At 69.4% G+C, this 56212-nt stretch carries 52 protein-coding genes and 2 pseudogenes (2 of these 54 running past the window's edge); 21 read left to right on the top strand and 33 right to left on the bottom strand.

The features are described 5' to 3' along the window. A protein-coding gene (locus E0500_RS09435) for a DUF4097 family beta strand repeat-containing protein (protein WP_131568870.1) crosses the window boundary here: on the bottom strand, positions 1 to 259 show its beginning. 407 nt of this gene lie to the left of the window's left edge; the window shows 259 of its 666 coding nt (coding positions 1-259); it begins with the start codon at positions 257 to 259; the stop codon falls past the left edge of the window. Positions 260 to 479: 220 nt separating this feature from the next. Between E0500_RS09435 and E0500_RS09430 the strand changes: the two genes are divergently transcribed. Continuing rightward, positions 480 to 1235: a GbsR/MarR family transcriptional regulator gene (locus E0500_RS09430; protein ID WP_131568869.1), complete on the top strand. Its 756-nt coding sequence runs from the start codon at positions 480 to 482 to the stop codon at positions 1233 to 1235. An 80-nt stretch (positions 1236 to 1315) separates the two neighbouring features. On the opposite strand, the gene E0500_RS09425 is transcribed toward E0500_RS09430, so the two are convergent. After that, positions 1316 to 1780, bottom strand: coding sequence for an Lrp/AsnC family transcriptional regulator (locus tag E0500_RS09425; RefSeq protein ID WP_165935155.1), 465 nt, complete (start codon positions 1778 to 1780; stop codon positions 1316 to 1318). A 110-nt stretch (positions 1781 to 1890) separates the two neighbouring features. Here E0500_RS09425 and E0500_RS09420 point away from each other — a divergent pair, with 110 nt between their 5' ends. The 3 genes from E0500_RS09420 to E0500_RS09410 all read left to right on the top strand — a co-directional run bounded on the left by E0500_RS09420 (position 1891) and on the right by E0500_RS09410 (position 3719). Then, positions 1891 to 2721, top strand: coding sequence for a bifunctional 2-polyprenyl-6-hydroxyphenol methylase/3-demethylubiquinol 3-O-methyltransferase UbiG (locus E0500_RS09420; protein ID WP_220140483.1), 831 nt, complete (start codon positions 1891 to 1893; stop codon positions 2719 to 2721). Positions 2722 to 2789: 68 nt separating this feature from the next. Next, entirely contained in the window at positions 2790 to 3503 is a 714-nt protein-coding gene (locus tag E0500_RS09415; RefSeq protein ID WP_131568865.1) for a hypothetical protein, read from the top strand. 27 nt (positions 3504 to 3530) lie between these two features. Beyond that, the gene (locus E0500_RS09410) at positions 3531 to 3719 is read left to right on the top strand and encodes a hypothetical protein (protein WP_165935154.1); all 189 of its coding nucleotides are present in this window, start codon (positions 3531 to 3533) and stop codon (positions 3717 to 3719) included. Here the strand turns inward: E0500_RS09410 and E0500_RS09405 are convergent. Next, positions 3698 to 3889, bottom strand: a complete 192-nt coding sequence (locus E0500_RS09405) for a DUF397 domain-containing protein (protein ID WP_131568864.1) — start codon at positions 3887 to 3889, stop codon at positions 3698 to 3700. The genes E0500_RS09410 and E0500_RS09405 overlap by 22 nt on opposite strands. 3 nt (positions 3890 to 3892) lie before the next feature. Beyond that, entirely contained in the window at positions 3893 to 4735 is an 843-nt protein-coding gene (locus E0500_RS09400) for a helix-turn-helix transcriptional regulator (protein WP_131568862.1), read from the bottom strand. A gap of 256 nt (positions 4736 to 4991) precedes the next feature. Here E0500_RS09400 and E0500_RS09395 point away from each other — a divergent pair, with 256 nt between their 5' ends. Then, complete coding sequence (locus tag E0500_RS09395; protein ID WP_131568860.1) at positions 4992 to 5468, top strand: ATP-binding protein; 477 nt, start codon at positions 4992 to 4994, stop codon at positions 5466 to 5468. 79 nt (positions 5469 to 5547) lie between these two features. Next, positions 5548 to 6462, top strand: coding sequence for a hypothetical protein (locus E0500_RS09390; protein WP_258572693.1), 915 nt, complete (start codon positions 5548 to 5550; stop codon positions 6460 to 6462). A 188-nt stretch (positions 6463 to 6650) separates the two neighbouring features. Here E0500_RS09390 and E0500_RS09385 read toward each other — a convergent pair whose 3' ends face one another. The 3 genes from E0500_RS09385 to aspS form a co-directional block, all read right to left on the bottom strand. Then, entirely contained in the window at positions 6651 to 8006 is a 1356-nt protein-coding gene (locus tag E0500_RS09385) for an MFS transporter (RefSeq protein WP_258572691.1), read from the bottom strand. A 220-nt stretch (positions 8007 to 8226) separates the two neighbouring features. After that, positions 8227 to 9237, bottom strand: coding sequence for an intradiol ring-cleavage dioxygenase (locus E0500_RS09380; protein ID WP_131568858.1), 1011 nt, complete (start codon positions 9235 to 9237; stop codon positions 8227 to 8229). Between the two features lie 205 nt (positions 9238 to 9442). Then, positions 9443 to 11206: an aspartate--tRNA ligase gene (aspS, locus tag E0500_RS09375; RefSeq protein ID WP_131568856.1), complete on the bottom strand. Its 1764-nt coding sequence runs from the start codon at positions 11204 to 11206 to the stop codon at positions 9443 to 9445. A gap of 882 nt (positions 11207 to 12088) precedes the next feature. Between aspS and E0500_RS09370 the strand changes: the two genes are divergently transcribed. Beyond that, positions 12089 to 14227 (top strand): SpoIIE family protein phosphatase, encoded by a 2139-nt coding sequence (locus E0500_RS09370; RefSeq protein ID WP_131566226.1) that lies wholly within the window; start codon positions 12089 to 12091, stop codon positions 14225 to 14227. 117 nt (positions 14228 to 14344) lie between these two features. Here the strand turns inward: E0500_RS09370 and E0500_RS09365 are convergent, their stop codons facing one another. Next, entirely contained in the window at positions 14345 to 15442 is a 1098-nt protein-coding gene (locus tag E0500_RS09365) for an AI-2E family transporter (RefSeq protein WP_181586923.1), read from the bottom strand. A gap of 141 nt (positions 15443 to 15583) precedes the next feature. Further along, positions 15584 to 16252, bottom strand: coding sequence for a nitroreductase (locus E0500_RS09360; protein ID WP_131566223.1), 669 nt, complete (start codon positions 16250 to 16252; stop codon positions 15584 to 15586). A 148-nt stretch (positions 16253 to 16400) separates the two neighbouring features. On the opposite strand from E0500_RS09360, the gene E0500_RS09355 reads away from it, so the two are divergent. After that, positions 16401 to 17051, top strand: a complete 651-nt coding sequence (locus E0500_RS09355) for an FMN-dependent NADH-azoreductase (RefSeq protein ID WP_131566220.1) — start codon at positions 16401 to 16403, stop codon at positions 17049 to 17051. Positions 17052 to 17396: 345 nt separating this feature from the next. Here E0500_RS09355 and E0500_RS09350 read toward each other — a convergent pair whose 3' ends face one another. The 3 genes from E0500_RS09350 to E0500_RS09340 form a co-directional block, all read right to left on the bottom strand. Further along, positions 17397 to 17882 (bottom strand): MarR family winged helix-turn-helix transcriptional regulator, encoded by a 486-nt coding sequence (locus tag E0500_RS09350; RefSeq protein ID WP_131566218.1) that lies wholly within the window; start codon positions 17880 to 17882, stop codon positions 17397 to 17399. A gap of 165 nt (positions 17883 to 18047) precedes the next feature. Continuing rightward, positions 18048 to 19019: a pirin family protein gene (locus E0500_RS09345; RefSeq protein ID WP_131566215.1), complete on the bottom strand. Its 972-nt coding sequence runs from the start codon at positions 19017 to 19019 to the stop codon at positions 18048 to 18050. A gap of 172 nt (positions 19020 to 19191) precedes the next feature. Next, on the bottom strand, positions 19192 to 19659 hold the full coding sequence (locus E0500_RS09340) for an SseB family protein (RefSeq protein ID WP_131566212.1): 468 nt from the start codon (positions 19657 to 19659) through the stop codon (positions 19192 to 19194). Positions 19660 to 19808: 149 nt separating this feature from the next. Here E0500_RS09340 and E0500_RS09335 point away from each other — a divergent pair, with 149 nt between their 5' ends. Next, positions 19809 to 21662, top strand: coding sequence for an acyl-CoA dehydrogenase (locus tag E0500_RS09335; RefSeq protein ID WP_131566209.1), 1854 nt, complete (start codon positions 19809 to 19811; stop codon positions 21660 to 21662). A gap of 215 nt (positions 21663 to 21877) precedes the next feature. Continuing rightward, positions 21878 to 23200, top strand: coding sequence for a M18 family aminopeptidase (locus E0500_RS09330; RefSeq protein WP_131566206.1), 1323 nt, complete (start codon positions 21878 to 21880; stop codon positions 23198 to 23200). Positions 23201 to 23323: 123 nt separating this feature from the next. On the opposite strand, the gene E0500_RS09325 is transcribed toward E0500_RS09330, so the two are convergent. The 4 genes from E0500_RS09325 to E0500_RS09310 form a co-directional block, all read right to left on the bottom strand. Beyond that, a complete protein-coding gene (locus tag E0500_RS09325) occupies positions 23324 to 24232 on the bottom strand; it encodes an alpha/beta fold hydrolase (RefSeq protein ID WP_131566203.1) in 909 nt (302 codons plus the stop codon). Positions 24233 to 24517: 285 nt separating this feature from the next. Continuing rightward, entirely contained in the window at positions 24518 to 25612 is a 1095-nt protein-coding gene (locus E0500_RS09320; protein ID WP_131566200.1) for a hypothetical protein, read from the bottom strand. Between the two features lie 58 nt (positions 25613 to 25670). Then, entirely contained in the window at positions 25671 to 26243 is a 573-nt protein-coding gene (locus E0500_RS09315; protein ID WP_131566197.1) for a TIGR03086 family metal-binding protein, read from the bottom strand. 295 nt (positions 26244 to 26538) lie between these two features. Beyond that, positions 26539 to 27471, bottom strand: a complete 933-nt coding sequence (locus E0500_RS09310) for a helix-turn-helix transcriptional regulator (RefSeq protein ID WP_131566194.1) — start codon at positions 27469 to 27471, stop codon at positions 26539 to 26541. A gap of 329 nt (positions 27472 to 27800) precedes the next feature. Between E0500_RS09310 and E0500_RS09305 the strand changes: the two genes are divergently transcribed. After that, on the top strand, positions 27801 to 28043 hold the full coding sequence (locus E0500_RS09305) for a DUF6458 family protein (protein ID WP_131566191.1): 243 nt from the start codon (positions 27801 to 27803) through the stop codon (positions 28041 to 28043). A gap of 36 nt (positions 28044 to 28079) precedes the next feature. On the opposite strand, the gene E0500_RS09300 is transcribed toward E0500_RS09305, so the two are convergent. The 4 genes from E0500_RS09300 to E0500_RS09285 all read right to left on the bottom strand — a co-directional run bounded on the left by E0500_RS09300 (position 28080) and on the right by E0500_RS09285 (position 31766). Next, on the bottom strand, positions 28080 to 29915 hold the full coding sequence (locus E0500_RS09300; RefSeq protein ID WP_131566188.1) for an NHL domain-containing thioredoxin family protein: 1836 nt from the start codon (positions 29913 to 29915) through the stop codon (positions 28080 to 28082). Between the two features lie 121 nt (positions 29916 to 30036). Next, complete coding sequence (locus tag E0500_RS09295) at positions 30037 to 31062, bottom strand: helix-turn-helix domain-containing protein (RefSeq protein ID WP_131566185.1); 1026 nt, start codon at positions 31060 to 31062, stop codon at positions 30037 to 30039. Between the two features lie 141 nt (positions 31063 to 31203). Next, a complete protein-coding gene (locus tag E0500_RS09290; protein ID WP_131566182.1) occupies positions 31204 to 31476 on the bottom strand; it encodes a hypothetical protein in 273 nt (90 codons plus the stop codon). A gap of 86 nt (positions 31477 to 31562) precedes the next feature. Next, complete coding sequence (locus tag E0500_RS09285; RefSeq protein WP_131566179.1) at positions 31563 to 31766, bottom strand: hypothetical protein; 204 nt, start codon at positions 31764 to 31766, stop codon at positions 31563 to 31565. Between the two features lie 529 nt (positions 31767 to 32295). Here E0500_RS09285 and E0500_RS09280 point away from each other — a divergent pair. Then, positions 32296 to 32502, top strand: coding sequence for a hypothetical protein (locus E0500_RS09280; protein ID WP_131566176.1), 207 nt, complete (start codon positions 32296 to 32298; stop codon positions 32500 to 32502). Between the two features lie 90 nt (positions 32503 to 32592). Here E0500_RS09280 and E0500_RS09275 read toward each other — a convergent pair whose 3' ends face one another. After that, complete coding sequence (locus tag E0500_RS09275) at positions 32593 to 32988, bottom strand: cupin domain-containing protein (protein ID WP_131566173.1); 396 nt, start codon at positions 32986 to 32988, stop codon at positions 32593 to 32595. 51 nt (positions 32989 to 33039) lie between these two features. On the opposite strand from E0500_RS09275, the gene E0500_RS09270 reads away from it, so the two are divergent. Then, positions 33040 to 34044: a helix-turn-helix domain-containing protein gene (locus tag E0500_RS09270; protein ID WP_131566170.1), complete on the top strand. Its 1005-nt coding sequence runs from the start codon at positions 33040 to 33042 to the stop codon at positions 34042 to 34044. Continuing rightward, positions 34041 to 34535, top strand: coding sequence for an LURP-one-related/scramblase family protein (locus E0500_RS09265; protein WP_131566167.1), 495 nt, complete (start codon positions 34041 to 34043; stop codon positions 34533 to 34535). Before E0500_RS09270 ends, E0500_RS09265 begins: the two co-directional genes overlap by 4 nt. A gap of 13 nt (positions 34536 to 34548) precedes the next feature. On the opposite strand, the gene E0500_RS09260 is transcribed toward E0500_RS09265, so the two are convergent. Next, entirely contained in the window at positions 34549 to 34980 is a 432-nt protein-coding gene (locus E0500_RS09260; RefSeq protein ID WP_131566165.1) for an ATP-binding protein, read from the bottom strand. A 179-nt stretch (positions 34981 to 35159) separates the two neighbouring features. Between E0500_RS09260 and E0500_RS09255 the strand changes: the two genes are divergently transcribed. Together E0500_RS09255 and E0500_RS09250 are read left to right on the top strand one after the other, a co-directional pair. Then, on the top strand, positions 35160 to 36005 hold the full coding sequence (locus tag E0500_RS09255) for a helix-turn-helix transcriptional regulator (protein WP_131566162.1): 846 nt from the start codon (positions 35160 to 35162) through the stop codon (positions 36003 to 36005). Between the two features lie 9 nt (positions 36006 to 36014). Further along, entirely contained in the window at positions 36015 to 36290 is a 276-nt protein-coding gene (locus E0500_RS09250) for a DUF397 domain-containing protein (protein WP_181586921.1), read from the top strand. On the opposite strand, the gene E0500_RS09245 is transcribed toward E0500_RS09250, so the two are convergent. The 3 genes from E0500_RS09245 to E0500_RS09235 all read right to left on the bottom strand — a co-directional run bounded on the left by E0500_RS09245 (position 36194) and on the right by E0500_RS09235 (position 39315). Next, positions 36194 to 36544, bottom strand: a complete 351-nt coding sequence (locus E0500_RS09245; RefSeq protein ID WP_131572349.1) for a cytochrome C oxidase subunit I — start codon at positions 36542 to 36544, stop codon at positions 36194 to 36196. The two genes, E0500_RS09250 and E0500_RS09245, sit on opposite strands and share 97 nt — an antisense overlap. Continuing rightward, positions 36541 to 38253, bottom strand: a complete 1713-nt coding sequence (gene ctaD / locus E0500_RS09240) for a cytochrome c oxidase subunit I (RefSeq protein WP_181586920.1) — start codon at positions 38251 to 38253, stop codon at positions 36541 to 36543. Before ctaD ends, E0500_RS09245 begins: the two co-directional genes overlap by 4 nt. Before the next feature lie 201 nt (positions 38254 to 38454). After that, positions 38455 to 39315, bottom strand: a complete 861-nt coding sequence (locus tag E0500_RS09235) for a carbon-nitrogen family hydrolase (RefSeq protein ID WP_131572290.1) — start codon at positions 39313 to 39315, stop codon at positions 38455 to 38457. A gap of 221 nt (positions 39316 to 39536) precedes the next feature. Between E0500_RS09235 and E0500_RS09230 the strand changes: the two genes are divergently transcribed. Both E0500_RS09230 and E0500_RS09225 read left to right on the top strand, forming a co-directional pair. Then, positions 39537 to 40361 (top strand): maleylpyruvate isomerase family mycothiol-dependent enzyme, encoded by an 825-nt coding sequence (locus tag E0500_RS09230; RefSeq protein WP_131572339.1) that lies wholly within the window; start codon positions 39537 to 39539, stop codon positions 40359 to 40361. 461 nt (positions 40362 to 40822) lie between these two features. Beyond that, a pseudogene (locus tag E0500_RS09225) lies at positions 40823 to 42044 on the top strand (RNA-guided endonuclease InsQ/TnpB family protein). Positions 42045 to 42207: 163 nt separating this feature from the next. Here the strand turns inward: E0500_RS09225 and E0500_RS09220 are convergent. Beyond that, positions 42208 to 43515 (bottom strand): nitrate/nitrite transporter, encoded by a 1308-nt coding sequence (locus E0500_RS09220; protein WP_131562822.1) that lies wholly within the window; start codon positions 43513 to 43515, stop codon positions 42208 to 42210. Next, positions 43512 to 44231: a GntR family transcriptional regulator gene (locus E0500_RS09215; RefSeq protein WP_165934968.1), complete on the bottom strand. Its 720-nt coding sequence runs from the start codon at positions 44229 to 44231 to the stop codon at positions 43512 to 43514. The genes E0500_RS09220 and E0500_RS09215 overlap by 4 nt, the downstream gene beginning before the upstream one ends. A gap of 331 nt (positions 44232 to 44562) precedes the next feature. On the opposite strand from E0500_RS09215, the gene E0500_RS09210 reads away from it, so the two are divergent. Then, the gene (locus E0500_RS09210) at positions 44563 to 45393 is read left to right on the top strand and encodes a D-alanyl-D-alanine carboxypeptidase family protein (RefSeq protein ID WP_399120176.1); all 831 of its coding nucleotides are present in this window, start codon (positions 44563 to 44565) and stop codon (positions 45391 to 45393) included. Between the two features lie 112 nt (positions 45394 to 45505). On the opposite strand, the gene E0500_RS09205 is transcribed toward E0500_RS09210, so the two are convergent. The 4 genes from E0500_RS09205 to E0500_RS09190 form a co-directional block, all read right to left on the bottom strand. Continuing rightward, the gene (locus tag E0500_RS09205; protein ID WP_131562826.1) at positions 45506 to 46945 is read right to left on the bottom strand and encodes a dihydrolipoamide acetyltransferase family protein; all 1440 of its coding nucleotides are present in this window, start codon (positions 46943 to 46945) and stop codon (positions 45506 to 45508) included. 10 nt (positions 46946 to 46955) lie between these two features. Next, entirely contained in the window at positions 46956 to 47951 is a 996-nt protein-coding gene (locus tag E0500_RS09200) for an alpha-ketoacid dehydrogenase subunit beta (RefSeq protein ID WP_131562828.1), read from the bottom strand. Continuing rightward, positions 47948 to 49174 carry a pyruvate dehydrogenase (acetyl-transferring) E1 component subunit alpha gene (gene pdhA, locus E0500_RS09195; protein ID WP_131562830.1) on the bottom strand — a complete coding sequence of 409 codons (1227 nt, stop codon included), beginning with the start codon at positions 49172 to 49174 and terminating at the stop codon, positions 47948 to 47950. The genes E0500_RS09200 and pdhA overlap by 4 nt, the downstream gene beginning before the upstream one ends. A 493-nt stretch (positions 49175 to 49667) precedes the next feature. Next, positions 49668 to 51212: a protein kinase domain-containing protein gene (locus E0500_RS09190; RefSeq protein WP_399118841.1), complete on the bottom strand. Its 1545-nt coding sequence runs from the start codon at positions 51210 to 51212 to the stop codon at positions 49668 to 49670. A gap of 371 nt (positions 51213 to 51583) precedes the next feature. Here E0500_RS09190 and E0500_RS09185 point away from each other — a divergent pair, with 371 nt between their 5' ends. Continuing rightward, positions 51584 to 53296, top strand: a complete 1713-nt coding sequence (locus E0500_RS09185; RefSeq protein WP_131562834.1) for a Stk1 family PASTA domain-containing Ser/Thr kinase — start codon at positions 51584 to 51586, stop codon at positions 53294 to 53296. Between the two features lie 123 nt (positions 53297 to 53419). Here the strand turns inward: E0500_RS09185 and E0500_RS09180 are convergent, their stop codons facing one another. Together E0500_RS09180 and E0500_RS09175 are read right to left on the bottom strand one after the other, a co-directional pair. Then, positions 53420 to 53953: a bacterial proteasome activator family protein gene (locus tag E0500_RS09180; RefSeq protein ID WP_131562836.1), complete on the bottom strand. Its 534-nt coding sequence runs from the start codon at positions 53951 to 53953 to the stop codon at positions 53420 to 53422. Positions 53954 to 54764: 811 nt separating this feature from the next. Continuing rightward, complete coding sequence (locus tag E0500_RS09175) at positions 54765 to 55745, bottom strand: NAD(P)H-quinone oxidoreductase (protein ID WP_131562841.1); 981 nt, start codon at positions 55743 to 55745, stop codon at positions 54765 to 54767. Between the two features lie 258 nt (positions 55746 to 56003). Here E0500_RS09175 and E0500_RS09170 point away from each other — a divergent pair. Further along, positions 56004 to 56212, top strand: a pseudogene (locus tag E0500_RS09170) (ATP-binding cassette domain-containing protein); it runs 873 nt beyond the window's last position.

Raw genomic sequence — 56212 nt, 5'->3', positions numbered from 1 at the left:
CGGGCAGTTGGACAGTCACCTCGACGGATCCGGAGTTGCCGAGGATCCGGTTCTTCGGCTCCGGGGCCTCGATCCGCAGGACGCCGTCGCTGTAGGCGAACTCGATCTCCTCGGCCGCCTTCACGTCGCGGCTCTTGGAGGCGTTGGCGGGCAGGACCTCGACCGTGGTGTCGGTGCGGTCGGCGGCGATGAACTGGATGCGTCCGGCGGGGATGGCCAGGACGGCGGTCACCGGGGCGGGGGTGTCGAACTTCTGCATCGTGCGCTCCTTGGGTTCGTCGTTTCTGACATCGAAAAAGCTACGTTGCGTTCGAAGATCTAGCAACGACATCGTTGCACTTAGCCACCATCACTGCAGGTCACATCAGAGAAATCATTGCAATGGTCTTGAATCTAATGCAACAATCCAGCTCGTTCGTTGCAATGAACTGAAGGTGAAGGCTATGCTTCGGACACCACGGACCACGAAGGAGAACACCATGCCGGGAGGCAGGCTCACCCAGCAGGAACGTCAGCAGATCGCGCTGGGACTGGCCGACGGCCTCGCCTACGCGGAGATCGCCAGACGCCTCGACCGCCCGACCTCGACCATCACTCGCGAGGTCATGCGCAACGGCGGCCCCACCGCCTACCGCGCCGACCTCGCCCACCGCGCCACCGAACGCCGCGCCCACCGCCGCAGGCAGGCCGCGCCCCGAGGGCCGGAGGCGCCCCCGCAGGCCTACGGACGCGACCCCGAGGCGGTGCGCGAATACGAGGAGACCTTCACCACCGCCATGATGCAATCGGGCGCGCCCAAGATGATGTCCCGGGTGCTGGCCTGCCTCTACACCAGCGACACGGGCAGTCTCACCGCGTCCGAACTCGTCCAGCGCCTTCAGGTCAGCCCGGCGTCCATCTCCAAAGCGATCTCGTTCCTCGAAAGCCAGGGCTTCGTCCGCCGGGAACGCGACGAACGCCGCCGCGAGCGCTACGTCGTCGACGACGACATCTGGTACCAGTCGATGATGGCCAGTGCCCGGTCCATCGCCCAGATCGTGGAGATCGCGCGGCAGGGTGTCGGTATCCTCGGCCCCGGCACCCCAGCCGCCACCCGCCTTGAGAACACTGCCCGCTTCCTCGACTTCGTCTCCGAGAGCACCGCCCGCGCGGCGGACCAGGCCCTCGAAGTCCTCCACACGAAACCCGAAACGACCCCGGGCGGCACTGCCACGCCAAGTTCAGACCGCGGATAGACAGCCGTCTCGCCCAGGCCGGCGGAGACGGGGTTGGTTTACGGATGTCCACTCAAGGACGTCCGTTCAGGGGAACCCGTTCAGGGGCGCCCGTTCCCAGGCGTCAGCACCCGTGTACTCGTCTGCTGATAGATCACCGAACTGCGGAAACTCACCACCTCCCGACGCGCGCTGAACCGGTCCATGAGGAACGCGTGCAGTTGCTCGATGTCCGCCACGGCCACGTGGACGACGAAGTCGTCGTCGCCGGAGACCACGAAGACGGATACCACCTCGGGCCGTTGGGCCAGATACGCCTCGAAGCCGGAGATCACCTCCCGGCTCAGCGGACGCAGCCGCGCGAACACCAGTGCCTGGAGGGACAGGCCCAGCATGCGCGGCTGCACGGCCGCGTGGTACCCGGTGATCACACCGCGCGCCCTCAGCGCCCGAACCCGTTCCAGGCAGGTGGAGGGCGCGATGCCGACCAGGCGGGCCAACTCCCGGTTGGTGAGCCGTCCATCGCGCTGCAGATGACTGAGGATCGCCGAATCAATGTCGTCCATGGCCGTCATTCTCGGCGGTGACCCGAATTTGGTTCGGTGCTTCCCCCAAACCCCCGTATCCCGCCCTAGATTCCCTGCCATCCGCCGGATGCGAAGGGACCCCCGCCTCGATGACGCACACCACGCCCACCACACTCACCGCCACCCCTGTGCCGCCCGCCGCCGACCACTACGACGGGTTCCTCGCGGAGCACTACACCTGGATGCTGGGCGGCGACCTCGGCGCGCTGGCCGACGCCCAGCGCGCGCAGTTGTCGGACTGGGGTGTGGTTCCCGTGGTCCCCGGCCCGGCCCCGGCCGCCGGTTCGCTGGCGGTGGACCTGGGCTGCGGCCCCGGCCATACGAGCCTGGCCCTGGCCGAGTCGGGCTTCGACCTGGTTCTCGCGGTCGACCTGAGCCAGTCGCTGCTGGACGAACTGTCGGCGCACGCCGCCGGCATACCGGCGGTCCGCCCCGTACGGTCCGATCTGCGCACCGCCCTGCGGGACCTGGTCCGTCCTGGCTCGGCGGACGCGGTCGTCTGCCTGGGCGACACGCTCACCCACCTCCCGACCCGGGGAGACGTGGCCGCCCTGCTGAACGACATCGCGGCCGCGCTCGCGCCCGACGGAACGGCCGTCCTCGCCTACCGGGACCTGACCGTCCCGCTCACCGGCACCGACCGCTTCCTGCCGGTCCGCTCCGCCGAGGACCGGATCATGACCTGCTTCCTGGAGTACCCGGACGACTACGACGACTACACGGTCGTCGTGCACGACCTGATCCACACCCGTCCCGCCCCCGAGGGCGCCTGGACCCTGCACGCCCGCAGCTACCGAAAGCTGCGGCTCGCCCACGCGTGGGTGCTGGAGCAGTGTCGTACGGCCGGGCTGCGGGTGGTACGGGAGGAGAGCGGTGGCGGAGGCGGCATGCGGACGGTGATCCTCCGACGTGCCGCGTGACGCCACCGCGTCGCCGCACCTCCCCGCGATAATCAGGGCATGGCCACTCCCCGCACACGAGCCACTCCGTGAATGCCACCGGCGCCGACCCCGACGCCGACCCCGGACGGCGCCTCCTGCTCGACGTACTCGCGATCGGCGCCCCCTACGCCCTGGCCCTCTCCGGCGACCACGCGGTGCAGGCGCACGGCCTGGTCGAGCATCTGGTCGACCGGCCCGCGCCGGGGGCCCTGGAAGTGGCGACCGAGAGCCCCGAACCCATGGAGACGATCGCGGCCGCGGTCCGGGCCGGCCTGGAGGAACGGGGCTGGCGCGTCCGCCCCCAGGAAACGGACCCCCTCTCGGCCCGCCTGATCGTCACCGACCCCGCCACAGCCAGGGACCACACGCTCGACATCCTCAAGGAAACCCTCTGGCGCCCAGCGGTCCGGACCGCCCTCGGCCTCACCCTCTCCCTCGAAGACGTCATCGGCACGAAGGTCCGGGCCCTGACCGACCGCGGCCTCGCCCGCGACCTCGTCGCCGTCCACGCCGCCGCGGACCTCTGGAGCCTCACCGAACTGGAGGAACTGGGCCGCCGCCACGCCCTCGACGCCTTCGACCTCACCGACCTCCAGTCCCGCCTGGAGGGCATCGAGTGGGTCGCCGACAGGGAATTCACTCGTTCCGGCCTCGACGAACAGGCCATCATGGCCCTCCGCCAGTGGGCCCAGTCCTGGGCCGGCGACATCGCGGAACGCCTGCTGGAGGAGGAGGCGCTGAGGCCACCGCCCGACGAATAACCCCTGATGCCCCGCCCCGGGAGGGCCATGAGCAGACGCCGATACGTGGCCCGGGGCGTCCCTGGCGGCTACCGCATCTGGGACAACCGCCGCCGCGGCTGGTGGGGCGACCACTACGAACTCTGCCCGGACGACCTCCTCACGGAACTGAACGGCGCGGCGGACCAGAAGAGGATCACGGCACTGCTCAAGCGCTACAGGGCGCTCAAGCGATAGCCCAGCGGCGGGTCCCGGAGGAGGGCGGCGAGGGCGATGGCGGTGACGGGAAGTATTCGGGTGGGGTCGTCGCTTTCGCGGAGGAGGAACGTGGCGTCGGTGTGGGCGAGTTCGACGCAGTTGCTTCCGTCGGTCCCGCTGGAGAAGGTCGACTTCTGCCACTGAGTCACGTCTCACAGCTCCTTGGTCAGACGGTGGATGTAGTCCCGGGACCGAACCGGATCCAGAGACACCCCCTCCACCTTACGAAAAAGCGTTCGCATGGACCGCAGTTGTGATGCCGCATCCATGAAGGCCGGCCCTTGGGGAGTGTCTCGCTGGGCCGTGTCCAACGCGGGAACCCGGCCACCCGCGTACAGCAACTCCGCGCTGGCACCGGCGAATCCGTCAACGTCGAACGGGATGAGCCGCACCGTAACGTTGTGCGCCTCTGACTGGGCGAGGAGCGAGTCGAGTTGGTCTCGCGCTACCCGCCGGTCGGCGACTCGCGTACGCAGCACCGGCTCATGCAGCACGACCTCGTACGGGCACCTCGCAAGCACCGCCTTGCGGCGCATCCGGTGCTCCACTCTTGGCTTCACCTCGCTTTCCGGGAGTTCCGGGCGCCAGTAGGTGATGACGGCCCGCGCGTACTCCTCGGTCTGGAAAAGGCCCGGGACATGCGCAGTCGAGATCTCCTCGATGAACGTCGCATGGTGTTCCAACTCAGCCAGGTCCAGGAACACCGGCGGCAGCACACCCCGGTAGTCCTCCCACCACCCCCGGCTCCGATCCGTTGCCATGCCCACGAGGGCCTCGATCAACTCGCGGTCCGTACAGGCGTAATGCGCCGCCAGCCTGCGTACACGCTCCTCGTTGATCCCGGCATTCCCTGCCTCGAACTGGCTCATCTGGGCCGGATTGACACCCAGCAGGCCTGCCGCGTTCCGAGAGGACAGGCCTGCGGCCTCCCGAAGTCTGCGCAGCTCAGTGCCTAGGCGAACCTGGCGAACGGTCGGCTGGATCCTCGCCGGCATACGACTCTCGCTTCCCCAACAGCCAACGTTCCGGGCGGGGGTGGGACGCCCCGATCGGGTGCAAGGCTACGCGAACGACTTGCAAGGGCTAAACATTTCCCCCTACCGTCAGTGATGCGACGCACACACTGCGAAACACCGGGACTCCCGGAAGCGCACCGCCCCGCCCTGCCACGGCGGCCGCGGCAGAGCCACCGCCCGCGACCACAGCGCAGCCCAGTTCTCCAACCCCCCACTTCCAGACCAGGAGTTACCTATGCCCGGAACCGAGGAACCCACCGCACCCACCGCACCCACCGCACCCACAACACCCAACGAACCCTGGACCTACACCCTCTCCATCCCCAACGACCGCCGCGCCGTCACGATCTGCCGCCGCACCCTCCGCCTGATCCTCGCCCTCCACGACCTTCCCCAGCTCACCGAAGCGGCCGAACTCCTGGCAACGGAACTGGTCGCCAACGCCGTACGACACACGAAGGGCCCGGCGGCCATAAGGCTCCGCTGGTCGGACCCGACTCTCAGGATCGGCGTATGGGACACGGACCCCCGGCCGCCGATCCCGGCACCCTGCATCGACGCCACCTTGAACCCCACCCTCGAATCGGGCCGCGGCCTCACCCTCGTCGAAGGGTGCTCCGAAAACTGGGGATGGCACACCCTGGGAACGACGACCCAACCCCCGGACGGAAACGGAAAGTTCGTGTGGTGCGAGCTGGCGAGGGCGGCGTGAACGTTCCTTCCGCCCCGAATGAGTGAACGCATCCCGATCACCCGGACGTCCCACGCCTTGATCCACCTAGGTTGCACACATGGTCACATCAGCTCACGAGGGCATGCACCGCATCTTCCAGGAGCGGCCCGAGATCCTCACGCCCGTCTTCGGGGTGCTGGGTATCGCGTTACCGGAGAAGGCGACCGTGGACGCGATCGCCACCGACGTGACAGAGACCAGGCCACTGGCGCGCCACGTCGACACAGTGCTGCGCATCGGCCCGTCCGACGGTGACGACTTCCTTCTCGCCGTCGAAGCGCAGGAGAGGCGGGATCCGAAGAAGGAGTCGAGCTGGCCGTACTACGTCGCCTACCTCCAGGCGAAATACGGCCTGCCGGTACTCCTGCTTGTGGTCTGCCGCGACAGGGCCACGACCAAGTGGGCGACCGGCCCCTTTGCCTGCGAGACCCGAGGCTGGACCGCCCAGCGGACTCACCCCCTGGTCGTCGGACCGGACAACCTCCCGGTGATCACCGATACGAGAACGGCGGCGGAGAAACCCGCAATGGCCGCGTTCTCCGCCCTGGCACACGCCAACAGCGCCGACATCGACGCCATACTGGACGCACTGGGCCGTGCCCTCGCAGGGATGGACTGGAACGCAGGCAACTACTTCTACCAGTTCCTGGACAGAACCCTGGGGGAGACCCCAGCCGGAGACAAATGGAGGGACATCATGACGTTCGTCAACTACTTCCCCGGCCAAGGCACGATCCTGGAGAAGGCCTACCTCGAAGGCGAGGCCAAGGGCGAGGCCAGGGGCGAGGCCAAGGGAGTCCTGGCCGTCCTGGAGGTACGCCAGATCCCTGTCTCCGACGACATCCGCAATCGCGTGACCACCTGCACTGACCTCGACCGTGTCAACACCTGGCTCCGCAGGGCCGTCACGGTCACACACGCGGAGGAACTGTTCGCCGAGGACCCGGATACCCCCGAGGGTGCCCCCGCATGAGACAGCGCAGCACCTTCTGATCAGCAGGATGATCCCCGAACTGCAGGAGAAGGTGAGGGGCCGATACATAGTCACAGCGTTCTGCATGGCCATCGGGTTGACCCGCGAGGTGGCGATGGTCGGCGGTGCCCCAGGCGTCCACGGCCGTGCGGCGCCCGGGACCTCACGGCCCCGGGCGGCACCGTCGGCTACCTCGCCTCGCCAGTCGCCACCTGCCCCTTCACCACGGTGGACCCGTCGCCGCCGTCACCCGAACCCGTCGCGGAGCCGCCGTTGCGGCGGATGAGGGCGACCCCGATGACCGCCAGGATGGACGCCGTGGACAGGGTGTACAGGCCGCCGTTCGTGGAGCCGGTCGTGTCCTTGAGGTAGCCGAAGAGGGTGGGGGAGACGAAACCACCCAGGTTTCCGATGGAGTTGACGACCGCCAGACCGGGCGCGGCGATCTTCAGGTCGAGCCCCGACTGGGCCATCGGCCAGAACAGGGTGGCCGCGACCTTCCCGCCGACCGCGGCCAGCGTGATGGCGGCCAGGCCGAACCAGGGGGAGCCCAGCGTGGCGAGGAAGGTGCCGATGGCCGACAGGACGAGGGCGATCGCCAGGTACGGGCGGCGGTCCGGGGCGCCGTCGGTGAAGTGGCTCACCGTGTACATCGCGATCACCGCGCAGATCCAGGGGATCGCCGAGAGGAGGCCGACCTGGAACGGCGACAGCCCGCCGATCTCGTCGACCAGGCTCGGCAGCCAGAAGGTGATCGCGTACCCGGTGAGCGCCATCGCGAAGAAGACGATGGTCAGGAGGGCGACCTGGGGGTGGATGATCAGCTTGAGCCGGGACACCTTGGGTGCGCGGCTGCGGGCCTCCTCGTCCCGGGCGACCGCCGCGCTCAGCGCGTCCTTCTCCTCCTGCGTCAGCCAGCGGGCGTCCTGGATGCGGGAGACGAGGAAGAAGCCGGCGATGAACCCGACGACGATCGAGAGGAGGCCTTCGAGGGCGAACATCCAGCGCCAGCCGGCGAACCCGCCGATCCCGTCCAGCTCCAGCAGCGCGCCCGTGATCGGGCCGGTCACGATGTACGCGGTGGCCGAGCCGCCGAGGAAGATCGCGCTCGCCCGGCCCCGGCTGGAGTCCGGCAGCCACTGGGTGAAGTAGAGCAGCACACCGGGGAAGAAGCCGGCCTCCGCGACGCCGAGCAGGAAGCGCAGCGCGTAGAACATCCACACGTTGTGGATGAAGCACATCGTCACGATCACCGCACCCCAGGTGATCATGATCCGGGTCAGCCACACGCGTGCGCCGAACCGCTCCAGCAGCATGTTGCTGGGCACCTCGAACAGGGCGTACCCGATGAAGAACAGCCCGGCGCCCAGACCGTAAGCGGTGGCGCTCACCCCGACGTCGGCCCTGAGCTCGTCCTGGACGAAGCCCACGTTCGTCCGGTCCATCTGGTTGATCAGCAGCATCAGGACCAGGATCGGCAGCATACGGCGCAGGAACTTGCCGACCGCCTGGCGCTCCACCTCGGGTATCACGACTTGTGACATCGTTGTCTCCCCTTCAGGGTCGTGCACATACGTGAACCGCAATCACGTACGCGAGAACCTGGGGAACCTTACGGAGGCCCGAACTTCCAGGTCAATGGGTTGGTTCGGTAATCACGTATGTGAACCAAAGTGCAGACCACAGGCCCGGAATCCGGGGCGGGTTCCGGGCCCTGTGTCCAGCCGTACGAAGCTCGTACGGGCTCTACCAGTCGTACGTGCGTCAGCTCGCGGTGGCCGAGGCCCCCGGCTGCACCGAGTCCTCCGTGCCCGTGTGGGTCGCCTCCGGGTCCACACCGACCGTGAGGGTGGCGAGCACGCCCTTGGCGATGTCGCCCTTCTTGTACTTCAGCTTGAGGAGACCGCCCTGGGTGCCGCTCTGGTCGTAGATGGTGTCCTCGTCGAGCGTGGTGCGCTCGGTCGTCGACGTCGAGTACGGCTCGACCTCGGCGGAGGCGAGGACGGAGTCCTCGTCGAAGAAGAACTGGCCGGTGTGGCAGGTGTTACCGCCCTCGTAACCGCCGTCCGTCCATTCGCCGCCCACATGCACCTTGGTGTGGATGTGGACGCAGCGGCCCCGGTACCAGCCCGGGAAGATCGTCTTGAAGGTGACGAAGCCCTGCTTGTCCGTCTTCCAGGTGCCGCGCAGGTAGCGCTTGTCGTCGGTGGGCTCCTCGTGCTGGCCGCCCCCGCCGCCACCCCCGCCCGTGCCGTCGGTGGGCGCGCCGGACGGCGGCTCACCGATCGGCGTGCCCGAGGGGGCGTCCGTGGGAGCGCCGCCACCGCCGCCCGTCGACAGGCTCTCGTACCCCGAGTAGAGGCCCAGCGCATCGCAGTGCCAGATGTCTACGGCCGCGTTCCGGACCGGCTTGCAGCTCTCCGCGTCGATCACCTTGAGGCGGAGGGTCAGCGGGATGCCCTCCTTGTCCTCGGTGATGTCCTGCCGGATCTTGTCGGCGTCGATGTAGTACGGCCCCTCGGTGGTCTCCGAGGTGAGCTTGTAGCACTCCTCCGCAGTGCTCGCGGTGCTGCTGGAGGCCTTCGCAGAGGACGCGTCGGCCGCCTTGCCGGTCCCGCCCGCGCTCGCCGTCGCGACGACGGCTCCGCCCACGCCCACCGCGGCCAGGGCGCCGGCGCCCGCGACCACGACCTTGCGGCGGGACAGATCCCTCTTGTGCTTGGGCCCCTGGGCCGCCTGGTTTCCGGACTCGTTACCCGTCTCGTTTCCCGTCATGGAAGGGAAGTTAGGGAGGCAGCCTGTCAAATCCTTGAGAAGGGACTTGGTTTCCCCTGTACTCCTGTACTCCTGTACTCCTGTATCCCTGCACTCCGGCATTCCTGTGCCTCTTCCCCACGCACGGAAAAGGGTCCTGAAATCGACGAGCGACTTCAGGACCCTCCACAGAGCCCGAAAAAAGGCCCTACTCCTCCTACTACTTCTACTTCGGCTGAGGCTTGCGCACCGAGAGGTGCAGCTCCCGCAGCCGCGCCTCCTCCAGCTCCGTCGGCGCGCCCATCATCAGGTCCTGGGCGTTGCCGTTGAGCGGGAAGGCGATCGTCTCGCGGATGTTCGGCTCGTCGGCCAGCAGCATGACGATGCGGTCGACGCCGGGGGCGATGCCGCCGTGCGGCGGGGCACCGAAGCGGAAGGCGCGGAGCATGCCCGCGAACTGCTCCTCGACGGTCTCACGGTCGTAGCCCGCGATCTCGAAGGCCTTGAGCATGATGTCCGGCTCGTGGTTCCGGATGGCGCCGGAGGACAGCTCGACGCCGTTGCACACGATGTCGTACTGCCAGCCGAGGATGTCCAGCGGGTCCTGGGTCTCCAGGGCCTCCAGGCCACCCTGCGGCATCGAGAACGGGTTGTGCGAGAAGTCGATCTTCCCGGTCTCCTCGTCCCTCTCGTACATCGGGAAGTCGACGATCCAGCAGAACCGGAAGACGCCCTCCTCGAAGTGCCCGGCGCGCTTCGCGGCTTCCACCCGCACCGCGCCCATGATCTTCGAGACCTCGTCGAAGTCGCCCGCGCCGAAGAACACCGCGTGCCCGGAGGCCAGCGACAGGCGCTTGGTCAGCTCGGCGACGTTCTCCTCGGTCAGGAACTTCGCGATCGGGCCCGTCAGCGAACCGTCCTCGTTCACCCGCACCCAGGCCAGGCCCTTCGCACCCTGCGAGACCGCGAAGTCACCGAGCTGGTCGAAGAACTTCCTGGGCTGCGCGGACACGTCCGGTACCGGCAGGGCACGTACGTGCTTGCCCGCGAAGGCCTTGAACTCCGAACCCTCGAAGATGTCGGTGATGTCGACGAGCTCCAGCTGGGCCCGCAGGTCCGGCTTGTCGGAGCCGTACTTCAGCATCGCCTCGCGGAAGGGGATGCGCGGGAACGGCGAGGTGACGTGACGGCCGTTGCCGAACTCCTCGAACAGCTCCGTCATGAGCTTCTCGATGGGCTGGAACACGTCCTCCTGCTCGACGAAGGACATCTCCACGTCGAGCTGGTAGAACTCGCCCGGCGAACGGTCCGCGCGGGCGTCCTCGTCACGGAAACAGGGCGCGATCTGGAAGTAGCGGTCGAAGCCCGAGATCATCAGCAGCTGCTTGAACTGCTGCGGGGCCTGCGGCAGCGCGTAGAACTTGCCCGGGTTCAGGCGCGACGGCACGACGAAGTCGCGGGCGCCCTCCGGGGAGGTGGCGCTGAGGATCGGCGTGGCCATCTCGTTGAAGCCCAGGGCCGTCATCTTGTGACGGATGGCCGAGATGACCGCCGTACGCAGCATGATGTTGCGGTGCATGCGCTCGCGGCGCAGGTCCAGGAAGCGGTACTCCAGACGCCGCTCCTCGTTCACCCCGTCCTCGGCGTTGATCGTGAACGGGAGGGGGGCGGCCGCGCCGAGCAGCTCGACCTCGCCCACCTCGACCTCGACCTCGCCGGTGGGCAGGTCCGGGTTCACGTTCTCGGTTCCACGTGAAACAACCTTGCCGTCGACGCGGACGGTCGACTCCTTGGAGAGCCTGTCCAGCGCCTCGTACGCCGGGGTGCCCGGGCGGGCCACCAGCTGCGTGATGCCGTAGTGGTCGCGGAGATCGATGAAGAGGATGCCGCCCAGGTCGCGCCGATTGTGCAGCCAGCCGCTCAGCCGGACGTCGGTGCCGACGTCAGAGGCGCGGAGCTCGCCGCAGGTGTGGGACCTGTACCGATGCATCGTCGTTCATCCAGTCTTCGCGGATCGGGTTTCGCCGGGGTCGCACCCCGGAGCGCCGGGCGGGGTTGAGCCCGGAACTGCCAGGGTACCGGGCGCCTCCGGCGGTTTGGGGGGTGCATTTCGTGTGCCGGGTGGGTGCGTCTTCGTCTGCCGGGTTCTGTTTGGGGGCGGCTGCGGGTTCGTTGCGGCTGATCGCGCCCACGCGGCGGAGCCGCATATTCAACACAGCCCCGCGCCCCCAAACAGCACGGGCGCACCCGGCACCACCAAGGCATCGCCGCCGGTGCGTCTTCGTCTGCCGGGTTCTGTTCGTGGGCGGCTGCGGGTGCGTTGTGGCTGGTCGCGCAGTTCCCCGCGCCCCTTAAAAGCACGGCGCCCGCCCCCACGCACCGGCAGTCGCGTACGCACGGCAGGGGGTGTGACGGGGGGTGTCCGCCCGCAGCGGCCGGCGTCCGCCGCCGGGCACCGTCATCACCCCCACAGAACCGCCGGACCGAGGACGGAGACCCCCGGCGCGCCCCCGACCCACGAACAAACCCGAGGCGCCCCGCCGAAGACGCTCACCCCGCGACCAACCGAAGACGCACAAACCGCAGACGCCTGCCCCGCCCCGCCCCGCCCGCACAGCGGAGCGCACCCACGCCCGCCCACCCAGCGGGCGCACCCGCGGACGCGCAACGGCACTTCCCCGCCAATGAACCCCACCCCTACCACCCACCCCACCAGCCACGCACCGCCGCCGGGCCGCCGACGCCCGAACGGAGACAGCGCTTTCCCCTTTCTCCACGGCTCACGGGACAGCGGCGGCTCCCGGCCACACTGGCCGGGCGTGATCCCCGGCTTCGGTGGCAGTGTCCGATCAGCTGTTCTTAAAGTGGGTCAATGCTCACTGGTGAGCCCCTGCCCGCCGTAGGGGACGTCCTGTCCGCTCTCGCGACCGGCCTGTGGCGCTCGGACACCGAGGCCGGGCTCGTCACTCTGGACGCCGAGGCCGCGCGGCTCATCGGGCTGCCGCCGGAGCCGACGACGGTCACCGAGGGCGGCATCCGCGCCCGCTTCCACCCGGAGGACTGGATCGAGGTCGACGGCGTCGTCCGGCTCGCCGTCACCGAGGGGACCATCGCCGAGGTCCGGATGCGGGTCATGGACGAGCGAGGACGGGTCGTACGCCTCGTACGCAGCCGCTCCAAGCCGATCGTCGACCCCGTCACCGGGAAGTACCAGCTGATCGGCACCCTCCAGGAGGTCTCCGAACCCACGCCGGGCACCGCCGCCCGCAGCCCCGTCACCGGCGACTGGCGCCGCTCACGCGAGGCGTTCCTGCTGGACGCGGGCCGCGCGCTGGCCGAGGCGCGCTCCACGGAGGAGGTGCTGCGGGTCGCGGCCGGACTGTCCATGCCGGGCTTCTCGCCCGACGGCCTCGCCGTCTTCGGCGTGGAGGCCGACCGGCTCACCGTCATCGGGCACCACGGGCAGAAACCGGGCGACGAGGGCCCCTTCACCCAGATATCGCTGGAGATGGACTACCCGGCCGCCGAGGTGGTGCGGACGGGCCGCGCCGTCTACATCTCCTCCCCCGAGGACTACAAGTCCCGCCACCCCGCCTCCTGGCCCCTCGCCGAGCCCTTCGGCCGTCGCTCCTGGGCCTTCCTGCCGCTCACCGTCGCAGGGCAGACGATGGGCGCGTGGATGGCGGCGTTCGCTAATCCCGTCTCCTTCACGCCCGACGAGCGCTCGGTCCTCACCACCGTGGCCCGCATGCTCGCCCAGGCCCTCTCCCGCGCGGGCACCGCCGAGACCGAGCGCGAGCTCACCGACGGGTTGCAGCGCTCGATGATGCCGACCCTGGGCCCGGAGATTCCGGGCATGAACGTCGCCGCCCGCTACGTACCGACCGGCGGCGGCCTCCAGGTCGGCGGCGACTGGTACGACCTGATCCCGCTGCCGGGCGGCCGCTTCGCCCTCGTCATCGGCGACGTCCAGGGCCACGACGTACGCGCGGCCGGCCTCATGGGCCAGCTCCGCATCGCGCTGCGGGCGTACGCCTCCGAGGGCCACCGCCCGGACGCGGTCCTCGCCCGAGTCTCCCGCTTCCTGTACGGGATCACGTTCGAAGAAGACAGTGAAGGCACTGAGCACAGCATCGACCTGCGCTTCGCGACCTGCCTGTACATCGAGGTCGATCCGGCGACCGGCACGCTGGATGTCGCCCGCGCCGGGCACCCCGAACCGGCGGTCCGGATGGCCGACGGCACGGTCCTGACGCGGCACACGGCGGGCGGGCTGCCGCTCGGCATCGACCCGGACGCCGACTACCCGACGACCCGGATCGTCCTGGAACCCGGCGAGACCATGCTGATCTGCACGGACGGCCTGATCGAGACCGGCGGCCACGACCTGGACACCGGCTGGCACCGCATCCGCCGCATCCTGGAGGCGCACGAGGGCGACCTGGAGGCGCTCGCGGACGCCCTGGTCCAGGGCGTGCACGGCCCGTCCTCCCACCACACCCCCGGCCCGCTGGCCGACCGCCGCGAGGACGACATCGCGATTCTGCTGCTGTGCCGGCAGGGCAAGGGCCGCGGCGACACCGCCCCCGTCCGGCCCTCCGTGCGCCGTACTGCCCTGACGGTCGCCCAGGACGAGCCCGACCAGGTCGCCGGTGCCCGCCGGCACGTGCGTGACTTCCTGCACGACTGGGCCCGCGACGACCAGGTCGACTCGGCCGTCCTGCTGGTCTCCGAGGTGGTCACCAACGTGCTGGTCCACACGGACGCGGACGCCCTCCTGGTCGCCGAGGTCACCGAGGTCACCGACGGGCAGGAACGACGCCGGATGAGGATCGAGGTCACGGACGCCGGCGACGACCTCCCGCACAGGCGCCACCCCGGCGAACTCGCCTCCTTCGGGCGCGGGCTGATGCTGATCGAGCTGCTGGCGGACGCGTGGGGCGTGGACCCGCGCGGCAAGGGCAAGAGCATCTGGTTCGAGTTGTACGAGGCCCCGGTGGGCACGAGGTAGCGCGGGTACGGAAACAGCCACGATAAGGAAGCAGGCACAGCACGGAGCAGGCACAGCAGGAAAACGGTACGGAAGCAGCCACGCTGCGAACGCGGTCACACCTCCCCCGCCCCGGCCTCACCCTCCCCGCCTCACCGGCCCCGGCCCCGGCCCCGTCCGTCTCGTGCCTCCCCTCAGCTCGTGGACGACCCCGGAGGCGGCCGCGGTCAGCGGTACGGCGAGCAGCAGGCCGAGGATCCCGGCGACGGACGCCCCCGCGGTGAGGGTGACCATGACGACGGCCGGGTGCATCTGGACCGTACGGCTCTGGACCATCGGCTGGAGGACGTGCCCCTCCAGAAGCTGCACGGCGACGATGGTCCCGAGCGCCCACAGCGCGATGACGAACCCGCGGTCGGCGAGCGCGACGAGCACGGCCACGGCACCGGAGAGGAAGGCGCCGAGATACGGGATGTACGCGCCGACGAAGACCAGCGCGCCCAGCCCGACGGCCCCCGGGACCTTGAGGATCAGCAGCCCCACGGTGACGCAGACGGAGTCGATCAGGGCGATGAAGGTCGTCCCGCGCATGAACCCCTCGACGGCGTGGAAGGCCCGCCGCGCCATGGCCTCCACGGTGTCGGCCGTGCCGCCGGGGGCCACGGAGCGCAGGGCGTCCCCGGCCCGGTGGAAATCACGGAGGAAGAAGAAGACGAGCAGCAGCGCCAGCACCGCCATGGCGATCGCCTCACCGACGACGCTGACTCCGCTGAGCACACCGGAGGCGGCCGTCCCCCCGAATTTGCCCAGCAGCTTCGGGGCATTGGTGGCCAGGTCCTCCAGCGAGGTACCGGCCGGCCCGAAGCGCGTGGCGATGGAGCGTGCCGCTTCCCTGAGCGAGTGGACGATCTGGTCACCGGCGTCGACGATCGCGGCGACGACGATGTAGACGGCCGCGCCGACCACGGCCACGACGGCGACACAGGTGACCGCCGCCGCGATCGACCGGTGGACCCCCGCCGCGACGAGGCGCCGGTGCATCGGCCGCAGCAACGCGGTCCCGAGCAGCGCGAGCAGCAGCGGCACCACGGCCGTCCGGAACTCGACGCAGAGCCGGATCGCGACATAGACGACCCCGGCGACGAGCAGGACGACGGCACACCAGGCGGCGAGGCGGCGGACGGAGTCGGGGAGCAGGGGCCCGGGGTCCGGGCCGAGCGGCTTGGTGTCCTGCACACCTCCAGCCGACCACGCCGGACCGGCCCTGTCGTGCGCGACCGGCCCGCCCGGGTGACACACCCGGTGGCGCTCCGCCAGCTCGGTGTCACCAGATGTCGGGTGCCGGGACCGCCTGGCCGAAGTCAGGGAGGGATGGCGTCAGAGACCGTCGACGAACGTGACCGTCTCGTCGAGCGGCGCCCGGCCTGTACGGGCGTCACCCGCTGTGACGCCTTCGAACCCGATCGACATGCCGCAGAAGAGGACGAGTCCGTCCGGGGGTGACAGGACCTCCGCGACGGTCTTGTGGTACTTCGCCCAGGCCATCTGCGTGCAACTGTGCAGCCCTTCGGCGCGGAGCAGCAGCATGACGGTCTGCAGATACATGCCGGCATCGGCCCACTGGGGCGAACCCATGTCTTTGTCGATGTAGCAGAACAGGGCGGCGGGTGCGCCGAAGCAGTCCCAGTTCGCGGCAGCGGCCCGCTGGCGCGCCTCCAGGTCCTCAAGCGCGATGCCGAGTGCGCCGTAGCGCTGCTCGCCGAAGGCGAATCGACGCTCGCGGTACGGAGACTTCAGTTCGGGCGGATACATCTCGTACTCCGGTGCGTCCCAGGGGTCGCCCGAGGCCAGGCGCTCACCGGCACGCTTCTTGAGTTCGGCCAGCGGTGCGCCGGTCAGCACGTAGGTGTGCCACGGCTGGATGTTCGATCCGGACGGCGCCCAGGCCGCGGCGGACAGCACCCGCTCCAGCGTTTCCCTCGGCACGGGCCGATCGGTGAACACGCGCACCGCACGTCGGCTCTTGACCGCCTCATAGACGTCCATGACCGCAGGCCTCCATCCACTCAACGGCGCCATCCTGGTTACACTCAAGACGGTATCATTCGATACGGTATCGAGTGCAACTATCCTGCTGCACTAATCCCCAGCCCCTGGTTCCCCCGCCTCGGGCACTGCACCCTGGAGAAAGTCCATGACAACGCTGCTGCACATCGACTCGTCCGTGTTCTACGGCGAGGCGTCCTCGTCCCGTTCGGTCACGGCCGCCTTCCGCAAGACCTGGGAGGAGCAGCACCCGGAGGGCACGGTGATCTACCGCGACCTCGCCGCCGCCCCTGTCCCGCACATCACCGCCGACGCATGGTCCGCCGGTTACGCCGCCCCGTCCGAGCGCACTCCGGAGCAGTCCGCCGCGTTCGCCGCGCGCGTGAAGCTCATCGAGGAGCTGGAGCAGGCGGACGCCGTCCTGATCGGCGCCCCCATGTTCAACTTCTCGATTCCCTCGACCCTCAAGGCGTGGGTGGACAGCGTGCTCCTGCTCGGCCGCACCGCGGGCGAGGCCCCCTCCGCTCAGGGAACCCCGGTTGTCGTCGTCGCCAGCCGCGGCGGCTCCTACGCGCCGGGCACCCCGCGCGAGGGCTACGAGTTCGTACAGAACTACCTGGAGGCCGTCCTCAGGGACACCCTCGGCCTGGACCTCGACTTCATCGTCCCGGAACTCACCTTGGCCCCGCGCAACCCGGCCATGTCCGAACTGGTCCCCCTCTACGAGGCGTCCCGCAAGCGCGCCTTCGAGGACGCGACCACCAAGGCCAAGGAACTCACGGAGCGCCTCGCCGCGTAACCCGCCGGGCAGCAGACGCCGTGTGACGCCTCACCGCAGGACGTCACGCCTCACGCAGGACGTCACACGGCGCCCTCGGGGCAGGTGGCCCCGCGCTGGGCGCACCGGGGTCCGGCCTCTCAGCGGGGCGCGCATCGAGACAACAGAGATGCGCGCAGGGTAAAACACGCCGACCGGACATGCGGCGCGACAGCCACGCGGACGACTTGGCCCCCGTCGGCGACCAAGCCCCAAGAGCCGCCTGCGCAGCAATGACGACCGCAATTCCCAAGACCAGGGTCACCGCGGAAGCCGTATGAAACGAAAGCCGCCGGCGTGGCAGGCGACCGGTACCCGCGGGCGCGCTTACACCTCGTCGTCCGCGGGATAGGCGAACCGGGTCAGCAGATCCCTCAGCCGCTCGGGCTCGCCGGTCCCCAGTTCGGCGATCAGACGCTCAGCCAGCGGCTCCGCCGCCACATGTGCCGCATCGAAAAGCTCGACGCCCTGAGGGGTGATCTCCACTGCCCGCACCCGCCGGTCCCCAGGAACGGTCTTGCGGACGGCCAGCCCCATGCGCTCCAGATCGTCCACGACCCGCATGATTCCGGCCTTGTCCGATCCCGTCGCGGTCGCAAGGTCCCGCTGCACCGTGGGCCCGCGGTTGACCAGGACGATCAGCACGGCGAAATGCCGCAACTCGATACCGAGCGGCCGAAGGGCCTCCCCCATTACAGCGGCCGCGCGCCAGTGCGCCCTGCGCAGCAGCAAGCCGAGGGCGAAAGGCGATTCATCCCCGGGGCGGTCGGTCGCGCGCGAGGCGGTGGCTTGGTGAGGAAGGTCAGCGGCCATAAGGACACGCTACCAGCTATACGCTCATTTGATACGGTATCGTTTGAAACTAACTCTGCCCAGCAGGGACGAGCCAGCAGGGACGAGCCAGCAGGGACGAACCAGCAGGGACGAGTCCCGCCCATGTACCAGACGGGACTCGTCCGCATGCGGCCCCAGCGAGCCCTACAGTCCGCCCTCGGACATCCCGTGCACGGCCGGGATCGTGCCCAGCCGCCCCTTCTGGAAGTCGTCGAACGCCTGCTGGAGCTCGTCGCGGGTGTTCATGACGAAGGGGCCGTAGTGGGCCATGGGCTCACGGATGGGCTGTCCGCCCAGCAGCACGACCTCCATGTCCGGCGTGTGCGCGTCCTGCTTCTCGTCCGCGCGGACGGTGAGCGAGGAACCGGCGCCGAAGACGGCGGTCTGGCCGAGGTGGATCGGACGGCGCTCGGCACCTACCGAGCCCTTGCCCGCCAGCACGTACGCGAGGCCGTTGAAGTCCTCGCGCCACGGCAGCGTGATCTCCGCGCCGGGTGCCAGCGTCGCGTGGATCATCGTGATCGGGGTGTGCGTGATGCCGGGGCCCTCGTGCCCGTCCAGCTCACCGGCGATGACGCGCAGCAGCGCGCCGCCGTCCGGCGAGGTCAGGAGCTGCACCTGGCCCCCACGGATGTCCTGGTAGCGCGGGGCCATCATCTTGTCCTTGGCCGGGAGGTTCACCCACAGCTGGAGCCCGTGGAAGAGGCCGCCCGACACGACGAGTTGCTCCGGCGGCGCCTCGATGTGGAGGAGGCCGGAGCCGGCCGTCATCCACTGGGTGTCGCCGTTGGTGATGGTGCCGCCACCGCCGTTGGAGTCCTGGTGGTCGAAGACCCCGTCGATGATGTACGTGACGGTCTCGAAGCCGCGGTGCGGGTGCCAGGGGGTCCCCTTCGGCTCTCCGGGCGCGTACTCCACCTCTCCCATCTGGTCCATCATGATGAACGGGTCGAGGTGGCGGTAGTTGATCCCGGCGAACGCCCTGCGCACCGGGAAGCCCTCGCCCTCGAATCCGCTCGGCGCGGTGGTGACGGTGAGCACGGGGCGGGCCACGGCGTCGGCGGACGCGGTCACGCGGGGCAGCGTCAGCGGGTTCTCGACGGTTACTGCAGGCATGTCGGTACCTCCTTGTGCGCTCATGTTAGTTGATTGTTGAACTTTCTGCCAGCCCCAACGCAGAACGCCCGGAGGGCATTCCCTCCGGGCGTCCCGGTCGTGACGGCGGGGCTGAGCGTCAGCCACCCGCGAAGTGACGGCGTCCAGCCGCCCGCGTTTCCCGAAACATGGCCTAGCCGTACATGCGCCGCATCGCGAACTCGACCATCTGCTCGACCGCCTTCGCGTCGAACACCATGCGGTGCTCACCCTCCATGTCGAGCACGAAGCCGTAGCCGGTGGGCAGCAGGTCGATGACCTCGGCACCGGTGATCACGAAGAACTTGGACTCCTTGCCGGCGTACCGGCGCAGCTCCTTGAGCGAGGTGAACATCGGGATCACGGGCTGCTGGGTGTTGTGCAGCGCGAGGAAGCCGGGGTTGTCACCGCGCGGGCAGTAGACCTTGGACGTCGCGAAGACCTGCTGGAAGTCCTCGGCGGACGTCTGCCCCGTGGTGAAGGCGCGCACCGCGTCCGCGAGCGACGGCGGGGACGGCTCGGGGTACAGCGGCTGCTGCTGCCCGTACCCGCCGCCCATCGGCTGCTGCGGCGGCGAGGCGTACTGCTGCTGAGGGCCCGGGGTCTGCTCGTAGCCGTACATGCCGCAAAGAGTAACCAGTCACAGTTGCCCCGATCAGGCTTGCTTCTTATTACCGGTGGGTAGCATCATCGTAGCCGTAGCTACTTGTTAGTAAACGAACTAGCCGCGAGGAGTCAGTGCCTCGCCGATCTCTCCACGGAGCTGTCGCCATGGGGCACTACAAGTCGAATCTCCGCGACATCGAGTTCAACCTCTTCGAAGTACTCGGTCGCGACAAGCTGTACGGCACCGGCCCGTTCGCGGAGATGGACGCGGACACCGCCAGGAGCATCCTGGAAGAGCTCACCCGCCTCGCGGAGAACGAGCTGGCCGAGTCCTTCACGGACGCCGACCGCAACCCGCCGGTCTTCGACCCGGAGACCGGCACCGCTCCGGTCCCGGCGTCCTTCAAGAAGAGCTACAAGGCCTTCATGGACTCGGAGTACTGGCGCCTGGGCCTGCCCGAGGAGGTCGGCGGCACGACCGCTCCGCCGTCCCTGATCTGGGCGTACGCGGAGCTGATCCTCGGCGCCAACCCGGCGATCTGGATGTACGCCTCCGGCCCGGCCTTCGCCCGCATCCTCTTCGACGAGGGCACCGAGGAGCAGCGGAAGATCGCCGAGATCGCGGTCGAGCGGACCTGGGGCTCCACCATGGTGCTCACCGAGCCGGACGCCGGCTCGGACGTGGGCGCCGGGCGGACCAAGGCCGTCCCGCAGGAGGACGGTTCCTGGCACATCGAGGGCGTGAAGCGCTTCATCACGTCCGGTGAGCACGACATGGAGGAGAACATCCTCCACTACGTGCTGGCCCGCCCGGAGGGTGCCGGGCCCGGCACGAAGGGGCTCTCCCTCTTCCTCGTGCCCAAGTACCTCTTCGACGTCGAGACCGGCGAGCTGGGCGAGCGCAACGGCGTGTACGCCACGAACGTCGAGCACAAGATGGGCCTGAAGGCCTCCAACACCTGCGAGATGACCTTCGGCGACCGTCACCCCGCCAAGGGCTGGCTGATCGGCGACAAGCACGACGGCATCCGCCAGATGTTCCGCATCATCGAGTTCGCGCGGATGATGGTCGGCACGAAGGCGATCTCCACGCTGTCGACGGGCTACCTGAACGCGCTGGAGTACGCCAAGGAGCGCGTCCAGGGCCCGGACCTGGCGAACTTCATGGACAAGAGCGCCCCCAAGGTCACCATCACGCACCACCCGGACGTCCGCCGCTCACTGATCACGCAGAAGGCGTACGCGGAGGGCATGCGCGCCCTCGTCCTCCACACGGCGTCGGTGCAGGACGCCATCGCCGTCAAGGAGGCCGGCGGCGAGGACGCCTCGGCGGAGCACGCGCTGAACGACCTGCTCCTGCCGATCGTCAAGGGCTACGGCTCCGAGAAGGGCTACGAGCAGCTCGCCCAGTCGCTGCAGACCTTCGGCGGCTCCGGCTTCCTGCAGGAGTACCCGATCGAGCAGTACATCCGCGACGCCAAGATCGACACCCTGTACGAGGGCACGACCGCGATCCAGGGCCAGGACTTCTTCTTCCGGAAGATCGTCCGCAACCAGGGTGCCGCGCTGAACTCGCTCGCCGAGGAGATCAAGAAGTTCCTGGCGGTCGGCGAGGGCGGCGAGGAACTGGCCGGCGCCCGCGACCACCTCGCCAAGGCCGCGGTGGAGCTGGAGGCGATCGTCGGCCTGATGCTGACGGACCTCGCGGCCACCGAGCAGGACGTCAAGAACATCTACAAGGTGGGGCTCAACACCACCCGCCTGCTGATGGCCTCCGGTGACGTGGTCGTCGGCTACCTGCTCCTCAGGGGCGCGGCGGTCGCAGCCGAGAAGCTTCGGGCACTTCAGGCGGGAGCTTCCGCGAAGACCGTGTCCTCCAAGGATGTGGCCTTCTACACCGGCAAGATCGCGGCGGCGAAGTTCTTCGCGGCCAACGTCCTGCCGGGGGTGACCCTGGCCCGCAAGGTCTCCGAGGGCGTGGACCTGGATCTGATGGAGCTGGACGAGGCGGCGTTCTAGGACCCGTGAGGTGGTTGCCCCGCGGGGTGGGCCCTGTGGGGTGGTTACCCCGTGGCGTGGCTGCCCCGTGGGATGGTTGATGCCCCTTCCAGCCGAGTTGGGCGACTAAGCGGAACCTGTCCGTCCGGTCAGGATTCCGACTCTCCACAGCCCCCTTACGAGGGCCCGCTCCCCATCCCCGGGAGCGGGCCCTCGTACGTCGTTAAGGTGAACCCATGAGCAGCACAGGCGCCCGCTTCGACCGCGGCCACACCGACGACCTCATGACCTTCCTGGCGGCCAGTCCGTCGCCGTACCACGCCGTGGCGAACGCCGCCGAGCGGCTGGAGAAGGCCGGCTTCCGCCAGGTCGCGGAGACGGACGCATGGGACGGTACGAGCGGCGGCCGGTATGTGCTGCGCGGCGGCGCCATCGTCGCCTGGTACGTCCCCGAGGGCGCCGAGCCGCACACCCCGTTCCGTATCGTGGGCGCGCACACCGACTCCCCCAACCTGAGAGTGAAGCCGCTGCCCGACAGCGGCGCGCACGGCTGGCGTCAGGTCGCCGTCGAGATCTACGGGGGTCCGCTGCTCAACTCCTGGCTGGACCGCGACCTGGGCCTCGCCGGCCGCCTCTCCCTCCGCGACGGCTCGACCCGCCTCGTGAACATCGACCGCCCGCTGCTCCGGGTCCCCCAGCTCGCCATCCACCTGGACCGTTCGGTGTCGTCCGAGGGCCTCAAGCTCGACAAGCAGCGCCATCTGCAGCCGATCTGGGGCCTCGGGAACGACGTCCGCGACGGCGACCTCATCGCCTTCCTTGAGCAGGAGTCGGGCCTGGACTCCGGCGCCGTCACGGGCTGGGACCTGATGACGCACTCCGTCGAGGCGCCCGCCTACCTGGGCCGCGACAAGGAACTCGTGGCGGGCCCGCGCATGGACAACCTGCTGTCCGTGCACGCGGCCACGGCGGCGCTCGTCGCGATCGCCACCGCCGATGCCGCCGATGCCGCCGGCGATGTGACGCTGCCCTGCATCCCCGTCCTCGCGGCCTTCGACCACGAGGAGAACGGCTCGCAGTCCGACACGGGCGCGGACGGCCCGCTGCTCGGCTCCGTGCTGGAGCGCTCGGTGTTCGCCCGCGGCGGCTCGTACGAGGACCGGGCGAGGGCCTTCGCGGGCAGCGTCTGTCTGTCCTCCGACACGGGCCACGCCGTCCACCCCAACTACGCCGAGCGGCACGACCCGACGCACCACCCGCGCGCGGGCGGCGGGCCCATCCTCAAGGTGAACGTCAACAACCGCTACGCCACGGACGGTTCGGGCCGCGCGGTGTTCGCCGCCGCCTGCGACAAGGCGGGCGTCCCCTTCCAGTCCTTCGTCTCCAACAACTCCATGCCCTGCGGCACCACCATCGGCCCCATCACGGCGGCCCGCCACGGCATCAAGACCGTCGACATCGGCGTGGCCATCCTGTCGATGCACAGTGCGCGGGAGCTGTGCGCCGCGGATGACCCGTATCTGCTGGCGAACTCGTTGGTGGCGTTCCTGGAAGGGTGAGGCGGCGGCCTCCGGCCGAAGCCAGGGCCAGGGCCAGGGCCGGCCTTCCAGGGCCTGATGCGGAGTGCACGCAACGGTGTTGCGGTCAGCCAACGTGACAGCGCCGGATCGGCGCTTCGTTGGCTACCGGTGTGCTGTGGCCTGTGCGGTCACTCGCTGGATGGCCTTGACGGCGATGTCGGGGCGGTCGACGTGGATGTAGTGGCCGCTTCCGGCGGCGGTGCTGATGCTGCTGCGGCTGGAGAGCGCGAGCCACTGGTGCTGGCCTTCGGTCCACATCTGTTCCAGGGCGGGCCCGTAGTCGGGGACCTCGGCGTACTGGGACTCGTGCTTGATGATCCGCACCGGGATGTTCCCGGCGGAGCGGACCTTCGCGTCGGCGATGACGAATTTCTCGGGGTTCTGGCCCTTGTTCACCGCGATGGTCTGGTCACGCAGTTCGGCCGCCATGCCGGTCGCCGAATCGGGGATCGTCCTGGAGATGCCGGCGGTCAGGAAGGGGATCGTGGCGTCCATCAGGACCAGGCCCTTGACCCTGTCCCGGTGGTCGGGGGCGTAGCGGGCTGCGATCAGTCCGCCCAGTGAGTGGCCGGCCAGGACGACCGGGCGGTCACCGGCGATGCGGTCGAGCACACCCGTCAGGATCCTGCTGCTGTCGCTGATGGTCTGAGTGCCACTCGGCTGGTCGCTCTTGCCCTCGCCGAGCCGGTCGTAGGAGCAGACCCTGGCGTTCTCGCTCAAGGTCTTCTGCAGGTCGGCCATCGTGTCCAGTCCGTCGCCCCCTCCGGCCATCAGGACGACGACCGGCTTGCGGTCCGCCGAGCGGCCGGAGCATGAGACGTTGACCGAGTAGCCGTCGACACGGATCTTCCTGCTTCCGGAGAACGAGTCCCCGTTGCCGTGCCCCGCGGTCGTGGTGAGTTCCGGCAGCCACTGCGCCTTGTCGGCGACCTTCCCATAGCCGACGACGCCCGCGCCGGCCACGGCGCAGAACGTCGCGGCCACAGCGGTTGCCTTGAGCGTGCGGTTCATGAGGGCCTCCAAGAAGGCAAGGGAGGTCAACGGGTGAGGAACAGGGTTGGTATGCGGGACACCGTGGCTCGCACGAGGCGCATTCCGTACGAAGGGCCCCTTCTTCGGGTCCTCGTAGTGCTCGTACAGGGCGCGGCGGCGACAACCGAAACGCTACGGATTCGGCGGCCCGGAATCGTCACCATGCAGAGCACGCTTGCGCGTAGCTCCCACGGGGGACGCCAGCCGGTCCATGGGGCCGCGAGGCGGAGGCACGGCTGGTCGTCCGGGGGAACGGCTGCCGGATCAGCCGGTCTTGACGGGGGCCAGGGTGAACCCGTCGTTGGGCTTGCCCGCGAGGAGGTCGGCCAGCCCGCCGCTGAGCGCGTACGTCGTCCCGCCCGGTCCCGCGGTCACGTCGCTGGTGACGGGATCATTGACGGTGTCGGTGACCTTCACCGTGGCTTCCTTCCAGCCGTCGCGGGGCTCCACTCGCTGGATCTCGGCGGGCTTGCCGGACAGCAGACCGCTGCTGACCGCCGCGATCGAGCCGTCCTTCAGGAGCCGCATGCCGGCCGTGGGGGACCCCAGCGGCGCGGAGAGCTTCACCTTCTGCGCCTTTTCGGGATGTTGGACGGGCACCCGTACCAGGGAGCCGTCGGCCATGGCGATGATCAGCTGGTTTCCCTTCACCCACTCCACCGCTGCCATCCCCACATCGTTCAGGAAGTCGGGAATGTCCAGCTCGCCCTGGAGCAGGTCGCTCCGCAGGAAGACCGAGGCGCGGCCCTCGCGGTCGATGCGGAACACCGTCGGGGTCAGCTCGTCGACGGCGTAGGCGGTGCCGTCGGGCGCCACCGTCACGTCGGAGATCAGGTGCCGCTTGCCGTCGAGGGCGACCGCGGTCAGATCGACGCACCAGTCCTGCTTCCCGGTCTTCAGGTCGTAGCTGCCCACACCGGCGATGCCGAAGGGATTGTCCTTGTTGGAACGGTCGGCAGTGCCGTAGTCCACATTGCTGACCAGGATGCGGTCCCGCTTGCGGTCGACGCGGACGGCCTGCGCCGACACCAGTTCCGGGTCGTCGATGTAGGTGCGCACCTTTCCGTCCGGACCGACGGCGTAGACCTTGCCGTGTTTCAGCGAGCCGGCGAAGAACGTCTTCGACCGCGCGTCGAAGTCCAGCGAGTGCGGGAACACATTCGGGCCGTCGGCCTTGATGACGCTGGGGGTCTGCTGCGTGCTCTGCGTGCTCTGCCCGGTCCGGGGCCGCTCGGAGCCGAGTCCGGAGCCGGAGCCGGATTCGGTGAAGGAACCGCTCGCGGCCAATGCCGTCCCGGTGGCCGCTGCAACGACAAGTGCCGCGCCGGCGATGGCGATCTTCAGCTTCGTCTTCTTCATCGTCCTTGTTCCTCGGAAGAGTTGGGGCCTGCGTGTACTGCGGTGAGCTGTGTGGGGGTCACTCGGGGATGTCGCGTCCGAGCAGCGCGGCCAGCCGGTCGATCGCGGTGGCGTCTTCCGGAGCGGTCCGGGACCGCGTGAACGGAGCGCCCGGCCCGGAGGGCAGCTGTGCCACCAGGCCGCGGGCGAACTCGATCTCCCGCTCGACCGTGGTGTGATCGAACAGGGCTTTCTCGCCGATGGCCTGAGCCAGATCCCAGCCGTGCACCAGGTGCTCCACGGTCTGCAGATGCAGCGCCACAGCGCCGGGCACCTCACCGATCGGGGCCTGCACCGTGCGCTCCAGTGCTCCCGGACCCTCGAAGGCGGCCGCCAGGGCGGCGGCCGACGTCCGGAACGTCTCCTTGAGCGCTTCCGGAGCGGGGGCGGCATCGAGCGCCGGCAGGGGCGGCTCCACCCCCATCACGACGGCGAACGTGTGCTGCCCCGCCACCAGATGGTCGACCAGCTGCTGGACATTCCAGTCGGTGCAGGGCGTCGGCGCGCTCCACTGCTCCTCCTCCACGGCCTCGACCAGGTGGGCGACGGTGTCAATGACCTCGGCAAAAGCCGTGACGGGTGTAGTGGACATGGGGAACCTCCAGGAGGAGTGAAAGAGGAACGTGAAAGAGGAATGCGCGTATTCGCCCGTCGCGTGCGAGCACCGCAGGGGCGATGCCGGCGGGCGGGGACACAGGGGGAAGAAAGAGGGGTGGCAGCGTCATCGGCGGCAGGAAGGCGCGCGTGACAAGGCCCCCGCGGCACTCCCTGCCGGCCTCGGGCCGGGGGCTGCCGGGTGATGTTCAGGCGTGACGCTCTGAGCGGACTGCGGAACTGCGGCGGTCGGGACGGCCGAATCAGGAGTGCACGAATCAGGAGGGCACGAATCAGGAGTGCACGGAAGGAACGACGCGTGCGGGGGTGTCGGCGGCCTGGTGGGCGGTCGCCGACCTGTCCGCGGCGGGCAGGAGGGTCTGGTTGAGCAACTGCAGTGCTGCCTGGGCGGCGGAGCCCGGCGCCGCCGTCGTCACCACCACCCGGATCCCCTGCCCCCGGGGAACCGGGAGCGAGTGCTGCAGCACGTCCAGCTCCCCGACCATCGGATGGCGCATCCGGTACTCCGCCATGTCCCAGGCGCGCACCCGGTGCTCGGCCCACAGCGTGGCGAACTGCGGGCTGCGCACGGTCAACTCCCCGATGAGGGAGGCCAGATGCGGGTCGTTCGGATATTCGCCGACCGCCTGCCGCAACTTGCCCACCACGTCCCGTGCCTTCCTGGGCCAGTCCACGTACAGGTCCCGCGTATGGGCGTCCAGGAATACCAGCCGGGCGGTGTTGGGCCGTGTGGCCGCTTGAGCCGGGCTGTCCGGGGCCAAGTGCCCGGCGAACAACGCGTGCCCGGCGCGGTTCCACATCAGGATGTCCGAGCGTCGGCCGAGGACGACCACGGGTGAGTCCCCGAAGGCATCGACCAGTTGGCGCACCGGCGCGGTGACACGCTCGGCGGGGAGCCGGCGGCGGCTCTGCCGGGCATCTCCGGACAAGGTGTGCAGGTGGCGCCGCTCCGCGTCATCCAGCCGCAGAGCCGTGGCCAGCGCGTCGAGGACCTGCGGCGAGGCGTTGAGTGACAGCCCCTGTTCCAGCCGGATGTAGTAGGCCACGCTGACACCGGCCAGCTGGGCCAGTTCCTCACGCCGCAGTCCCGGCACCCGCCGCCGGTCGCCGTAGTCCGGCAACCCCACGTCTGCCGGCTTCAACTGCGCCCGCCTCGTGGACAGGAACTCACCGAGGAGGGACTTGCCGTGCGCTGTGTCGTCCATGCGACCGAGTATGGCCAGGCTCTCCACACCTAGCCTGCCCCTGGGAGTAGCAGACACGAAGTCGCGGGCGCGCAAGGACACTTGGGCAGGGCGGCCGACCTGGTACCTCACTAGGAACGGCGGCGCGTGCCGCCGGTGTGAGACAGCGCCGGCCGTCGCCGACGGCGAGACCAGCCCAGCGCACCTGACTCGCGATCACGCAGTGCAGTTCCCTCGGCACGCTTCGCAGCGGACGCCCCGGCATGGGCACCGGCCTCCCGGGTACCCGGTGCCGACCGGAGCGCCGGACCGACCGGAACGACCGGACCCGGACAGGGAGGCAGTAACTCATGGGCCTGGGCGGATGCATCATTCTGATCGCCGTGGGGGCCATCCTCACCTTCGCCACCGACTGGGACATGCAGGGGGTCGACCTCGACATGGTCGGCGTCATCTTCATGATCGTCGGGCTGATCGGGGTCGCGACGTTCAGCAGCATCGCCAAGCGGAGGCGCGTGGTGGTGCCGCCCGCGACGCCGGTGATCGACGAGGACGGGCACCACCATCACCGCGACGGGTACGGAGGCGTGTGAGTGTGGAGCCCTGTCGGGCTCCCGGGCGACGCCCGGTCAGACGTCCTCGTCCATCCCCGCCAGCACCAGCGGCAGCCGGTCCGCCCCGCCCTCCGTAACACGGATCGGTACACCCCAGTCCTGCTGGTGGACGTGGCAGGCCGGGTACTCGTTCGCGGGGTCGTCGTCGCAGGACGCCGCCATCGCCGAGACGTGCAGCACACCCTCCGGCACGGCGGGGTCGAGCTCGATCGTGCGGGAGAGATCCGTGTCCGCGCCCTCGCCCTTCAGGAGCAGCTCGGGCGGGGTGGAGGAGACGAGGAGGCGGGTCGACGGGCCGTAGCGCGTGTCGAGCTTCTGGCCCTTCGGGGCCTGGAAGACGATGTCCAGCCGGAGCGTGCCGGGCGCGACGTCGGTGGCCGCGCGCTGGGTGCGGTGGGCCACCGAGGCGACCTGCACGGCCTCCTCGGGCAGCCGCAGCCGGGTCAGCCGGTGGCGGGCCGATTCGACGACCACGATGTCGTCGCCGACCAGCACCGCGTCCGACGGCTCCCGCAGATCCGTGGCGAGCGTGGTCACCTCGCCCGTCGCCGGGTCGTAGCGGCGCAGGGCGTGGTTGTACGTGTCGCTGACCGCGACCGAGCCGTCCGGCAGGGCCGTCACGCCCAGCGGGTGCTGGAACAGGGCCTGTCCGGCGGCGCCGTCACGGTGCCCGAAGTCGAACAGCCCGGTGCCGACGGCCGTGTGGACCGCTCCGTCCCGGTCCACCCAGCGCAGCGCGCTCGTCTCGGAGTCGGCCAGCCACAGCCGGTCCCCGTCCGCCGACACCGCGAGACCCGAGGGCTGCGCGAACCAGGCCTCGGGGCCGGGGCCGTCGACCAGCCCCTCGTTGGTCGTGCCCGCCGCCACCGCGACCGTGCCCTCGGCCGGGTCGTACGTCCACAGCTGGTGGACGCCGGCCATGGCGATCCAGACCAGCCCACCGAAGACCGCGACGTCCCACGGGGAGGAGAGGTCCACCTCGTGCGCGGGACCGGAGGCCGACGAGCCCTGCCACCACTGGCGGCCCGTGCCCGCGAGGGTGGTGACCTCACCGGTGGCCGGGTCCAGGCGCCGCAGGGCGTGGTTGACGGTGTCGGCGACGACCACGGAGCCGTCGTCCAGCAGCGCCAGGCCCTGCGGTTCGCTGAAGCTCGCCGTCGCGCCCGCACCGTCAGCGAAGCCCCGGACGCCCGAGCCGATGCGCCGGACGACGGTCTCCCCGTCCGCCGCGAGCTCCACCAGCTGGTGCCGGGTGGTGTCACTGACCAGGAAGGTCCCGGAGGGCAGCAGCAGCGCCTTGCCGGGGAAGCGCAGCACCGTGGGCTCCGGCCCCGGGGCCACGTACGGACCGTCGCCGCGGCGCAGCGTGCCCTTCGCCGCGTGCTCCGCCTCCAGTTCCTCGACCAGCCGCTCGATCGCGTGCGCGTGCCCCTCGCCGGCGTGCTGCGCGACCACGTACCCCTCGGGGTCGATCACCACCAGCGTCGGCCAGGCCCGTACCGCGTACTGCTTCCAGGTGGCGAGCTCGGGGTCGTCGAGGACGGGGTGCTCGACGCCGTACCGCTCGACCGCGTCCACGACCGCCCGGTGGTCGGCCTCGTGCACGAACTTCGGCGAGTGGACACCGATGACCACCACCGTGTCCCGGTGCTTCTCCTCCAGCTCGCGGAGCTCGTCCAGGACGTGGAGGCAGTTCACGCAACAAAATGTCCAAAAATCTACAACAACGCACTTACCTCGCAGATCCGCGAGTGACAGGTTCTTGTCACCTGTGTTGAGCCAGCCACCCTTGCCGATCAGTTCGGGGGCGCGGACGCGGGCACGGCGCGGGGCGGGAGAGGCAGCGTTCATGCGTCAAGAGTGCCATCCCTGGCTGGAGAGACTTACGCCACTCCTACGCGGGAAGCGAGTCCTTGATCACGTCACTCCGGATGCCGACCGGGCCCGGCGGTGTCCTTTACAGCGGTGTCCTTTACAGCGGGGCGAAGCGACCGGCCCGGATCTCGTCATCCTTGCCATCCTGGCCGTCTTCGCAAGTCATCGAATTCCGGTATTCGCGAGGCGTGATGCCGTAGGCGGAGCGGAAAGCGCGGGTGAAGGCGGCGTGGTGAGCGAAGCCCCAGTGTGCGGCAATGCGGTGGATGGGCCAGGCCCGGCGAGCCGGGTCGCTGAGCTCCTGACGGATGCGTTCCAGACGCTGGTGGCGGATGTACGCCGCGACCGTGGGCGGGGCGGGCTTGAACAGCCGGTGCAGGTGGCTGAGCGAGATGTGGTGGGCGGCTGCGATCGTGGCCGGGGTGAGGTCGGGGTCCTGCAGGTGCTGCCGGATGAAGGCGCGGACGCGCAGAAGGAGCGTGCGGTGGTGGGTCTCCGGCGGCAGGGACTGGGCGGTGTCCAGTTCGTGGGCGAACAGGAGAGCAAGGAGGTCCACAAGGACGGGTTCGAGGCGTGCGGCGTCAGCCGCGGTGCAGGAGCCCGGTTGCGCCGTGAGGGTGTTGAGGAAGGCGGCCAGGAGCGCGCCGGTTCCTTCCGCGGCGGTCATCGGGCGTCCGATCACACGCTCCACCTGAGCCGGAGAGAGAGGGAGTGCCGTGCGGGGGATCTCCACACTGACGCCTTCCACCCCGGTTCCGTCCGCGCCCAGGTTCATTTCGAGGGGGCGGTAGGTGAGATGCGTGCGCAGCCCATGCGGGCCGTAGACGGCTTCCCGGCCGTCGATCGTCGCGACCACCGTGCCCCGCTTGATCAGGGAAAGGTGGTAACGCTCGGGGTCCGAGCGATGGATCAGGGTCCGGGTCCTGCTGAGGGCGGCAGGCTGCCATTGCGTCGTGTAGACCGTCAGCTCACTGAACTGCAGCACGTGTTGCATGCCGCGGTAGTTCGCCCGATAGGCGCTGGTCATCTCCACCGGCGCGTGAGTCAGGGCGGCCTGCGCGCACCAGGCATCGAAGCGGTCGGCCTGCGGTAAGTCCCAGGTGCGGAACATGGTCTCGATCACGGTGCCCCCCGTTCACGGACTGGCGAGGAATCCAGTCTGCGAGGAAGACCAAGAGACAGTAAAGGGCGGGGTCCTTGAGGGACGCTGGTTCCCGGGCGGCCCGGGAACCAGCAGACTCATGGCAGTACTGCCGGGCAGGATTCAGGCGGCATCCCAGACGCTGGTCAGGGGGCTGACCGTGCCGTAGTTGTCGAGTGGTTGGACGGTGACGTGGCCGTCGAGCGGCTGCACGGTGCCGTAGTTGTCGAGCGGCTGCACAGTGACGTGGCCGTCGAGCGGCTGCACGGCACCCCAGTTGTGGGTGGGCTGGGCCGTGCTCCAGTCGTCCGCCGATGCCGGTGCTGCGGCTGCCAGGGCCAGCGCCGTGGCCGTGCCGAAGGCGGCCAGCAGGATCCGCGGGCTCAAAGTTCTCATAATGACCTTCCTGTGATGGATCGTCGTGGTGAGGTTCCCGGGTTGTCGGGGCCGGCCGAGTCGGATGCGGCGACCGTTCGGAAGGCTTATCCCTTGATCGCTCTCATACAGGTGGCGGCGACGTAGCGGGCGGCCTTTCCGAACGTGACCCAGGTGGAGGAGGTCTTCCCGCACGCCGTGTAGGTCCCGCCCTTGAGCGTGCTGACGACTTGGCTGCCGCATACCGAGTCGCCTTGGGAGAGGCTGCCGGTGATGTCGCCGAACGTCGACGGCTGGCTGCGGACGTTCACTGCCTGAGCCGCCACATATGTGGTGCACGAAGCGGCTTTGACAGGCGCTGCCGCTGCTGGACCTGCCCCTGCGATGCCGCTCGCGCCGATCACGACTGTCGCGAGGGTGGCCACGGCCACCGAAGAGCCATGCTTGCCGAGCAGACCCGCCCTTCGGTACCCGCTGCTGTGGGCGCGCAAGGGGGTACGTACTGCCTCCCCGCTCCTGCCGTGGGCGGCGAGATCGAGACCGCGGTCTCTTGCACGTGCACTGCTGTCGGGGTTCGCATGCTCAGGATGTGACATTCAACCTCCCGGATTGCTGTACTTCGAGGCTGTCAGGACCGGGAGAGCCGTGTCGTTGACCTTCCGTGGACACTTCTTTGATGTTCCGTCCACGGCCGGGCAGCCCTCCAGCGCGTACGCCGACCGCTGGTCTTGCCGCTACCTCTGTCACTTTCCGTAGCCGAATCCGCACCGGATGCGTACGAGGGACGTTGGAGGGATATTCGACGGAAGCAGGGGGGGAACGACTCCGAGGAGCAGTTCCATGGCACACGAGACCGGCAGCCCCCGCACCCGCGACCGCGCCGCGCACCATGACGGCAGGCAGGACCGCGGCACGAGCGGGCACGCCCCGTACGAGGATCACGAGCGCGAGCCGATGGACATGCCCGAGCTGCACGGCACCCAGGAGGAACCGCGCCGCTCCTACGACGACGAATGGGACGCGGACATACGGGAGGGCTACCGGTAGCCGGCGAACCGGACCGGCGCGGACTGCGGCCGACCGGCGCGGGGGTGCCCGGAGCACTTCGGGCGCCCCCGCCCATGCCGAGGCGACCGCTCAGCCCAGTGCGTGTCCCGTCGTCGCGTCCACATGGTCCGGGACCTCGTCGTGGCGGTCGCCCACGCTGAGTGTCCCCGACGGCTCGAACACCAGGATCGAGGCGCCCTCCGGCGCGATCGGCTTGTGCTCGGTCCCGCGCGGGACGGTGAAGACCGACCCCTTGGGCAGCACGACGGTCCGTTCACCGGCCGGTTCGCGCAGCGCGATGTGCAGTTCGCCGTCCAGCACGAGGAAGAACTCGTCGGTGTGGTCGTGCGCGTGCCACACGTGCTCGCCGGCCACCTTGGCGACGCGTACGTCGTAGTCGTTGACGGTCGTGACGACCCGGGGGCTCCACAGGGCGTCGAAGGACGCGAGGGCCTTGGCGAGAGAGAGCGGTTCCGTGGGTTCCATGCGGTCATCGTCGGGGCTGCCGTCCGCCCGCACGAGTGCTAGAAATCGCATATGGCGCAAGAATCCTCGCACGCATCGGGCCCGCACCGTGTCGTGGTGATCGTCGACGAGGGCACGAACCCGTTCGAGGTGGGCGTCGCCACCGAGCTGTTCGGCCTGCCACGGCCCGAACTCGGGCTCGCGCGGCCGCTGTACGAGCTCACGCTGTGCGCACCGGCGCCGGACATCCGGATGAACCACGGGTTCTTCAGGCTCTCCGGTGTGGCGGGGCTGGACGCCGTCGACTCCGCGGACACCCTCCTCGTACCGGGCCGCCCGGACAACGTCGTACCGCGCGCCGCCTCCGTACGGGACGCCATCCGCCGCACCCACGCGCGCGGGGCTCGCATCGTGAGCTTCTGCACGGGTTCCTTCGCGCTCGCCGAGGCCGGGCTGCTCGACAACCGCCGCGCCACGACCCACTGGCGCTGGGCCGACTCCTTCCGCAAGCTCCACCCGAAGGTCCTGCTGGAGCCGGACGTGCTCTTCGTGGACGAGGGCGACGTGCTGAGCTCAGCCGGCAGCGCGGCGGCGCTCGACCTGGGGCTGCACCTGGTCCGCCGCGACCACGGCGCCGAGATCGCGAACGCGGTGTCCCGGAGACTGGTGTTCGCCGCCCACCGCGACGGCGGCCAGCGGCAGTTCGTGGAGCGCCCCCTGCCCGAGGTGCCCGACGAGTCCCTGGCACCGCTGCTGGCGTGGGCACAGGAACGGCTCGGCGACCCGCTGACGGTGGCCGACCTCGCCGCACACGCGGCGGTCAGCGCGGCCACACTCCACCGCCGCTTCCGCGCCCAGCTCGGGACCACCCCGCTGGCGTGGCTCACCGGCGAGCGTGTGGCGCTGGCCTGCCGCCTGATCGAGCGGGGCGAGGAGCGCCTCGACGTCGTGGCGGCGCGCAGCGGCCTCGGCACGGCGGCGAACCTGCGGGCGCGGCTGCGGCGGGAGACAGGACTCAGCCCGTCGGCCTACCGGCGGCGTTTCGGACCCGCCCCCGGGGAACCGGTGGGTACATGAGATTCCTGGTACGCGACCGGCTCCTCGGCATCGGCGAGGACTACTGGATCGAGGACGACCACGGCCGCAGGGCGTTCCTCGTCGACGGCAAGGCGCTGCGGCTGCGGGACACCTTCGAGTTGAAGGACACCCAGGGGCGCGTCCTGATCGACATCCGCCAGAAGATGTTCGCGCTGCGGGACACGATGGTGATCGAGCGGGACGGGCAGCCCCTGGCGACCGTCCGCCGCAAACGCCTCTCCCTGCTGCGCAACCACTACCGGGTGTCCCTCGTGGACGGCACGGAACTCGACGTCAGCGGCAAGATCCTCGACCGCGAGTTCGCCGTCGAGTACGACGGCGAACTCCTCGCCGTCATCTCCCGCAGGTGGCTGCACATTCGGGAGACCTACGGCGTGGACGTCGTCCGGGATGACGCGGACCCGGCCCTGCTGATCGCCGTGACGGTGTGCGTGATCCACCTGGCGGAGCGGGAGCGGGAGGGCGACTGAGGGCACTCGTCGGTCACGGTGCCGCCGGGTGCCGCACGGGCAGGTCGAACCACACCGCCTTGCCCTCCGGGTGCGCGAGCCCTGCGTACGGGATGTCTGGAGCATGCCCCCAGCGGCCCTCGGTGAGGGTGTCCACCATGTACAGGCCCCGGCCGCCGCCGTGCTCCCACGTCTCCGAGGTGAGTTCCCTTATCACCGGCGGGTTCTCGTCCCCGTCGTACACCACCACCCGCAGCCGTCCCTCCTCCACCGCCAGCCACAGCACGGTGCCGTCACCACCCTTCGCGTGCACGCAGGCGTTGGTGACGAGTTCGGAGGTGCAGAGGATCGCGTCCTCGACGAGGGTGCGGTCCAGTTTGAGTGCGTGCAGGACGGTGGCGACGAAGTCGCGGGCGATGTGGGGGGAGGTGTCGAGGGGAGGACAGATGAGGGTGTACGAGGGCATGGTGCATCAACTCCGGGGGGTGAGGGGGGTTGTGCGGCCCGACCGCGTTGCTGCAACGGGCTTCGGGCGTACGGGAGTTGCGGGTGAGTGACCGGATGGACACCCTCCGTGAGTACGACACGAAGGTACTCGGTATATTTGCAACGCCGCAAGCGAGTCCGTGGAACTGAGGAGACGTCATGCCGCCGAGGGTCATTCCCACTGCACGTCAGGTGCGCCTCGGCGCGGAGTTGCGCAGGCTGCGCGAGGCTGCGGGCCTGGTGTCCCGAGACGTCGCCGCCTGGCTGGGCACGAGCCAGGCCCAGATCAGCAACATCGAGTCAGGCAAGCACGGCATCAGCGAGGAGCGGTTGCGCAGGCTTGCCGCGCATTACTCCTGCGCTGACGCCCAACTCATCGAGGCGCTCGTCGACATGGCCAACGAACGGGGTAGGAGCTGGTGGGAGGAGTACCGCGACGTGCTGCCACCTACGGCGCTCGACCTCGCCGAGTTGGAGCACCACGCCTCATACGTCCGCGCATTCGAAGTAGTACACATCCCTGGAGTTCTCCAGATCGAGGACCACATGCGCGCGGCCTCGCTGTTCGTCGAACCGAACCTCCCCGAGCAGGACCGTGAGGTTCGCGTCTCGTTCCGAATGCGCCGCCAGCAGGTACTTGAGTCAGGCACCCCTTACGACGTCGTTATCCACGAAGCCGCGCTGCGGATGCGTGTCGGCGGCTCCAAGGTTGCCCGCGCTCAGCTCGAACACCTCCTCCGGGCAGCCAGCAGGGAAACGGTCACTATTCGAGCCGTCCCCTTCGCGGCCGAAGGATTCGCCGGGGCGGGATTTGCCATGCAGTACGTGTACGGGGTCGTCCCTCAACTCGATACCGTACAGATCGACACGACGCATGGCACCGAGTTCGTCGACGCATCAGCACGACTGAATCGCTACCGGGCCCTCTTCAAAAGCATCGACACCGCAGCGCTCCCGCAGCATGCTTCCCTTGACCTCGTCCGCCGTATCGCCCAAGAACTGTGAAGGAATCCCATGCCTGAAACCCTCCATTGGCAGAAGTCATCGTTCTCCGGAGGAGCCGCCGACACCAACTGTCTCGAAATAGCCGCCACCCCCACCACCCTCCACCTCCGAGAAAGCGACACCCCTGCCACGATCCTCGCGCCCACCCCGGCCGCCCTGACCGCCCTGCTCGCAGCAGTACGTTACCCTCAAAGGATCAGCAACAGCGTGGCCACCGTCGTGAAGCAGGCACAGGCGCAGGCGGCCAGCGTCCAGCCCACACAGCGCCGCCGCAGCTTTCGATAGCGGCTTTCGTATTCGGCACGCAGCGACAGGCACCGGGCGGCGATGCGTTCAAGGTCCTTTCGAGCCTGCACGAGGCTGTCGGCGATGTAGTGCTGCTCGATTTCCGTGCGCTGCGCCGTGGTCAGCCATTCCATGGGCCGGACGAACGCCTGCGCGCGCCGCGTCGCCTCCGCGATTCTGGCCTGCCACAGCAGGTATCCCTCCACCTCGTTGCTGAGCCCGCTGTCAGCCTCGTGTCCCGGCAGATCACTCACCCGTGTCCTCTGTCGGTCGTCGCCGACACTCCGTAGGCCTCGGCCTCGGCCCTTCCGATCTCGGGATGGTGCAGGTCGAACGCCGGGGACTCGCTGCGGACCCGCGGCATGGTGAGAAAGTTGTGCCGTGGCGGCGGGCAGGAGGTCGCCCACTCCAGTGAGCGGCCGTAACCCCAGGGGTCGTCGACCTCGACCTTCTTGCCGTACTTGGCGGTCTTCCAGACGTTGTAGAGGAACGGCAGCAGCGACGCGCCGAGAACGAACGAGCTGATCGACGAGACCAGGTTCAGGGTGGTGAAGCCGTCGGCCGCCAGGTAGTCGGCGTAACGGCGCGGCATGCCCTCGGCGCCCAGCCAGTGCTGGACCAGGAAGGTGCCGTGGAATCCCACGAACAGCGTCCAGAACGTGACCTTGCCGAGGCGCTCGTCCAGCATCTTGCCGGTGAACTTCGGCCACCAGAAGTGGAAGCCGGAGAACATCGCGAAGACGACGGTGCCGAAGACGACGTAGTGGAAGTGGGCCACCACGAAGTACGAGTCGGACACGTGGAAGTCCATCGGGGGCGAGGCCAGGATGACACCGGTCAGACCACCGAAGAGAAACGTGACGAGAAAGCCCGTCGCCCAGAGCATCGGGGTCTCGAAGGACACGCTGCCCTTCCACATGGTTCCGATCCAGTTGAAGAACTTCACCCCGGTCGGGACGGCGATGAGGAACGTCATGAAGGCGAAGAACGGCAGCAGCACACCGCCGGTGACGAACATGTGATGCGCCCACACGGTGATCGAAAGCCCCGCGATGGAGATCGTCGCGCCGATCAGGCCCAGATAGCCGAACATCGGCTTGCGGGAGAAGACCGGGATCACCTCGGAGACGATGCCGAAGAACGGCAGCGCGATGATGTACACCTCCGGATGGCCGAAGAACCAGAACAGGTGCTGCCACAGCAGGGCTCCGCCGTTGGACGCGTCGAAGACGTGGGCGCCGAACTTGCGGTCCGCCTCCAGCGCGAACAGTGCCGCCGCCAGGATCGGGAAGGCGAAGAGGACCAGGACCGCGGTCAGCAGCACGTTCCAGGTGAAGATCGGCATGCGGAACATCGTCATGCCGGGTGCGCGCATGCAGATGATGGTGGTGATGAAGTTGACCGCGCCGAGGATGGTGCCGAAGCCGGAGAAGGCCAGACCCATGATCCACATGTCGCCGCCGATGTTCGGGGAGTGGACGATGTCCGTCAACGGCGAGTAGGCGAACCAGCCGAAGTCGGCGGCGCCCTGCGGGGTGAGGAAGCCGCCGACGGCGATCAGCGAGCCGAACAGGTAGAACCAGTAGGCGATCATGTTCAGTCGCGGGAAGGCCACGTCCGGTGCGCCGATCTGCAGCGGCATGATCCAGTTCGTGAAGCCGGCGAACAGCGGTGTCGCGAACATCAGCAGCATGATCGTGCCGTGCATCGTGAACGCCTGGTTGAACTGCTCGTTCGACATGATCTGGGTACCGGGCTGGGCCAGCTCGGCACGCATGAGCAGCGCCATGGCGCCACCGAAGCAGAAGAAGGCGAAGGACGTCGCCAGATACAGCGTTCCGATCGTCTTGTGATCGGTGGTCGTCAGCCACTTCACCACGACGTTGCCGGGCTGCCTGCGCCTGACGGGCAACTCGCTCTCGTAGGTGGCGATCGGCCCCTCGGGTTCGTTGAGAATGCTCACAAGCCGTGCGTCTCCCCATGCTCGCGGTTTCCCCGCGTCAGTCGCCCGTTCGCCCGTCATCCTCGCGGTCTACGTGGGCGGGGCCGACGCCCCGAGCGGTCGACACTCGGCCGATCGCGTGGCGGTCACACCCTCATGGAGTAATCAGAGCGTTGAGCCCTGCCGCTCGACGGCACAGGGCTGGTGGTGAGCAGGGGCTGCTCAGCGCCCGGGAGGCCGAAGTCCCAGCATCCGGTCCTTCAGGGCCGGGAACTGCTCGCGGGTGGCCGCCACTTTCGCCGGGTCGAACTCCACCGTGAGGACCTCCTCACCGGAGCCCGCCTCCCCCAGCACCTCGCCCCATGGATCCACCACGATCGAGTGACCTGCCTGGGGAACCCCCGCATGTGTGCCGGCCGTTCCACACGCGAGGACGTACGCCTGGTTCTCCACCGCCCGCGCCTGAGCCAGCAGCGTCCAGTGGGAGCGGCGGCGCTCCGGCCAGCCCGCCGGGATGACGAGGATCTCGGCGCCTGCGTCGACGAGACCGCGGAAGAGTTCGGGGAAGCGGAGGTCGTAGCAGGTCGCGAGGCCGAGGGTGGTGGCGGGACCGTGGGTAGTGGCAAGGCCGTGGGTGGTGGCGGGGCCGGGCAGTCGGACGGTGACCAGCTCACTGCCCGCGCCCATCAGCACGGCCTCACCCTTGTCGAAGCCGAAGCGGTGGATTTTCCGGTAGGTGGCGGCGAGTTCACCGGAGGGGGAGAAGATGAGAGACGTGTTGTAGAGGGGACCGTCACCCGCGGCGGAGCCGCTGTCGGATGCCGCCCGTTCGGGAATCGAGCCCGCGTGCAGCCATACGCCCGCGTCACGGGCGGCCTTGGCCATCACCTCGTACGTGGGCCCTTCCAGCGGTTCGGCCTCGGCCGCGAACTCCTGGTACGCGAAGGCGCCGGTCGTCCACAGCTCGGGAAGGACGACGAGATCGGCACCGGACTGTTCGCGGATCAGGGAGGCGACCCGCCGTCTACGCGAACCGACCGATTCGCCCTCGTCTACACCGATCTGGATGAGCGAGGCGCGCACACTACCACCGTCCTGGCATGGGAGCCGTCCACACGGGCCTACGATCGTCACACGAAAGCACTGCCGGGCTGCCTCGTAGCAGCGTAACTTAACGTTCCACGACGCCCACCGACAGCCGCCGACGCCCGCCCGTACTCGTCAACGCCGACGCCCGCAACCCACCCCCACCCACACCACCGCCCACACATTTCCCGTACCGACCGCCCGAGGGGTCCCGTTCCGTGAGTCTGCATCCCACTCTTCAGCCCTACGCCGACGCCTGGACCCACTCCGTGGACGCGATATCCGAGCTGGTGCAGCCGCTCGTGGAGGGCGAGTGGAACCGGAGGACCCCGTGCCCTGCCTGGTCCGTCCGTGACATCGTCTCCCACGTCATCGGCCTGGACTGCGAGATGCTCGGCGATCCGCGCCCGATCCACACGCTGCCGCGTGACCTGTACCACGTGACGAACGAGCACCAGCGGTACATGGAGATGCAGGTCGACGTCCGCCGCCACCACACCGCGCCGGAGATGACCTCCGAGCTGGAGTACACGATCATCCGCCGCAACCGCCAGCTGCGGAACGAGTCGCGGCAGCCGGACGCCAAGGTGCGCGGCCCCCTCGGCGTCGAGCTCACCCTTGAGCAGGCCATGCGGAACCGGGCGTTCGACGTCTGGGTGCACGAGCAGGACCTGCGCGCGGCCCTCGGTGAGCCAGGGAACCTCGACTCTCCGGGCGCCTTCGTGGCCCGCGACGAACTGCTCTCCGTCCTGCCCAAGGTCGTCGCCGAGGACGCCCAGGCGCCCCGCAGTTCGGCGATCGTCTTCGACGTGCACGGCCCGGTGGAGTTCATCCGTACCGTCCGTGTGGACATCCAGGGCCGCGGCACCCTGGAGACCGCCCCCTCCCTCGGCCCCGCCGCCACCCTCACCCTCGACTGGGAGACCTACGTCCGCCTGGCCTGCGGCCGGGTCACCGCCGAAGGCGTCGCCGACCGCGTCAAGGGCGAGGGCGATCCCGAGCTGGTCAAGGCGATCCTGCGGTCGTTCGCGGTGACAATGTAGCGCGTGCTGATGTAGCGCGGTGACGGTGTAGCCGCGGTGCCGGTGTAGCGCGGTGCCGGTGTGGCAGGCCGCGGCGGAGGTCCGGTCGGAAGGGGATACGACGGGCGCCGTCACCTCGCGGGCCCGTCACCTCGCGGGCCCGCTCAGTGGTCCTCGGTGATCGTGGTGGCGATGCCGTCGGTGAGCTCGACCTTGGCGGACACGCCCTTCTTTCGCTTCACCTTGTGTTCCTGTGAGGATGCCCTGTCGTTCACGCCAGGGAGGAACCGCATCCCGTGACGGCGACGCGGAGCGGCGCCGCATCCGGCTTCCCGGTTGCGGAGCCAGGTGAAGGTGTACGCGTGTTCCTGTGTTCGCCGGTTGGGGTGATCGCGGCGGGACGGGGGTGCGGGTGTGCGGAGCTCGTACGTACGGTCGTCCGGCAGGGGTCGGGTGACCGGAACGTGGGCGGGGGTGGTGGTGTGGCGGTAGTGTCGGGGGCCGACGGAGTGGGGCACGCCCGGTGGACGTTCCGGCTTCGCCTGTCGTCCACCGCTCGCAGAGCCCTGGTGGCGGAGTGGGACCGCTGCCGGTGGGTGTGGAACGAGTGCGTGGCCAAGTCCAGGGCCGTGCATCTGCATAACAAGGCCACTGGGGGCAAACAGACGTGCGGCCCGGCAGAGCTGGACAGGATGCTGACCGAGGCGCGTAAGGCGACCCCATGGCTGCGAGAGGGCAGCTCGGTCCCGCAGCAGCAGATCATCAGGGACTTCGGCAAGTCCAAGGCCAAGGCGCACAAGGACATCAAAGACCGGCTGCCCATGGCACGCCGGGCCGGGATGCCCAAGTGGAAGAAGAAGCGCGAGGCGCTGCCCACCCTCAACTACACCCGGCGCGGCTTCCGCTTGAAGGACGGACAGCTGCACCTGGCGGGCGGGATCGCCCTGACCGTGGTGTGGTCGCGGGACCTGCCCGCCGACCCTTCCAGCGTCCGCATCTACCAGGACAGCGTCGGCCACTGGTACGCCAGCTTCGTCGTCCCCGCCGCCGTCGAGCCGCTGGCGCAAACCGGTGCGGTGATCGGCATCGACTGGGGCGTGAAGGAGACCGCCACAACCACATCCGACACCCATGATCTCCCACACGTCGAGCACGGCAAGAAGGCCAAGGAGAAGCTGACCCGGTACGACCGGATGATGGCCCGCCGCAAGCCGAAAAGGGGGGCAGGCCGGATCGAAGGGCTACCGCGAGGCGAAGCGACTGCGCGCCAAGCTGCACAAGAAGGTCGCACGCCAGCGCCAGGACACCGGCCGCAAATGGGCCAAAGCCATCGTGACCGACCATGACGCCCTGGCCGTCGAGGACTTCAAGCCGAAGTTCCTCGCCAGGACTTCGATGGCCCGCAAGGCCGCCGACGCCGCCATCGGCGCCACGAAACAGTCCCTGATCGAGATGGGCCGCAAGCACGGACGCACCGTGCACCTGGTACACCCCGCGCACACCACGATGGACTGCGCGCACTGCGGAGCGAGAGCCAAGCACGCACTGCCGCTGGGTGAGCGTACCTACACCTGCACCGCATGCGGGACCGTGTCCCCCCGGGACAAGAACTCCGCACGCGTGATGCTCGTCCGGGCTGGTCTCAACCCGGCTGGTGCCGAGGGCGTAAGACCACCTGGGGCGCTGCCCCAGGTGGCCGCCTGAGCCAGAAATCCCCTCCCCTTCAGGGAGGGGCGGATTCAATACGCCTCGGTCGCACGGCGGTCGGTCGGTCGTGACAGAGCAACACCTCGATTGCGACCGGCCCTTGCGGCCAACCGGCCGAGATCAAGCAGTCGAACAGTCCTCGCGACCGACCCGCGCCGCGTCACGCGGGCACATGCACCGTCTCCACCCGGCTCGCCACCAGGCGCTCGCGCTCCCGGCGGACCGCGCGGCGGCTCAGGCGCAGGATCTGGGTGAGGCCCAGGGCCTGGAGGACGAAGACGAACGAGAAGGCGATGCGGTACTCGCCGCCGGTCGCGTCCAGGAGGACACCGACCGCGAACAGCGTCGTCATCGAGGCGACGAAACCACCCATGTTCGTGATGCCGGAGGCCGTTCCCTGACGCTCGGGCGGGTTCGCCGGCCGGGCGAAGTCGAAGCCGAGCATCGAGGCGGGGCCGCACGCACCGAGGACCACACACAGGACGACCAGCAGCCACATCGGCGCCCGGTCGTACGCGAGTGTGGTCGCCCACACCACCGCGGTCGTCCCCACCGTGCCCAGCGCCAGCGGCAGCCGGGCCGCGTGGTGCCGGGCGACGACCTGCCCGTACACCAGACCGACGAACATGTTGGACAGTACGACCAGGGTGAGCAGGTCACCGGCCGTCGCCCGGCTGAGCCCCTGCGCCTCGACCAGGAACGGCAGGCCCCACAGCAGCAGGAACACCATCGCCGGGAACTGCGTCGTGAAGTGCACCCACAGTCCGAGCCGCGTTCCGGGCTCCCGCCAGGACGCCGCGATCTGCCTCCGCACATACGCCGACCCGTGGTGCGGGAACGGCTCCGGCTCGTACCCCTCCGGGTGGTCCTTCAGGAACAGGAGCATCAGGACGAGGACCAGGACGCCCGCCGCGGAGCTGCCCGCGAACGCAGCCGTCCAGCCCACGCCGTGCAGCAGCCGCGCGATCACCAGCGTCGAGACCAGGTTGCCCGCCATGCCCGCGAGCCCCGCGAGCTGCGCGACCAGCGGCCCGCGCCGGGCCGGGAACCAGCGTGAGCCGAGCCGCAGCACGCTGATGAACGTCATCGCGTCACCACAGCCCAGCAGCGCGCGCGAGGCCAGCGCCATGCCGTAGGAGGGGGAGAAGGCGAACCCCAACTGGCCCGCGGTGAACAGCAGCACACCGATCGTCAGCACCTTCTTGGTGCCGAGCCGGTCGACCAGCAGGCCGACGGGTATCTGCATGCCCGCGTACACGAGCAGCTGGAGTATCGAGAAGGTGGACAGGGCGGAGGCGCCCACCTGGAAGCGGTCGGCGGCGTCGAGGCCGGCGACCCCCAGCGACGTACGGAAGATGACCGCGACGAAGTAGACGGAGACACCTATGCCCCAGACGGCGACCGCGCGGCGGCCACCGGGCGGATCTCCGGGCAGCGAGGCGGAACCGGCGCTCGACCGCGTACTCATCGCACCTCGCCCCGCGCCAGGTTGGAGAACCAGCTGACGTGCCGGTGGACGATGTCCACGGCGGCCTGCGCGTCGCCCGAGCGCAGCGCCTCCAGGATCTCCTGGTGCTCGGCCAGCGTCTTGGTGATGCGGTCCGGGTGGGCGTGCATCACGGCCACACCCATGCGCAACTGCCGGTCGCGGAGCTGGTCGTAGAGCCGGGAGAGGATCTCGTTGCCGCCGCTGCGGACGATCTCGGCGTGGAAGCAGCGGTCCGTCATGGCCGCTCCGGCCAGGTCCCCCGCGGCCGCCTGCGTCCTCTGCTGCTCCAGGAGTTCCTCCAGGCGGGCGATGAGCTGCGGTGAGGCAGGCACCGACTTGCGGACCGAGTGCTCCTCCACGAGTTGGCGGGTCTCGACCACGTCCGCGATCTCCTGTGCCGAGACGGGCAGCACGAGGGCGCCCTTCTTCGGGTAGAGCCTGATCAGCCCCTCGACCTCCAGCCGCAGCAGCGCCTCCCGCACGGGGGTGCGGGACACCCCGACCGCCTCGCCCAGCTCGCCCTCGGTGAGCAGCGTCCCGCCCTCGTAACGGCGCTCCAGGACGCCCCGCTTGACGTGTGCGTAGACGCGGTCGGCGGCGGGGGGCTGCTTCGCCGCGTGCTTCTCGGTGGCCGCGGTGGTCGCGGTCTGCTTCTCGCTGGTCTGGTTCTCGGTCACGGGCGGGGCTGAAGGCATGCCCACAGCATAGATACAACACGTACGCATGACTGCCCCCGTCCACGATCCGGGACAAGGGGCGGGGCAGCACCGGGGCGAGGACAGGGCAAAGACGGGCAAGGACGGACCAAGCGCATCAGACCGCCAACGCGCAACAGGCACCCCCCTCGGAAACAGCACAACCTTTTGTGCTACTTACGTGTCACACAGGAGTGGCCCTTTTGGCGCTCGACGACCAACCGGCCGCCCTCCTCAGACATTTGACGCAATCGGGGTACTTAACTTGAATACCGCCATTCGGGACAGGCGTGTCCGCAGAGCCGCCGCCGTAGTCGTCACCACCGGCGCGCTGCTCACCAGCGGCGCCCTCGGCATGGCCCCGGCGCAGGCCGCGACCAAGCCCACGATCGCCGCCAAGGGCGGCTACGCGATGAACAACGCGACCGGCAAGTCGCTGTACACCAAGGCAGCGGACACCCGGCTCTCCACGGGTTCGACCACGAAGATCATGACGGCGAAGGTCGTGCTCGCGCAGCCGAACCTGAACCTCGACGCCAAAGTCACGATCCAGATGGCCTACAGCGACTACATCGTCTCCAAGAACGCCTCCTCTGCCCGCCTGATCGTGGGCGACAAGGTCACGGTCCGTCAGCTGCTCTACGGCCTGATGCTGCCGTCCGGCTGTGACGCGGCGTACGCCCTCGCCGACAAGTTCGGTTCGGGCTCGACGCGTGCGGCGCGCGTGAAGTCGTTCATCTCGAAGATGAACACGACCGCCAAGGACCTCGGCCTGACCAACACGCGCTTCGACTCGTTCGACGGCATCGGCAACGGCTCCAACTACTCGACGCCGCGCGACCTGACGAAACTCGCCAGCAACGCGATGAAGAACTCCACGTTCCGCACGATCGTGAAGACGAAGTCGTACACGGCGAAGACCACCACCAAGACGGGCAGCACCCGCACGATGAGCCCGTGGACGAACACGAACGGGCTGCTCGGCAGCTACAGCGGCACCATCGGCGTGAAGACGGGCTCCGGCCCCGAGGCCAAGTACTGCCTCGTCTTCGCCGCCACCCGCAACGGCAAGACCGTCATCGGCACCGTCCTCGCCTCGACCTCCATCGCGGCACGTGAGTCGGACGCGAAGAAGATCATGACCTACGGCTTCGCCGTCTGAGGCTCAGGCCTTCGCACGGCTGCCCGAAGGGGGCCACCGCTCGTCGGTGGCCCCCTTCGTCGTGCGGGGTGGGTACGGGGCTCGCGCCCGCCCCAGTCTCACGCCCTGTTTGTCATGCCCAGGTGATCAGCCTCTTGGGCTGCTCCAGGATGGCCGCCACGTCGGCCAGTACCTTCGAGCCCAGCTCCCCGTCCACCAGGCGGTGGTCGAAGCTCAGCGCCAGGGTCGTGACCTGGCGGGGCTTCACCTTGCCCTTGTGGACCCAGGGCTGGAGCTTGATGGCGCCGACGGCGAGGATCGCGGACTCGCCGGGGGGAAGGATCGGCGTGCCCGTGTCGACGCCGAAGACGCCGACGTTCGTGATGGTGACGGTGCCGCCCTGCATGGCCGCCGGGGAGGTCCTGCCCTCCCTCGCCGTCCCCACCAGCTCGCGCAGTGCCTCGGCCAGCTGCGGGAGTGTCTTGTCGTGGGCGTCCTTGATGTTCGGCACGATCAGGCCGCGGGGGGTCGCGGCGGCGATGCCCAGATTCACATAGTGCTTGAGCACGATCTCCTGGTTGGGCTCGTCCCAGGACGCGTTGATCTCCGGGTTCCGGCGGATCGCCACCAGCAGGGCCTTGGCGATCAGCAGGAGCGGGTTCACCCGCAGGCCCTCGAACTCCTTGTCCTGCTTCAGCTCCTCGATCAGCTTCATCGTGCGGGTCACGTCGACGGTCACGAACTCCGTGACGTGCGGTGCCGTGAACGCGGAGCCGACCATGGCCAGCGCGGTCGCCTTGCGGACGCCCTTGACGGGGACACGGGTCTCACGGGCTCCGGCGTACGACACCGCCGGTGCCGCTGCGGGTACGGCGGGCGCGGTGGGCGCCGCCGGGGCGGCCACGGAAGTCCCGGCGACCGGCTCGGCGGCCGGAGACGGGGCCGCCGCCGCGTACACGTCCTCGCGCGTGATGATGCCGTCCGGGCCCGAGGGGGCGACCGTCGCCAGGTCGACCCCGAGGTCCTTGGCCAGCTTGCGCACCGGCGGCTTCGCCAGCGGGCGGGGCCCGGCAGCACCGGTCCCGTGTCCGTTCAGCTCGCCCTGGACGCCCGGGAGGGCGGGGGCCGTGTACAGCTTGTCCTCGGCGGGCGGGGGCTCCACGGGCCGGGTTCCCTTGCGGGGGCGGCGCCTGGTGGACGACTCGGCGACTCCGTAGCCGACGAGGACCGCCTTGCGGCCCTCGGGCTCGGCCGGCTCCTCCTTGGCGGTGGCGGCCGGCGCGGGCTCCGCAGGGGCTTGCGCGGGAGCGCCGCCCGTCACGTCCACCGCGATGATGGACGTGCCCACGTCCACGGTGGTGCCCTCGGGGAAGTGGAGATCGCGCACGACACCGTCGTACGGGATGGGCAGCTCGACGGCCGCTTTCGCCGTCTCGACCTCGCACACGACCTGTCCGTCGGTGACCGTGTCACCGGGCTGGACGTACCACTTGAGGATCTCGGCCTCGGTGAGTCCCTCGCCCACGTCGGGCATCTTGAACTCCCGCACGGACGCTTCAGTCATCGTCGTCACGACCCTCTCCTCAGTACGCCAGCGAGCGGTCGACGGCGTCCAGTACCCGGTCCAGGTTCGGCAGGTACTCCTCCTCCAGCCGCGCCGGCGGATACGGGGCGTGATAGCCGCCGACCCGCAGCACGGGGGCCTCCAGGTGGTAGAAGCACCGCTCGGTGATGCGCGCGGCGATCTCCGCGCCCGAGCCGAAGAACACCGGCGCCTCGTGCACCACGACCAGGCGGCCGGTCTTCTCCACCGAGGCCTGGATCGAGTCGAAGTCCAGGGGGGAGACCGAGCGCAGGTCCAGCACCTCCAGGGACTTGCCCTCCTCGGCGGCCGCGTCCGCGACCTCCCGGCAGAGCTTCACCATCGGGCCGTACGCGACCAGCGTGAGGTCGGTGCCCGCGCGGACGACCTGTGCCTTGTGCAGCGGGGCCGGGATCGCCTCGGGGTTGACCTCGGCCTTGTCCCAGTAGCGCCGCTTCGGCTCGAAGAAGATCACCGGGTCGTCGCTCTGGATGGCCTGCTGCATCATCCAGTAGGCGTCGGACGCGTTCGACGGCGAGACGATCTTCAGGCCCGCCACATGCGCGAACAGCGACTCCGGGGACTCGGAGTGGTGCTCGACCGCGCCGATGCCGCCGCCGTACGGGATGCGGACCACGACCGGCAGCTTCACCTTGCCCAGCGAGCGGGCGTGCATCTTCGCGAGCTGGGTGACGATCTGGTCGTACGCCGGGAACACGAAGCCGTCGAACTGGATCTCCACCACCGGGCGGTAGCCGCGCAGCGCGAGGCCGATCGCCGTGCCGACGATGCCCGACTCGGCGAGCGGGGTGTCGATGACCCGCTCCTCGCCGAAGTCCTTCTGCAGCCCGTCCGTCACGCGGAACACGCCGCCGAGCTTGCCGACGTCCTCACCCATGATCAGGACCTTGGGGTCGGATTCGAGGGCCTTGCGCAGCGATTCGTTGATCGCCTTGGCCAGCGCCATGTTCTTCCCCGCCACAGCCTGTGCGGTCATCGCTGCTTCCCCTCCTCCACGTCGGCGAACGACTCCTGGTAGGCGGCGAACTCGGCGCGCTCCTCGTCGACGAGGGCGTGCCCGTCCGCGTACACGTTCTCGAAGATGGCGAAATGGTCCGGGTCCGGCATGGTGCGAACCACTTCGCGCACTCGCCTTCCCAACGCTTCGCTCTCGGTTTCGAGTTCCGCGAAGAATCCCTCGTCCGTGTCAGTTTGGGACTGGAGATAGCTGCGCAGCCGGGCGATCGGGTCCTTCGCCTCCCAGGCCGCCCGCTCGTCGTCGTGGCGGTAGCGGGTGGGGTCGTCGTTGGTGGTGTGGGCGCCCATGCGGTACGTGTACGCCTCGACGAGGGTGGGGCCCTCGCCGTTGCGGGCACGCTCCAGGGCCCACTTGGTGACCGCGAGGCAGGCCAGGACGTCGTTGCCGTCGACGCGCACGCCGGGGAAGCCGAAGCCCTGGGCGCGCTGGTAGAGCGGCACGCGGGTCTGCTTCTCGGTGGGCTCGGAGATCGCCCACTGGTTGTTCTGGCAGAAGAACACGACGGGGGCGTTGTAGACCGCGGAGAAGGTGAACGCCTCGGCCACGTCGCCCTGGCTGGACGCGCCGTCACCGAAGTACGCGATGACCGCCGAGTTCGCGCCGTCCTTGGCGAGCCCCATCGCGTACCCCGTCGCGTGCAGCGTCTGGGAGCCGATGACGATCGTGTAGAGGTGGAAGTTGTTGCTGTTCGGGTCCCAGCCGCCGTTGTTCACGCCGCGGAACATGCCGAGCAGGTTGGTCGGGTCGACTCCGCGGCACCAGGCGACGCCGTGCTCGCGGTAGGTCGGGAAGATGTAGTCGTCGTCGGTCACGGCCCGGCCGGAACCGATCTGGGCGGCCTCCTGGCCGAGCAGCGAGGCCCACAGGCCCAGCTCGCCCTGGCGCTGGAGCACGGTGGCCTCGGCGTCGAAGCGCCGGGTGAGCACCATGTCGCGGTACAGACCGCGCAGCTCTTCGGGGGTGATGCCGGCGACGTAGGGGTCGTACTCGGCGTTCTTGATCCGCTTGCCCTCGGGCGTCAGCAGCTGGACGAGCTCGGGCTCGGTGCCGGGCGCCTTCTTCGCGGCGGTACGGCTGGTCGTGCGCTTGGTGCCGGTGGTGCTGCTCTTGGTGCCGGTGGTGCCGGCCTTGCCTCCGGCGCTGCGTCGCGCCTTGCGCGCGGCAGTGCTCTCCACGGTCACGTGTGCTCCTCCGTCGGTCCGGCCCCCGGGATTGCCGGGTAGCCAGTGCGGCTCGCCTGGTCCCGATACCCGTGCACGGGGTGGGTGCCCTCGGCCGGGAACAGGCGTGACAGGTGCCCCGGCGAGCGCCCTGCACAAAGCACGTTACCCAGTGCCGCTCATTCCTGTGAAACCCCTCCTGACCTGCGTTTTTTCTTGGATTTCCAAGTACTTTTTGTCGGATTTCCAAGTAACTCGCATCATCGGGAACAGCCGCTGGTCACAGCACTGGTTACAGCCTCGCAGGGGGCCGGAACACCGGCACGTTATCCCGGTCACCCCGAGCTCGGGAAGAGTTCTGTACCACCCCTAGTGCTCCACGCGCCCCCCTGGGCGCCTCCCTCCTCGCGCCGGGAAGAAACGGCACGCGCGCGTGAAGCCCGTTTCGGGCCGCACGCGCGCGTGAGGGGTGTTCTTCAGGGGGTCTCTGTCCGTGTCCGGCTCGGAGCCCGTGTCAGGACGTCGCACCTTCACCGGACGGGTCGCTCGCCGGTGGGCTCGGGCTCTCTCCACCGTCCTGCGGCGTCGACTCCTCGTCCGTCGGCGGCTCCGCGCTCGCCGACCCGGTGTCCGAGGGCTCACCGCCCGACGGCTCGCTCGGGGTGATGGACGGGGTGAAGCTCGGGGACGGCGGGTAGCTGGGCGTGAAGTCGGAGCCGGGATTCGTTCCGGTGTCCTCGTGCGTGACCTCGTCCGTCGGCTCGTCGCTGGGACTGGCGCTGGGCTCCTTCTCCTCCTTGGACTGCGTGGCGGTCGGCGACTGAGTGGTCCCGCTACCGCCTTCCCCGCTGCCCGTGTTGTTCAGCGCCAGCGCGACGCCCGCCGCGATGGCGACGACCGCGAGCACCGCGAGGATCCACAGCTTGCCGCGGCCGCTGCCCCGGTTGCCGTGCCCCTCGAAGCCCCCGTCGTCCCGGCCGCCGCCGTTCGGCAGGATCGGCTGGTGGATCTGCGCGGTACCGGAGTCCGAGGGGTGCGGCATCGCGGCCGTGCCCGCGAAGCCCGCGGCCGGGGTCTGCCTGCCGTCGTGCGCGGTCACGGGCCCGGTGTTCCAGGTGCCGGTGTGGCCGCCCTGGTCGTACAGCATCTGCAGGCCGTACTGGACCAGTCCGCGCATCTCCTCGGCCGTCTGGAACCGGTCGTCCGGCTCCTTGGCGAGGGAGCGCGTCACCAGCCCGTCGAGCTCCGGCGGCGCCCCGTCGGAGACCTCGGAGGGCGGCACCGGAAGGTCCTGGACGTGCTGGTAGACCACCGACAGCGGGGTCTCACCGACGAACGGCGGCCGCAGCGCGAGGAGCTCGTACAGCAGACAGCCCGTCGCGTACAGGTCGGAGCGGTGGTCGACGGCCTTGCCGAGCGCCTGCTCCGGGGACAGGTACTGGGGCGTGCCCATGACCATGCCGGTCTGCGTCATGGTCGACTGCGCGCCGTGCAGGGCGCGCGCGATGCCGAAGTCCATGACCTTCACGGCGCCGGTGTGGGTGATGATGACGTTGGCCGGCTTGATGTCGCGGTGCACGATGCCGTGCTGGTGCGAGTAGGCGAGCGCCTCCAGCACTCCGGAGACGATGATCAGCGCCTGCTCGGGCCCCGGGGCCTCGGCGTTGAGCAGCAGGTCACGGATCGTCCGGCCCTCGACCAGCTCCATCACGATGTACGGCACGGGGGTGCCGTTCACGACGTCCTCACCGGAGTCGTACACCGCGACGATCGCATGGTGGTTGAGCCCGGCCACCGACTGCGCCTCACGCGTGAAGCGCGCCTTGGAGACCGGGTCCTCGGCGAGATCGGAACGCAGCAGTTTGACCGCGACCGTACGGCCGAGGCGCACATCCTCGGCCGCGAACACCTCGGCCATGCCGCCCCGGCCGAGTCTGCCGGTCAGCCGGTACCGGCCGTCACCGACGAGCCCTCTGTTGCCCCACATCTCCGGCGCGTCTGACATACCGCCGCCAGCCGCCTCGGGGTCGGACGGGCCCTGAGCGCGCTGCTGTGCCATCAGTCCTCGCCGTCGTTTCTGCCCGCGGTCCGCGCGGTCTCGTTGTCACGGTCTTCCGTCGGGCCACGCTACAGCCTCTGCGCAAGGCCCCGGTCCGTCTTGGAGGGGGGAAGGATTGGGGAAGGATTCAGGTGGGAGCGGCCATGAAACCTTCCACGCCACCCCTCGTGCAAATTGTGTGTAGCGCTCGTACAACCCCGGTAACGCTTACGCGACGCTTCCTTCGCGTACGGTCACGGATCGGGCACCGCGCTTGACGTGTCAGTGCCCTCGGGCAGACTTGGCCGGGAATCACTCAAAACAGCACGAGGATCGCCGAACGCGGGAGCCACGCAGGCAACTTCGCCCGCGCCGATGGGGGACGCAGAAACATGAGCCACGACGGCGCACAGGGCCGGTATGCGGGGCGGTCGTTCGCCGGTGGCCGCTACCAGCTGCGCGATCTGCTCGGTGAGGGCGGCATGGCCTCGGTGCACCTCGCATACGACTCGGTGCTCGACCGGCAGGTGGCGATCAAGACACTTCACACCGAGCTCGGCCGCGAGCAGGCCTTCCGCGAGCGGTTCCGCCGCGAGGCCCAGGCCGTGGCGAAACTCACGCACACGAACATCGTCTCGGTGTTCGACACCGGCGAGGACGTCCTGTTCGCCGACGGCTCCGCCCCGGGGAGCGGCGCCCCGACTCCGTACATCGTCATGGAGTACGTCGAGGGCAGGCCGCTCGGCTCGGTGCTCGACGCGGACGTCCGGCAGTACGGCGCGATGCCCGCCGACAAGGCGCTGAAGATCACCGCGGACGTTCTGGCGGCGCTGGAGATCAGCCACGAGATGGGCCTGGTCCACCGCGACATCAAGCCGGGCAACGTGATGATGACCAAGCGCGGCGTGGTCAAGGTGATGGACTTCGGCATCGCCCGCGCCATGCAGTCCGGTGTCACGTCCATGACCCAGACCGGGATGGTCGTCGGCACCCCGCAGTACCTCTCGCCGGAGCAGGCGCTGGGCCGGGGCGTGGACGCGCGCAGCGACCTGTACTCGGTCGGCATCATGCTGTTCCAGCTGTCCACCGGGCGGCTGCCGTTCGAGGCGGACTCTCCGCTGGCGATCGCGTACGCGCACGTCCAGGAGGAACCGGTCGCCCCCTCCTCCATCAACCGTTCGCTTCCCCCGGCGGTGGACGCGCTGGTCGCCCGCGCCCTGAAGAAGAACCCGAACGAGCGTTTCCCGAGCGCCGAGGCCATGCGCGACGAGTGTCTGCGGGTGGCCGCCTCGCTCCAGGCCGCCCCGCCGCCGAGCATCGTCCCGGGCGCGCAGACGTCGAGCGGCGCCGGTGTGGGCTCCGCCGTCTTCCCGCCGATCGACCAGTCGACCCCGGCACCGCAGGGGAACATACAGACCCCGTACCAGCCCGGCCCGTACAGTCCGCCGACACCCACCCCGACTCCGCAGCCGCCCTCCCCGGCGTACGGCTATCCGCAGCAGAGCGGGCAGAGCGGCTACCAGATGGCGCCGCAGAACGCTCCGTACCCGCCGCAACCGGGGCCGACGACCCCGCCCCCGTACAACATCACCCCGCAGCACCCGACTTCCGCCGCGGGATCCTCCGGGGGCGGCAGGACCAACACGGGTGTCATCGCCGGCGCGGTCGTCGTCGCGCTCGTGGCGATCACCGCTCTGCTCGGGGCCATGCTGCTGAACGGCGGCGACGACAAGGGCGGCGACGCGAGCGGTGATACGAGCGCTGACACGACCGCCGGCGCCTCCTCCGCCTCGTCCCCGGATGCGGCCGGGCACAGGGGTCCGGACACCTCGAAGACCATCGAGACGGAGCGGTGCACGGAGCCGATGGAGTCGTACACCGAGCCCGGCAAGATCAAGCTCCCGACCTTCGAGTTCAAGAACATCGACTCGGTGAAGGCGTGCCTCCAGGCGGCCGGCTGGAAGTACGAGACCAAGAGGGTCGACGAGAACACGTACGGCGAGGACACGGTCATGCAGCAGTACCCCTCGACCAACGACAACGTCGATCCCGATGACATGCCGACGATCATCCTGGACGTCTCGACGGGCAATCCGGCCTCCTGACCCGGCGATCTCGCAGGTCAGGCTCCGGGCGTGAGCCCGTCAGGGGAAACGTGAGCCGGTCACCAGTCATGGGGGCATGGGAAGGGGGCCCGGTGCGACCACCGGGCCCCCTTCCTGCGAGCGCTAGAGGTACGGCCCGCCCGTGCGCGGGTCCTCAAGGCCGCCCTCGCCGCCGACGCCCGGCGGGAGGGCGCGGCGCATCTGCTCCAGCTGAGCCCGCGCGGCCATCTGCTGGGCGAACAGCGTCGTCTGGATCCCGTGGAACAGCCCTTCGAGCCAGCCGACCAGCTGCGCCTGCGCGATCCGCAGTTCCGAGTCGCTGGGGATCGCCTCGTCCGTGAAGGGCAGGGAGAGCCGCTCCAGCTCCTCGACGAGCTCGGGAGCCAGCCCGTCCTCCAGCTCCTTCACCGAGCTGGCGTGGATCTCCTTGAGCCGGGCCCGGCTCGCCTCGTCGAGAGGTGCCGCCCGCACCTCCTCCAGAAGCTGCTTGATCATGCTGCCGATGCGCATGACCTTCGCAGGCTGCTCCACCTGCTCCGTCACCGGAACCTCGCGGGAGTCCTCGTCTCCTCCGCCGCCGAGAGCCATGCCGTCCTGGCCGACGACCAGGATCTGCGGCGGATTCTCGGGCGCCCTGTCGTTCCTCGGCATCTCCATGCCGCCATTCTCTCGCACCGTTCCTGATCCCGTGGACCCGGCTGCCCCAGGGTGCGGCAGGGGATGGCGACCTCCGGGACACCAGGGCGCCCGGGATGCCGGGATGATTGCAGTATGTGACGCTTTTGTCACTGCCCCTCGCCCTTCGCCCCTCGCACCGGGAAGGGAGCACCGACGTGGCTCCATTCCGCACGGTTCGGTTTCTGACGGCCCTGACGCTCATGGTCCCGGCAGCCCCAGTCGTGACGGCTCTGGTTCCGGCGGTGGGCGTCGTCCCTCCCCGTACGCCGCCGGGCCCACCCCCGCGCCGAGGAGTCCCGCGCCGGCAGCAGCGCGGGCGAGGGGCGGGAACGGCCGGGGCGGGACGATGCGGACGCCGAGCCCAGCGAGGAGGAGGCGGACGATCCGGCGGCCACGGAGACCGCCACGGCTCCGGGCACGGACACAGGCACTGGTGAAGACCCTGGCTCGGGTACAGATCCGGGATCGCGCACGAATCCCGCGCGCCCGGAGCCCGGCCGACCCACCCGCGGACGCGAAACCGCCGACGCCCCCGATGAACCGCAGCGGTCGGGCACCCCCGACCGCCCGCTCTCCGGTGTCACCCGGCGGGATGCCGCCGAGGGACTCGGGGGCCGGGCCCTCCCGCTCGGCAGCGGCCTGATCCTCATCGGACTCGGCCTGGGGCTGGCCTTCGTCGGCCTGCGCTTACGACGGCCGTGAGGCCCCTCAGGCTCCCAGGCACTCCCCAGGCCTCCCAGGCCGCTCAGGGCGCGCAGGCCGCTCAGGCCGCTTCCGGGGTCGTGAGGTCCTACGGCGTCACCAGCAGCACCTTCCCGACGTGCCCGCTCTCCTCCAGCACTCGGTGGCCCACGGCCGCGTCACTCATCGGCATCTCGCGGTCGACGACCGGGCGTACGTGGCCGGCGGCGACGAGCGGCCACACGTGCTCCCGTACGGCCGCGACGATGGCGGCCTTCTCGTCGACCGGGCGGGCACGCAGAGTGGTCGCACTGATCGCGCCACGCTTGCTCAGGAGCGCACCGATGTTCAGCTCGCCCTTGGCTCCGCCCTGGAGGCCGATGATCGCGAGCCGGCCGTTGACGGCGAGGGCCTTCACGTTCCGTTCGAGGTACTTGGCGCCCATGATGTCGAGGATGACGTCCGCGCCCGCGCCGTCCGTGGCCCGCTTGATCTCCTCGACGAAGTCCTGCTCGCGGTAGTTGATCAGGATGTCCGCGCCCAGCGCGGCGCAGTGGTCCAGCTTCTCCTTGGTGCCCGCCGTGACGGCGGCCTTCGCACCGACCGCCTTGGCGAGCTGGATCGCCATCGTGCCGATACCGCTGGAGCCGCCGTGCACTAGGAGGGTCTCCGCGGGGCGGAGGTGGGCGATCATGAAGACGTTCGACCAGACGGTGCAGACGACCTCGGGCAGCGCGGCCGCCTGGAGGACGTCGAGCCCGTCGGGCACGGGCAGTACCTGACCGGCGGGGACGGCGACCTTCTCCGCGTATCCGCCGCCCGAGAGCAGCGCGCACACCTCGTCGCCGACCGCCCACCCGGAGACGCCGGGGCCCAGCGCGGCGATCCGCCCGGAGCACTCAAGGCCGGGGTACGGGGAGGCGCCGGGCGGCGGATCGTAGAAGCCCTGCCGCTGGAGCAGATCGGCGCGGTTCACGGCGCTTGCCGCCACCTCGATGAGCACTTCGCCCTCGCCGGGCTCCGGGTCGGGGACCTCGTCCCACACCAGGGCCTCGGGTCCGCCGGGTTCGGGAATCGTGATCGCATGCATGAGGGGGAACCTACTCCGCCCGGCCGTCCTGCGTCCCAGGTCCCGGCCCCGGTACTTCGCGAGTTCCGGTTGTCCTGGTCCCTTGGTCCGGTTGTCCTGGTCCCTTGGTCCTGATGGTGGTGCGGCCGATCGCCGGGAGAGCGACGGTGGATTCGTACGGCCGCTCGGGTTCTCCGGCCGATGAGTTCCGGAGGTCCGGGCGGTCTCCCCTTCTACTGTCCCGTGAACCGGGCCCCGTACGCGGAAGGACCCCATGACATGAGCGCACAGACGTCCGGCCTCGCCATCGAGACCGCGGGTCTGGTGAAGACGTTCGGCGAGACCCGAGCCGTGGACGGCGTCGACCTCTCCGTGCCGGCCGGCACGGTGTACGGCGTCCTCGGCCCGAACGGTGCCGGCAAGACCACCACCGTGAAGATGCTCGCCACCCTGCTGCGCCCCGACGCGGGCGAGGCCCATGTCTTCGG

Origin of the sequence: Streptomyces sp. KM273126 (genome assembly GCF_004337435.2) — a bacterium.
GTDB lineage: Bacteria > Actinomycetota > Actinomycetes > Streptomycetales > Streptomycetaceae > Streptomyces > Streptomyces acidicola.
The sequence above is the reverse complement of the archived record's forward strand: the minus strand, read 5'-3'. Positions and strand labels throughout refer to the sequence as shown.

What these genes read in the sequence shown, in the direction of transcription:
- E0500_RS09430 (WP_131568869.1), top strand. Translation starts at nt 480, where the DNA reads ATGCCGGGAGGCAGGCTCACCCAGCAGGAACGTCAGCAGATCGCGCTG.
- E0500_RS09425 (WP_165935155.1), bottom strand. Translation starts at nt 1,780, where the DNA reads ATGGACGACATTGATTCGGCGATCCTCAGTCATCTGCAGCGCGATGGA.
- E0500_RS09420 (WP_220140483.1), top strand. Translation starts at nt 1,891, where the DNA reads ATGACGCACACCACGCCCACCACACTCACCGCCACCCCTGTGCCGCCC.
- E0500_RS09410 (WP_165935154.1), top strand. Translation starts at nt 3,531, where the DNA reads ATGAGCAGACGCCGATACGTGGCCCGGGGCGTCCCTGGCGGCTACCGC.
- E0500_RS09400 (WP_131568862.1), bottom strand. Translation starts at nt 4,735, where the DNA reads ATGCCGGCGAGGATCCAGCCGACCGTTCGCCAGGTTCGCCTAGGCACT.
- E0500_RS09395 (WP_131568860.1), top strand. Translation starts at nt 4,992, where the DNA reads ATGCCCGGAACCGAGGAACCCACCGCACCCACCGCACCCACCGCACCC.
- E0500_RS09390 (WP_258572693.1), top strand. Translation starts at nt 5,548, where the DNA reads ATGGTCACATCAGCTCACGAGGGCATGCACCGCATCTTCCAGGAGCGG.
- E0500_RS09385 (WP_258572691.1), bottom strand. Translation starts at nt 8,006, where the DNA reads ATGTCACAAGTCGTGATACCCGAGGTGGAGCGCCAGGCGGTCGGCAAG.
- E0500_RS09380 (WP_131568858.1), bottom strand. Translation starts at nt 9,237, where the DNA reads ATGACGGGAAACGAGACGGGTAACGAGTCCGGAAACCAGGCGGCCCAG.
- aspS (WP_131568856.1), bottom strand. Translation starts at nt 11,206, where the DNA reads ATGCATCGGTACAGGTCCCACACCTGCGGCGAGCTCCGCGCCTCTGAC.
- E0500_RS09370 (WP_131566226.1), top strand. Translation starts at nt 12,089, where the DNA reads ATGCTCACTGGTGAGCCCCTGCCCGCCGTAGGGGACGTCCTGTCCGCT.
- E0500_RS09360 (WP_131566223.1), bottom strand. Translation starts at nt 16,252, where the DNA reads ATGGACGTCTATGAGGCGGTCAAGAGCCGACGTGCGGTGCGCGTGTTC.
- E0500_RS09355 (WP_131566220.1), top strand. Translation starts at nt 16,401, where the DNA reads ATGACAACGCTGCTGCACATCGACTCGTCCGTGTTCTACGGCGAGGCG.
- E0500_RS09350 (WP_131566218.1), bottom strand. Translation starts at nt 17,882, where the DNA reads ATGGCCGCTGACCTTCCTCACCAAGCCACCGCCTCGCGCGCGACCGAC.
- E0500_RS09345 (WP_131566215.1), bottom strand. Translation starts at nt 19,019, where the DNA reads ATGCCTGCAGTAACCGTCGAGAACCCGCTGACGCTGCCCCGCGTGACC.
- E0500_RS09340 (WP_131566212.1), bottom strand. Translation starts at nt 19,659, where the DNA reads ATGTACGGCTACGAGCAGACCCCGGGCCCTCAGCAGCAGTACGCCTCG.
- E0500_RS09335 (WP_131566209.1), top strand. Translation starts at nt 19,809, where the DNA reads ATGGGGCACTACAAGTCGAATCTCCGCGACATCGAGTTCAACCTCTTC.
- E0500_RS09330 (WP_131566206.1), top strand. Translation starts at nt 21,878, where the DNA reads ATGAGCAGCACAGGCGCCCGCTTCGACCGCGGCCACACCGACGACCTC.
- E0500_RS09325 (WP_131566203.1), bottom strand. Translation starts at nt 24,232, where the DNA reads ATGAACCGCACGCTCAAGGCAACCGCTGTGGCCGCGACGTTCTGCGCC.
- E0500_RS09320 (WP_131566200.1), bottom strand. Translation starts at nt 25,612, where the DNA reads ATGAAGAAGACGAAGCTGAAGATCGCCATCGCCGGCGCGGCACTTGTC.
- E0500_RS09315 (WP_131566197.1), bottom strand. Translation starts at nt 26,243, where the DNA reads ATGTCCACTACACCCGTCACGGCTTTTGCCGAGGTCATTGACACCGTC.
- E0500_RS09310 (WP_131566194.1), bottom strand. Translation starts at nt 27,471, where the DNA reads ATGGACGACACAGCGCACGGCAAGTCCCTCCTCGGTGAGTTCCTGTCC.
- E0500_RS09305 (WP_131566191.1), top strand. Translation starts at nt 27,801, where the DNA reads ATGGGCCTGGGCGGATGCATCATTCTGATCGCCGTGGGGGCCATCCTC.
- E0500_RS09300 (WP_131566188.1), bottom strand. Translation starts at nt 29,915, where the DNA reads ATGAACGCTGCCTCTCCCGCCCCGCGCCGTGCCCGCGTCCGCGCCCCC.
- E0500_RS09290 (WP_131566182.1), bottom strand. Translation starts at nt 31,476, where the DNA reads ATGAGAACTTTGAGCCCGCGGATCCTGCTGGCCGCCTTCGGCACGGCC.
- E0500_RS09280 (WP_131566176.1), top strand. Translation starts at nt 32,296, where the DNA reads ATGGCACACGAGACCGGCAGCCCCCGCACCCGCGACCGCGCCGCGCAC.
- E0500_RS09275 (WP_131566173.1), bottom strand. Translation starts at nt 32,988, where the DNA reads ATGGAACCCACGGAACCGCTCTCTCTCGCCAAGGCCCTCGCGTCCTTC.
- E0500_RS09270 (WP_131566170.1), top strand. Translation starts at nt 33,040, where the DNA reads ATGGCGCAAGAATCCTCGCACGCATCGGGCCCGCACCGTGTCGTGGTG.
- E0500_RS09265 (WP_131566167.1), top strand. Translation starts at nt 34,041, where the DNA reads ATGAGATTCCTGGTACGCGACCGGCTCCTCGGCATCGGCGAGGACTAC.
- E0500_RS09260 (WP_131566165.1), bottom strand. Translation starts at nt 34,980, where the DNA reads ATGCCCTCGTACACCCTCATCTGTCCTCCCCTCGACACCTCCCCCCAC.
- E0500_RS09255 (WP_131566162.1), top strand. Translation starts at nt 35,160, where the DNA reads ATGCCGCCGAGGGTCATTCCCACTGCACGTCAGGTGCGCCTCGGCGCG.
- E0500_RS09250 (WP_181586921.1), top strand. Translation starts at nt 36,015, where the DNA reads ATGCCTGAAACCCTCCATTGGCAGAAGTCATCGTTCTCCGGAGGAGCC.
- E0500_RS09220 (WP_131562822.1), bottom strand. Translation starts at nt 43,515, where the DNA reads ATGAGTACGCGGTCGAGCGCCGGTTCCGCCTCGCTGCCCGGAGATCCG.
- E0500_RS09215 (WP_165934968.1), bottom strand. Translation starts at nt 44,231, where the DNA reads ATGCCTTCAGCCCCGCCCGTGACCGAGAACCAGACCAGCGAGAAGCAG.
- E0500_RS09200 (WP_131562828.1), bottom strand. Translation starts at nt 47,951, where the DNA reads ATGACCGCACAGGCTGTGGCGGGGAAGAACATGGCGCTGGCCAAGGCG.
- E0500_RS09190 (WP_399118841.1), bottom strand. Translation starts at nt 51,212, where the DNA reads ATGGCACAGCAGCGCGCTCAGGGCCCGTCCGACCCCGAGGCGGCTGGC.
- E0500_RS09185 (WP_131562834.1), top strand. Translation starts at nt 51,584, where the DNA reads ATGAGCCACGACGGCGCACAGGGCCGGTATGCGGGGCGGTCGTTCGCC.
- E0500_RS09180 (WP_131562836.1), bottom strand. Translation starts at nt 53,953, where the DNA reads ATGGAGATGCCGAGGAACGACAGGGCGCCCGAGAATCCGCCGCAGATC.
- E0500_RS09175 (WP_131562841.1), bottom strand. Translation starts at nt 55,745, where the DNA reads ATGCATGCGATCACGATTCCCGAACCCGGCGGACCCGAGGCCCTGGTG.